The organism is Paenibacillus kobensis NBRC 15729, assembly GCF_004000825.1.
Classification (GTDB): domain Bacteria; phylum Bacillota; class Bacilli; order Paenibacillales; family Paenibacillaceae; genus Paenibacillus_T; species Paenibacillus_T kobensis.
On record NZ_BILZ01000006.1, the window covers coordinates 115,344 to 173,014 of the forward strand.

Below are 57,671 nucleotides of genomic sequence, written 5' to 3' on the forward strand. Positions count from 1 at the left end.
CTGAAAAGCTCCATAATTTCGTGCGCCGGTATCGTAACGGAACAACGCTTTGCCGGTCGTCACATTAAGCGCATAGACCGATCCATCCGTCTGTCCGACATACAACCCGGAATCGATCATATCAAGTTGGCTGATCGGGTTGTTAACGCCTTCGTATTCGACCTGAGCGCTGTCGAACCATTTAATAGCGTGAATCCCCAATCTTCCTGTATTCGAAAATATAAGCTTTCCGTTATACGGACCTGCAATCCAGCTGCCATAGTCTGAGATGAGTGCAGGCTTCGCATAGAGCGGGTCGGCATGCAGATTATACCGATATACGCCCTTGCCATTCGTCCCGATATACAGATCGTCGCCATCAATGGCGATTTTGTCGAACAATGTGTATTGATGTGTCCGGTCATCCATCAGAGCAGGGAACGTCAACGTGCGAACGATCTCCCCTGTTGTAATCGATGCGACATCCAATTTGACCGACCCGCCGCCGTCCGGATTCGGCCATTGATCCTGAAAATACAGCTCGCCGCCATCTGCATGCAGCAGCTTCGAATGGCTGCCTGCAAGCCTCCATTTGGTCTTGCCGGTCGACGGATCGATTGCATAAGTCGTGCCAACGGTTATCGCACCGGATTCATCCGTATCGAACAACAATACATCCCCGACGCGCTGCGGAGGAGTAGGCGTCTCCAGTCCGTCATTGCGCCAATTAAGCTTCCCGTCCGTCAGGCGAATGGACACAAGCGTACCGGCACTTGCAGCATAGAGAGCATTATCTTCTGTTGAAAGCGACAATCCGGTAATTCCTTTCCGCCCTTTCGAAACGGAATCGGTCAATTGAAAGAAGCGCTCTCCCCTGCCCGTCTTCAGGCTGACCCGATAAATGGCGCCTTCGTTGTCATAGAGATAGGCATAGGCTCCCGCAGTAAGAATAGTGTCCGGACGAAGCTTCTTGCCGTATGTCCACAACATTTTGCCCGTATTGGCGCTCCTCGCTGTCAACACCCCTTGCTTCACATACAGAACCGTATTGCCTGTTGTCGTAATTGCAGGATAGGCATATACGTCCGCATTCGGCTGGCCGATATCTGCCGACCAGACGGGTTTAGCGATCGGCACGCGATTCCAAGTACTGAAATCCGTCCAAGAAGAATAACTTGCATTCGTGCCTGACTTGCCCTCGGCGCCCGCAATAGATGCCGTCATGCAAACAAGCGCGAATCCTGCGGCCATCATGGACAGCGCCGTTTTGTGCCATCGTCTATTCATTTGCTTTTCCTCCGAATCGGTCCTTATGCTGTCGTCTCTTCCTGAGTTAGCATTCTCTTCCTACTAGACTGACCGGATTGGCAAAAGGTTGCGGTCGCGCCGCTGATGGCTACTTTCCTTCTGCTGCCCTTTCCAGTTGTTTTCTCGGAAAAACTGCTTTAAGCAGTGGCGGCGTCACCAGCGTCGTCACGATGACCAACAGTACAACCGACGTAAAATAGTTGTCCGGCAGCAGCTTCGCTTCTAATCCGGAAGCGGCAATAATGAGCGCCACCTCGCCGCGCGAGACCATTCCCGCTCCGATTGCAACAGCCGATCGGGTGCCAAAGCCCGTCATTCGGGCGCCAAGCGCGCCGCCGATCAGCTTCGCTGCAATTGCAACGGCGGTCAGCAGCAGCAAAAATCCGATCTGGCTGCCGAGTCCTTCGAACCGGATGTGCAATCCGATGCTGACGAAGAATACCGGTACGAAGAGCGTGTATGCGATCGGCTCCACCTTTTTCTCAACCTCATGCTTAAAAGCAGTCTGCGAGATGGCAATGCCTGCCGCGAACGCGCCGATGATGCCGGCAACGCCCATTTTTTCAGCAAAATAGGCATAGAAGCACAATAGAATCAACGCTGTGCTCATAACCGGTTCTGTCACATGAAGTAACGACAGCTTCTTCATGATGAATGGAACAACAAGCCAGCTGACGATCAAGATCACAAGAAAGAACAGCGCTTTTTTGGCGAAAATGATCGAAAGAGTTCCGCTCTCAGACGTTCCGAGTACACTCATCATGACCGCAAGCAGCAGAACGACGATGACATCATCCACCACTGCAGCACCAAGAATCGTTGTTCCTTCCCGCGTATGAAGAGCATCCATCTCCTTCAATGTCTGAACGGAAATGCTGACAGAAGTCGCACACAGCAGCAGCCCGACGAACAACGACTGCGAACTGGACAGACCAAGGGCGAGCGAAGTTCCGTATCCGCCGATGAACGGGAGAATGATACCGCCAACCGCTACGGCGAAAGAAGCTTTCCAGTTGCGCTTCAATTGGTCCAAATCGGTCTCGAGCCCGGCAATAAACATTAGCAACAGTACGCCGAGCTCCGCAAAATCATCAATGAACGGGCCTGGTTGAATCCAATTCAAAACCGCCGGTCCGATTATAATGCCTGCAATCAGCTTGCCGAGCACCGATGGCTGGCCGAGCCTGACCGACAAATCGCCCGCCAGTTTGGTTGATGCGATAATAATCGCCAATGATAAGATAAACATCATAAATAGATCCTCTCCTCCCCAAAATAGACAACAAAAAAAGAGCCTGTAAGATACAGGCTCTCCTAATGCAGACAGAGTCATCCCGTAAATGACAGGCTCCTCCGTTGCTTGCGTATGAACGTTTGTGTTCATTATAGCGAACCAAACCGCTTTTTTGCAACCTCACAATCCTTTGATTGCTGTCTATAAGGCTAACTTACTGACTGGAATACGCTATTGAATATTACATTACAATTCGTTGTATTATGTGCAATGAGATGGGCATTGTGATCCTCCCAAGAGACGGCTCATTGTAGTTCATACAACGTAAATGGAGTAAATTAAAAATCTCCCCTATATTCAGTCAAAACCCTGATTTACAATTGTACAAAATACAACGAAATCATGTTCCTGGACCCTAACAGCTTGTTCACATTGTATGAACTACAACGAAGCCAGCAGGTTTGGACTAAAATCCCAAAAATGTAATGCCCCGGTCCCAGCATCATGTGCATGAATAGCATCGCATAATGCCGGTCCAATATACATGCACACGGTGCAGGTTCTTGAGGCGACTTCTAGCTCTTACCCGCTACTCGTTCGCTGCTCCGGCAGCCAATTGCTCGCGGCAGAATTCCGCAAACACCGCAAGTTCCTCGTCTTCTAAGTCGATCTCCAGATAGCGGTCGGACGAACGTTCGCGAAGCTCGTATTTGACGATTCTCGATCCGCTCTCCTCTACGCCGAAGATCACTCTAGCATAGACGCCGCCCTCGCTATAGAGCTCGTCGTCGTCCGGCACGTCGAGGTCGAGAATAAACTCGTACCGTTGTCCTGGTATAATGCCGAACGGGTCTTTCACCAGTTCGACGCTGTATTCCGTAATCGTTAACATGGGGCCATCCTCTCTACGGTTGACGGCAGGAATCGCTCGATCTGCTCCGCAACTTCCTGTCGGTTCAACTGCTGTCCGAATATAGTGACGATACCGCGGTCTTCCCGCGTTCGAATCAACCGGCCGATACCCTGCCGCATGCGCAGCAGCATATGCGGCATCTCAACGTCCAAGAACGGGTCGTCCGCATCCTTCCGTTTCGCATCGAATACGGGATCATGCGGCGGGAACGGAAGCGACCAGACGATGACATGCGACAGCGACGGCCCTGGAATGTCGAGTCCTTCCCACAGCGTCACTGCACACAGTACGCTTCCCTCATCGTTCTGGAACTGTGAGATCAGATGGCTGATCTCGGCTGAGCCTTCATATAGAAACCGGTATTGCGCGGCTTCCGGTAGCATCGCGGCCTCTGCGCGGAACCGGTTCAACTGCTCGAACGAAGGGAACAGAATAAGCGAACCGCCCTCGGACTTCGATAACCGCTGGAGCACGCTCGCCGTCTTGTTCACCGTTGATTCAGCCGATTCCGGATACAAGACAGCATGCATCTGAGCTTCATAATCATACGGAGATGCGACAGTAAACGACTGATAGTCGCTAATGCCGAGACTGCGCGCGATATAATCGAACGAACCATCAACCGACAGCGTAGCCGAGGAGAATACGACCGGCATCTTCCGGCCGAACACCTTATCTGCCAGTATCTCTTTCACCTTGCGAGGCATAATGACGAGCGTTACGCCCTCTCGCTCTTCCGTTACCCAAGAGATGAGCATCTCTGGCTGCTTGAACAGCGACAACGCCAGCTGAATCATCTCCAGGTGCTCTTCTACGATCTTGAGCTGATAGTCGTCGATCGTGTGCAAACCGCTTTCGAAGACAAGCTCTTCCTCGATTACAGCAAGCAATCCGCTGAAGCGTGTAATTTCCCGCAGCAGCTTATCGCTCAGCACGACTTCCTTGCGGTTCGAGTCTTGTACTTGAACGCTGCTTAGACGCAGCAATTCGAATAGCGCCTCGCTGGCACTGATGGCATCCTCAATCGCATAAGCGAGCGATTCACGCACCTCGCCGTCGAGCAGACGCGTAACGATGCTCTCGAACAACGAGTGCTTCAGCTTGTACGTCAGCGCGTTCTGTGCAGCTGTCTCTAGCAAATGCCCCTCGTCGAAGACGACGGAGCTGTGCTCCGGCAGCAGCGGCAGCTGTCCTTCCCGCTTCCTTGCGTCATACGTCCATACGTGCTCCATATAGAAGTCATGCGAGCAGATGATGAGATCTGCAGCTTTGCGGTAATGCTCGCGGGACAGCGTCTGGCCGCACCGGTGCCGCTGGCTGCAGACGAGGCAATCCTGGAATACATCCCAGCCAATATGGTTCCACTGCTCGTCCGACAGCTCCGGATAATCTTTGCGGTTGCCGTACGGGTGGAACGATTGCATCGTATCCGGGCGGTGCACAAATTTCGGCAGCTCGTCGTAGATCGTACCGAACGGCTCCGCCTCTTCCCCGTTCACCCGAACGTCGTCGAGCTTGTTCAAGCAAATATATTGATCGGGCGATTTGCCAAGCCGCGCATCGATCGTCAGATTCAAATGCCGGGCAAGCTTGGCGATATCGCCTTCAGGCTTCACCAGCTGTTCAATCAGCGACTCGTCAGCGCATGCGATTATAGCAGGCTTGCGAGTATACCGCGCATAGCATATGGCGTACAATAAATAGACAAGCGTCTTGCCTGTTCCTACGCCAGCTTCGGCGAAAATCGTCTTCTTCTCGTTGTACGCCCGCTCTAGCTGGAATGCCATATAGATTTGTTCGTCGCGTACCTCGAAGCCCGCCTCTGGCAGAAGCTCATAGAACACGTCAGCGATCCAATCGCTTGCCTGCTGAATGAACGGACTTCCGGGATCAAATTGAAACGGATAATTAGCCAATCGAATTAAGCCCTCCACATCGTCAGTTAACTCCATCGTTCCATTATACCGCACATTGGACGTTACTTTCACCTGGTTCCTGATGAAAAGATAACGTTATTGCGCAATGGGCCTGATTACCTATTTTGTGAGCTTAATGAAACTAATACTTGCCCTATCTCGTCCAATTCATGCACAATAATAAGATCATTTTGTTAAGGTGGTTATCGTTATTCAAGCTTCAGATTCGAAAATGAGTGCAGCGGAAGGCGCGTATCCGTCCGATATATCGGTCGTTAGATTGTTGTGGTCGCAGCTTCGTCCGAAGCAGTGGACCAAAAATGTGCTCATATTTGCCGCTCTTCTGTTCACGTTCCAACAGTTCAATGTCCACAATGTATTGACCACGATTGTCGGATTTTTCTTGTTCTGCTTCGTCTCGGGTTGCGTCTACATCCTGAACGATTTCGTAGACCGGGAAGCAGACCGCAATCATCCCGTCAAGCGTCACCGTCCTATGGCTTCCGGCCGGTTGAATCCCGGAATCGCGATTGTTTTCGGCGCATTTCTGCTCCTTGCATCATTAGGCACAGCTATCGCAATGCGCCCGTTGTTCGGCTTGATTCTGCTCATCTACTTCCTGATGAATGTATCGTACTCGCTGCGGCTGAAACATGTCGTGATCGTTGACATTATGATCATCGCGGCAGGCTTCGTGCTGCGTGCCATCGGCGGCGGCGTCATTATCGGCGTCTCGTTTACTCCATGGTTTCTGCTTTGTACGCTGCTGTTATCGTTGTTCCTTGCAATCGGGAAACGGCGCCATGAGCTTATGCTGTTGGAGCAGGACAAAGGCACGCACCGTAAAGTACTGGAGCAATACTCGTTCGCTCTGCTGGACCAGATGAACGGAATTGTGACGACGGCTACTATTATGACTTATTCGTTGTTCACGTTCACTTCTGGCCGAACGGTTCATCTCATGTGGACGATTCCGTTCGTCATCTTCGGCATCTTCCGCTACTTGTATCTCATCCATATTGAGAAGAAAGGCGGCGCGCCCGACCGGGTGCTGTTCGAGGACAAGCCGATTCTGTTCACGGTCATTTTGTACGGCATCAGCGTAGTAACCATTCTAGCTGTATTCGAATAATATGCGGCACCATTTTCTACTGTCATGATTGAAGGGTTGTATCTGGAACTATGAAACAGAAATTCGCCATATTTGATATCGATCATACGATTCTAAGCGAAGATTCCATGTTCAGGTTTGTCCGTTACGGCATTCGCCGCTATCCCCGGACAAGCCTTAACGTGGTGCGGATCGGACTGTTCACGGTCCTCTATATGCTGAAGATCATTTCGGTCGAGAAAGTAAAAGAAGCGTACTTCCATGCGATTCGTTATATGGACGAGTCGGATTTGGAGCATTTTTATGATACGGAGCTCTCTCCTCGCCTCTATGAGGCTGCTACACAAGAATTGCAGCGCGTCAAACAAGAAGGGTACCATGTGCTTCTCATTACCGCTTCACCGCATGCTTATATGAAATATTTCGCCAAGATGCCAGAAGTCGATGCCGTTATCGGGACCGATCTGCGCCAGACGGAAGACCGCTATTCAAGCATCGTAGAGGGCGTTAACAACAAAGGCGAGGAGAAGGCGAAACGGCTGCAGCGTTATTTGGAAGAGCATAACCTGGAGATCGACGCTGAGCAATCCTGCGCCTACTCCGACTCGTTATCCGACTGGCCGTTGTTCCGCCTTGTGAAGCACCGTTATCTCATTAACCGGAGCGGAGAAGGCCTAATTGCGTGCAATTGGAAGCCGGAGCCGAGCAGAAGCCGCTATGCAGGCAAGCTGTTCATGATTCTGTCTGCCATTCTAGCCGCAACGGGCCAGCTGTTCTGGGCTTGGAGCAGCGAGAGCGTTCTCTATATGGTCTTCGGCTTCGGATGCTACGGCCTCGGCATGCTGTTCATGCTGCGCGCGCTTGCACAGGAGAAACTTTCTGTCGCTTATCCTCTCATGTGTGTCAGCTATATCGTCGCCATGCTGTACGGCTGGTGGTTTCTTGGAGAAGAGATTACGGTGACGAAGGCTGCAGCCGTTGTCATGATCGGAATCGGGGTGGCACTGACTTCTTATGACCAATAGCACCGATATGCTGCTGCTTGTCCTCATGACCCTATTCGGCTCGGCCGGCGGAGCGCTGCTCAAGCTCTTCTCTTCTACCCGGAAGCTGAAGTGGGCCGCCTTCGGCTTGGCCGCATACGGGGCTGGTGCGCTGCTCAATATTTATCTGCTAAGCGTGCTCCCCTATACGCTTGTCGTACCTGCTAATGCGCTGACGTTTGTCTGGGCAATGGTGCTGGCCAAATGGATATTCGGCGAACAAATAAAAGGGCTTCGATGGGCAGGCGTCGCTTTCATTATGGGCGGCCTGATCCTTCTTACCATGAACTGATCACTAACTATCGATGGAGGTTGTGCATGTCATTCATCCGCTATGTCTTTCAATCTTCACGGGATAACGCCACTGCCTTCGGCATCTGGCTGTTCCTTGTCTTTCTCTATATGGTGCTGAACATACCGTTCGTCGATTACATGAGCAGCAACGATGCCGTACTTCAAGAGCACACGCCGTTCTACCATGTCCCGTTCACGATCAATCTGTTCAATTTCGATCCGAGCATGTATTACGGTTATACGAACGTGACTGTCATTCACCCGTTGTTCAGCTTGTTGAACGGCTTGTTCACCTCGATCGCCGGACATGCCGGGGGCAATCTGTTCTACTTAAGCGTGCAATCCGCTATGAATGCGGCAAGCGCTGCAATCGTCTACTACTATCTTCGGCGGAGCGGCGACAACGTCTATACACCTATCATTTGGTCCGTATGGTTCGGCATCAGCTCATACAGTCTGTTCACTGCGCTTATTCCCGACTCATATGCTTACGCCCAATTCATCATCTTGCTGTCACTGCTTTATTTGCAGTTCTGCCAAGCTGAAGAACGGTTGAACGTCATACCAAGCGCGGTGTTAGCCGTCGTCAACTTCGGCATTACGGCAACGAATCTGCTTACGTTCGTTGGCGCCTTCGTCATCCAGACGATTCGCAGGCCGTTGTCCGCTTGGATCAAGAGAGTGCTGCTGATCGGCGGAGCAGCACTCCTGCTGCTGGTCGTCCTGACCTTGATCCAAGGCTGGTCGAATAACGGGACAAGCTGGATATCGAATTGGAACAACGGACTGCAGAACGGCGGCTACAACTATGTCGCGCCATTCTCGTTAAGCGCCCATTCAAAGATCATTTATACGATGCTGATCAGTCCGGTTCTCACCCCTGCCCTCGCATTCATCGATCCGGGCATTGCCGCATTCGCATCAAATTTGAACGCGCCTTATCCGTGGTACGTATCGGTCATCGGCTTCGGCATGATTGGTCTAGCCATTGCCGGTCTCGTCAAGCTGTGGCGCAGACGGGAAGCTTGGGCGCTAGCCGTCTATATCGGATTTGCCGTATATTTGCACATCATCTATGGCTTCGGTCTAGCAACGTTCAACTACGATATGTATTTGTACGCGGGACACTTCCTGTTCGCCTTCTTCCTGCTCGGCGGACGATTCATCATCGAACTTCGCAGCAGGAAAGTGAAGAATAGTATCGTACTCATCGTTTGCGTGTTCACAGCCGTTACGCTGGTCCATAACATCATTCAGCACGATCAGGCGCTGGATCTCATCAAGCAGACTTATTCCTCGCTCGTACCGAAGGAGCAACCATAAACAACGAAAAAAGCACTTTCCGCATCGATGCGGAAAGTGCTTTTTTCGTCTATTAATAGTGATATGGCGCTCGTTGTTGCTGCATTGGCATCATCTGAGCAGGCAATTGCTGCATTTGCGGCCAATTGCCCGGTTGAACTGCACCTGGTTGGACTGCGCCCGGTTGAACAGCGCCTGCCTGACCCGGCTGCGAATCGCGCTCCATATAAGTTTTGTGGCAGTACATATGCGAGATGCGCGGAATCACGACCGTTTCGCCTTGCCTCAGTGACTCCGGACTCGTCAGATGCGGGTTCGCTTCCTCTAGAACGGGATAAGGAATATTGTACGTATGGGCGACTTGCGCAAGAGTCTCGCCAGGAGCAGCTTGGTGTTGGGCGAATACGCCAGAATTGCGGTCTTCTCCTGCTTCTTCACCTTCACGGAAAAATGGAAAGAAGAACGGCGAGAAGAAGAAGAAAGGAAACAACGAACGGCGTGGAAAGAATGGATGCGGAAACGGACGGAATGGCGGGCGGCCGAATCCTCCGCCAAACGGTGCAAAGCCACGATTCATCATGGTACCTCCCGTGTCATAGTCATACGTCTATAGCGTATGACAATGGTGCCTAGGTTGCGCCTAGTCCTCTCGAAAAAACTTTTCGTACAGACAAAAACCGCCGTTCGCTCCGACATATTCATATCCGCAATCTTTGTAAAATTGGTTCAATTGCGGGTTCGTCTCGATGCAATCAAGCCTTATGCGGTCCCGTCCATCAAAATGAATGCCGGAATGGACCCATTTCAACATGTGCTTGCCCAACTGTCTGCCGCCATATGCTCGATTAATGGCCAGCCGGTGCAAATACACGGCGCCATCATGACCGCTTTCTCCCCACAACCGTATATCCCACTCGCTCGGGTCCCGCAGCAGGGTCACGATGCCTGCCAAAGCAGCTTTCTCCTTGAACAAATAGACGTCGCCTCGTGCAATCGAACGTGCTGTGTTGTGATGGTCTTCACCGTTAAGCAGCGCGCTCCATTGCGTCGAGCCTTTGCTTCTCAGCCACTCGGCTGTCTGTATAAGCAGCGACATCACGTCTGCCGTGTCGATTTCCTCCGCCTGCGAGACCTTAATGGCACCCGGAATATCATGCTTCTTGAAATTCGCTAAATATCTGACGGTCATCCCGATTCCTCCGTATCTGTGTAGACTTGCGTTGCCTAGCATCCATTGTGCACATTCATGGCGCCTATTCATACGGCAAATAAAAAAGCCGCGATGCCGCGGCTTTTCGGATGAAACAATAATTGACGGGTTATAAGGCCTGTTCCTGTTGGTAGAGCACCGTCGATAAATACCGTTCTCCGTTGCTCGGAATAACGGCAACAATCCGCTTGCCCGGCCCAAGCTTCTCGCCGAGCTGGAGCGCCGCATACACAGCAGCGCCTGACGATATGCCCCCCAGTATGCCTTCTTCTCTCGCAAGACGCCGCGCGATGTCGAACGCTGACTCGTTCTTGACTTGAACGATCTCGTCATAGATTCCTGTGTTTAGAATCGACGGCACGAAGCCGGCACCGATCCCTTGGATTTTGTGCGGACCGGCTGCGCCTCCCGAGAGGACGGGGGATGCCGCCGGCTCGACGGCCGCAATATGAATGCCCGGGTAATGCTGGCGCAGCACTTCTCCCGCTCCCGTAATCGTACCGCCCGTGCCGACGCCGGCGACAAAGCCGTCGAGCGTCCCGCCAATCGATTCGATTGCGCGGACAATTTCCGGACCTGTCGTCTCCCGGTGAATTTTCGCATTCGCCGGATTATCGAACTGGGCCGCCGGGAAATAGTCCGGATGCTGTGCGGACAGTTCCTGCGCCACACGAATGGCGCCTTTCATCCCTTCCGCTCCCGGCGTCAGCACGAGTTCCGCACCGTAGGCGCGAAGCAGGTTTCGCCGTTCCAAGCTCATCGTTTCCGGCATCACGAGAATCGCCTTATAGCCTCTCGCCGCCGCGACGAGCGCAATGCCGATGCCCGTATTGCCGCTGGTCGCTTCGATGATCGTATCGCCCTTCTTCAGCTTGCCGGACCGTTCCGCTTCTTCGATAATGCTGATCGCAATACGGTCCTTAACGCTGCTGCCAGGATTAAAAAACTCCAGCTTCAAGTAAATATCCGCACTCGTATTCGGCACGATACTGTTCAACCGGACGAGCGGCGTTCTGCCGATCAGCTCCGTAATGTTATTAACGACCAAGCTCATAGTTAATCCCTCCTATTATTCGGCGACCTTAGATCGGAGATCATGGATCGTCCTATTCATCCCATACGAATATCTCTGTTTCTATTATTTCGAGTTCTCGTATAACTCCTGATAATGGCCGCCTGCTTCGACAAGCTGCGAATGCGTGCCTTCCTCAACGATCTGGCCTTTGCTCATGACAAGAATCCGGTCGGCTTGCTGAATCGTAGACAGCCGGTGTGCAATAACGATCGTTGTCCGGTTGCGCGACACGGCATGCAATGCGCTCTGGATCAACTGTTCGGTCTGCGAATCCAGATTCGCGCTCGCTTCGTCCAGAATGAGCACCTTCGGCTTGAACACGATAATTCTCGCGAACGAGATGAGCTGCCGCTCGCCGGAAGACAGACCGCTTCCTCTCTCCGACAGCTTCGTATCATAACCGCCAATTAGCTTCTGAATGACGGTGCTCGCACCGACGAATTCACAGGCCGCGATAACTTCCTCACGGCTGATCGATTCATCGAACAGCCGGACGTTATCGATGATGCTGCCCGAATAGAGGTACGGGTCCTGCTGCACCAAGCCGACCATCCGGTGAAGCGAAGCTTGCGGGATATGGCGGACGTCGAAGCCGTCGATCCGAATGGCTCCCTCCTGCACATCATAGAAACGGCACAGCAGGCTGATCAAGGAGCTCTTGCCCGCTCCGGTCGTTCCGACGACGCCAATCATCTCGCCTGGGGCAATCGTCAATTGCAAATTCCGAATAATCGGCACATCCGGTTCATACGCGAACGAGATATGATCGAACTCGATACGGCCTCGAACGTCTTGTTCATTCCAGTCCTCAGCTGCCTTCTTCGGATCTTTGACGTCCGGCTCGCTCTCGAATACGGTCCAAATGCGGGATATAGCTACCGTAGCGGATTGAAGCGTATTCCACTGCTGCGTAATCGTATTAATCGGCTGAAAAAATTGACGAATATACGTAATGAACGCATACAACACGCCGAACGCCAGATGGTCGCCTAGTACGGCATTGCCTCCAACCCAAGTAACGAATGCAATCGACAGGTTGCTGAGAACGTCGAACGTGCGTCCGAACAGAATGTTCGTCCGGATCTCGCGCACATTCGCCTGGAAATACAAACCGTTGCGCTCGTTGAATTGTTTCTCCTGCTCCCGCTGCTGGTGAAATGCCTGCACCAGATTCATGCCTGACAAATTTTCCGCTACGAAAGCAACCATCCGGGACAGCCGCGTTCTCGCAAGTTGATAAGTCGTACGCATGAACGAACGGAATCCGATCGCAATAAGCGAAATGACCGGCAGCAGCACCAAGCAATAGAGCGCCAATTGTGAATCGAGATGAAACATCATCGCGATGATCAGAATGAGCGTAAGACCGTCACGGAACAAGCTGAGCAGCACTTGGTTGAAAAATTGGTTAAGCGCCTCGGTATCGCTCGAGATGTGCGTAATGAGGCTGCCGCTCGACATCCGGTCGAAGTACCGCATAGACAACCTGAGAATGTGGCTGAACAGCTGCTTGCGGATTAAGCCGACAATGCTTTGCCCGATTCGCTGCAGCAAATTGTTCTGCAAATACGTGAACAGGAAGCTGGAAGCCGACAATGCGAAATAAGCGGCGCATATGAGCAGCAGTCCTTGGTAATCGTTCCGCCCGGCGAGCAAATTGTCATCGATGGCGATCTTCATCAAATAAGGCTGAAGCAGATCCGATAGAATCGCGATGATGGTAAACAGAAAGACGAGCGAGAACGAAACGATATGCGGCCTGACGTAACGCGACAAGGCACGAAAAGCGGATACGTACTGCGGCTTCTGCTCTGGCATGTTCGGGTCCGCTTTCTGATCCATCTGCCAATTATGAATAGCCTGTGCCGGTCGCATGCTGTTGTCCCTCCTCCTGTATCGCGTGAAGCTCCGCATATAGTCCCGGCGCGCGCAGCAATTCCTCATGCGTGCCTTTCTGCACGATCGCTCCTTCGTCAAGTACAAGAATGACGTCGGCATGCTTTATGGCGCTAATCCGATGCGCGATAATAATCGTCGTCTTGCCCGCTCTCTCCTTCCGGATCGTACGGATAATCTCTTTCTCGGTGACTGTGTCGACGGCACTAACGCTGTCGTCGAGAATTAAGAGCGGCGCATTCTTGATCAGTCCTCTCGCTAAGCTCGTACGCTGGCGCTGCCCGCCGGACAGCGTCAAGCCGCGTTCTCCGAGCCGCGTATCGAACCGGCTGGGCAGATCCACGATATTATCATAGATTTGCGCCTGTTTCGCAGCCGTCTTCACCGTGCACAGCTTCGCCGAACGGTTGTGGAACGCGATATTTTCCCGAATCGTCGTACTGAACAAGAAGCCGTCCTGCGGCACGTACGCAATCTGGCTGCGCAAGCTTTCGAGCGTCATATCCCGAATATCGGTGTTGCCGAACAGAATGGAGCTCTCGGGCGGATCGTACATACGAAGCAGCAATTTCATTAGCGTTGTCTTGCCGCTGCCGGTACGCCCAATAATGCCAAGCGTCGATCCCGGCTTTAGCGTCAACTGTACGTTCTGAAGCACCGGCTGGGACGTTGGATTGTAGGCAAATGTCAAATTTCGAATGCGAAGCACGGCGGTGGACAGATTTACTTCCCGCGCGTAATCCGATTCAATAATTTCCGACCGCTGCGTAAGCAATCCGTTCAGCCTTTCCAGCGAGGCGCGGGAACGCTGAATCGAGTTTACGACGTTCCCGATCTGCTGGAGCGGATTCATCAGCAGCCGTACATACAGCGTCAGCGCGACAAAATTGCCGAGCGTGATCCGGCCATGAATCGCAAGATACCCGCCGAACGCGAGTGCCGTGATGAGGGCAATGGTGCCAAGATACGGAATCAGCGCCTGAAAGAATGACGACACCTTCACCAGCAGCAATTGATTGCGGCGAATTTCATCAACCGACGCATTGAAGCGCTGCTCCATGACATCCTCGGCGGCGAATTTCTTCGTCACGCGTACGCCTCCGAACTGCTCCTCCGCCAGCTCCGTCATCCGTCCGAGCGATTCTTGCACCGCTAACGACCGTTTACGAATAATCGGTCCAAGATAAACAACGATGAACGGGATGAGCAGCAGCGGGAACACGGAAGCGCCGATGAGATAAAGCGGAATGCCGCTTGTGATCATCATCGCCACAGCCGCAGCCAACAGCATCGTCGCATTCGCCGTCGCATTGAAGCCCATCGAGATCGATTCGCGGACTGCCGTGACGTCGTTCATGAAATAACTGAGCAGCCTGCCTACCCCATTGCTGGAATAGAAGCGTTCGCTCATTTGCGTAAAATGATGAAACAATTGTCCCCGGACGTGAAATTCGAACTTGCGGCCAACGTACATGACGAGATACATAGCGCCGCCGTTGAACAACACATGGCCAATACCGATGGCGAGCAGCAGCAAGCTGAAAGATACGACCTTATCATGCGTCAGACTTCCAAGCTGGAGCTGGTCGGTAAACCGTCCGAGCACTTTCGGGAAATTGACGTTAATCCAGTTCGAAACGAAATGAAGAAACAGCGATAATGAATAAATCGGCCAGGTCGTCAAAAAGAAGCTTTTAATCAATTTCGTAGATTTCAAGAAAACGATCACTTCCCGCTGTAATAAGTAAAAGTACCGGCATAGCGCCGATTATGGACGAAAATAGTCAAAGCAAATTCCAGTAAATAATCATTTACTGGAATTTGCCTGCTAAGCGCAATTCTCGGTTTAGAAGGAGCCTCGCACGGTTGCCGGCTCGTTGTTCAGCACGTTCGAAATTCGGGCGATGACTTCTTCATCGAGCACGATGCCTGAAGCCTTCGCATTCTCCTCCACTTGCTCCGGACGGCTTGCCCCGATCAGGGCGCTTGCAACGTTCGGCTGGCGGAGAATCCAAGCGAGCGACAGCTGGCTCACCGTAATGCCTTGCTCGCGGGCAATGTCCTGAAGCTCAGCGACCTTCGTAAGCTTCTCTTCCGTCAGCTTGTTTTTGAAATTGTCATGCTTCACAGCACGGGAATCGGCTGGAATGGAACCTGCCGAATATTTGCCGGTCAGAATGCCCTGCGCCAGAGGCGAGAATACGACTTGACCGAACCCTTTCTGCTCGCCGAGCGGAATGATTTCTTTCTCAATATAACGCTCGAACAGATTGTAGACCGGCTGATTAACGACGATCTTGTCCAACAGATATTTGTCCGCGATAGCGAACGCCTCTGTAATTTGCGCCGCTGTCCATTCACTGACGCCGATATAGAGCACTTTGCCCTGGCGGACCAGGTCATCGAACGCACGAAGCGTCTCTTCCAGCGGTGTGGCGGCGTCGAAACGGTGGCTGTATAAGATATCAATGTAGTCGTGTCCGAGACGCTTCAAGCTTGCATTCGCGGACTCAATGACATGCTTGCGGGACAGGCCGCGGTCATTCGGACCGTCTCCGATTTTGCCATATACTTTGGTTGCTAGAACATAAGACGAGCGCTCGTAATCGCGGAGCGTCTCCCCGACGACGCGCTCCGCTTCACCCTTCGCATAGACGTTAGCCGTATCGAAGAAATTAATGCCGAGCTCGTAAGCCTTGCGGATCGACAGCACCGCGTTCTCGCGTTCGACATATCCGCCGTACGTGAGCCAGCTGCCAAGGCTAATGTCGCTTACCTTCAAACCGCTTGCACCCAATTGACGATATTGTATAGACATTTAAATTCCTCCTAATCGAATGATCGTGAATGATCCGTTTATTTAGGCCTGATCGCTATGTGCCAATGCTGCCTGCGCTTCCTTCGCCGCTATCCATATTTCGCGATTACGGTTAACCGGGTGTTCGAGCCCGAGGTTTTCCCGCAGCGTCTTACCTTCGTATGCAGTGCGGAACAGACCGCGGTTTTGCAGCTCCGGCACCACTTTGTCGACGAACGTCTCAAAACCGCTGTTAAAAATATGAGGCAGAATGTTGAAGCCGTCCGCGCCGTTCTCAAGCAGCCATCTCTCGATAAAATCGGCCGTCTGCACGACCGAGCCGGTAAACGATACGTGACCGTGTCCAGCTGCACTGCGGGCGATGAATTGGCGGAGCGTCATTTTATCCCTGACGGCTGCGTCGACTACGACTTCCTGTCGGCTCGTAATGCCTTTCGAAATGGAGCCGTAAGGCTTCGCTTTGTCAACCGGCACCAAGTCGTCCAACGAATATTCGGTCAGATCGACGGTGAAATAGTTCGAAAGTCTGCGCAATGCTTGCTTCGGATTAAGCAGACCGTTGAATTCATCTTCGATATCCCGAGCTTCCGCCTCCGTATCGGCGACAATCGGGCACAGTCCCGGCATAATAAGCAGCTGCTCTGGCGTGCGGCCGTACTTCGCCAGACGGGATTTCACATCGGTATAGAACGCCTGTGCGGCGCCCAGCGTCTGCTGCGCGGTGAATATAACCTCGGCCGTCTTAGCGGCAAGCTCTTTGCCGCCTTCCGACGAGCCGGCTTGTACGAGCACCGGATACCCTTGCGGCGGTCTCGGGATGTTCAGAGGCCCTTTGACATTAAAATGCTTGCCTTTGAAATTGATTTCGTGCACCTTGTCACGATGGATCGATACATCGTTCTCCCGGTCGTATACTAGGGCATCCTCTTCCCAGCTGTCCCACAGTTGTTTCGTCAATTCGACGAATTCGTCGCCAATCTCGTAACGCGTCGATACGTCCGGATGCTCGGATCTGGACAGATTGTCGGCATCCTCTTGGGAATGACCGGTCACGATATTCCAGGCCGCTCTTCCTTTGCTGATGTGGTCGAGCGAGGCAAATTTTCTAGCTACGTGGTACGGATCGTTATAGGTCGTACCAACCGTCGCGATGAAACCGACGTTCTTCGTCAGCGCAGCCAGTGCCGACAATAGGGTGAACGGCTCCAGCCTGCGGCCAAGACCCGAATAGTTGTCCGCCATGAACAGCGAGTCGAACAGTCCTCTCTCCGCTATTCTCGCAAGACCCGCATAGTAGTCGAGATCCAGGTCTTCACTCGGACTCGAATGGGGATGTTTCCACGCCGCCGAATGGTGGCCCGCTCCCCGCATAAATACGTTAAAATGCGCTTGTTTCCTATTGTTTGATGCGCTCATGTCCTGCACCTCTCTCATGTCTTCCGATCCCGCAGCTGTCCTTTTAACTCAAATCGAAGCCTCTGCCTTCCAGAAAGCTGCGCATATGTCCGCGAAGCCGTCCGCCATCGAACCGGCGAACCATCTCTTTGGACCATTTTTGTTCCTTCTCCCCGGCTTTGCCGCCTCCGCTGCGAGTCGCATAATACGTACGGGTCGTCGAATCGTATTCCTCGATCGCTCCAGCGACTCGGTTGTCCTGGTACGTCTCCTCATGCAGAAAAGCACGAAGCGGCAATCGCGGCCGAAGATCAGGCTCCTGGTCCGGAATACCGACGCTTAATCCGAATACCGGATACACGAACGGCGGCAGCTCCAGCAGCTCGCTAACCGCTTGCGGATTGTTGCGTATGCCGCCGATATAGACGGTTCCATAGCCGAGCGATTCCGCCGCGATGACCGCGTTCTGCGCCGCTAGCGTCGCGTCAATCGTTGCGAGCAGGAACAGCTCCGTGTTCTGTTGCAGCTCCGCATCTTCGTGCAGCCGAACCGCCGTACGGATCTTATTCAGATCGGCAAGCCATACGAGAAACAACGGACTTTCCTCGATATGCTTCTGATTGCCGGCTAGGCCTGCAAGCACCCGCTTGCGTTCGGCATCCCGAACCGCAACAACGCTGTAGGCCTGAATGTTCGAAGAGGTCGGCGCGGCTTGTGCAGCTAGCGCGATCTCCTGCAGATGCTCTTGAGGGATAGCGTCGTCCTTGTACTTCCGTATCGAGCGATGTGCCCTTAGCAAGCGAATCGTGTCGTTCATATGTTCCCTCTTCCCTCCTGTCCGTTCCGGATACCCGTAAAAATAAAAAAACCGGAGACACATGAATTTGTGTCTCCGGTGGTCCGGCAGGCTCTTATTCTTACTATTCCAATCTATTTAGTTATACAATGACAAGATGAATTTACCATTATCCATCTCATCTGTCAATATCGTGCGGTAATTTGTTGGCAGCCGATTGAATCGGTTTCGCCTATTATTTCACGCCGATTGTCGTACGAAGCGACTCGACATCCTTATTGATCGCATCGGTCGCTTTGCGGATCGCCGAGTTAACATCCAGACCGTTAATCGCCAGATCCGCAGCCGCTTCGTTCAGCCTTTTCGAAATTTCCGTTTCATACGGGTGGAAGTAGTGCTCTTGCAGCGGCTCGCCGACAAATACGTTTTGAACGGTCTTGCCCTGCAGCACCGGTATATCCAGCCCGTATTCCTTCTCTAGCTCCGGATTCGTAATGGCCGGTACACGACCGTTACGCGAGAGTATGCGTTGACCTTCATCGGACAAGATTTCAGCGATGACCTGGAACGCCTCTTCCTTATGCTTGCTTTGCGAGTTAACGGACAGCGAGTGAATTTGCGCTTCCCTCGTCTTGCCTAATTGATCCTCGAAGTTCGGAGCAGGCGCGATGTCCCAGTTGAACTCAACACCTTGCTGGCGCAGTTCCTCAAGCGGCCCGACCATGTTGGCCAGCCAAGTGACGCGCATCCCGACCGTCTGATCCTTCATGAACTGGTCGCGTCCATAATCCCATACGCCGTCCGGCGACACATAACCCGGAATTTCAGATATTTGCTTCTCCAGTTCGAAGATGCGGTGCCATTCCGGCGTGTCGAGAGCGGCGTTGCCGGTCTCGCGGTCCAGAATCGGCAGCCCAAGCCCTTTGGCCAACCCCGTCAAGTGATCGACCGACAAACCAACGTAATTCACACCGTTCTCCGTCCGCGTCAGCTTCTTCGCGATTTCAAGCACCTGATCCCATGTCAGCTGCTCGCTCGTCGGATACTCGACGCCGAACTTATCGAAGATGTCTTTGTTGTAATAGAGCACGTGCTGGTTCGCATTGAATGGAATGGCCAATATTTCGCCGTTATCTCCGAGCTCTTTGATATAGTTCCACAGAATTGGTTTAATGCGGTTCGTATCGAAATGATATTGATCAATCAGACCGCGAAGGTCCTCGTATGCCCCTGTACGCTTAATCTTCTGATGCGTCGTCGAGGACGAATAAATAATGTCAGGCTGATGCGTCGTCAGCACCTCTTCAGGCGTCGTCGTCGCGGCAGGCGTAATCCGCTCGATCGTCACGTTCGGATATTTCGCATGAATCGGATCCGCGATGAGCGTCTTGAACTCGGTATCCGGGAACGTGCCGCTCGTGTTGTAGAACGTCAGCGTTACCGGCTTGCTGCCCAGCTTGTGCTCATCGTTCGCCGGTTGCTCCGCCGTGCTTGCGCCAGCTGTGCTGCTCTCCGTATTCTCCGTCTTGCCTGCATCTGCGGCTTTCGAGCTGCTACCGCCTCCCTCATTGCCGCCGCATGCGGTAAGCATGGAAAGCAGCAAAATTGATGTAATGCCATAAGATAACTTCTTCATTTCAGTGTTCTCTCCCTTAGATGTTCATGTCAGTGTTATTAGGTGGACTATTGCAATGCTTTCGCCCAGCGGCGCGCATTCGCCGGACGCTTCAGTCCTAGCCGGTCCCGAAGCGTCGTTCCCTCATACGCGGTACGGAACAACCCGCGGTTTTGCAGTTCCGGTATAACCTTGTCCACGAAGATTTCGAGACCGCTTGGATAAACCTGAGGCATGACGTTGAAGCCGTCGGCTGCCCCATTGACGAACCATTCCTCGATTTTATCCGCCAGCTGGATCGGTGTTCCCGTGAACGTGAAGTGTCCGCGTGCGCCGCCCAGCCGGTTAATAAGCTGCTTGAGCGACAGCTGCTCGTCACGGATCAGATCGAGAATAAGCTGATGGCGGCTTTTGTTGCCGTTCACATCATCGGTCGCCCGCAGTCCCTCGAGCGTCAGCGGCTCGTCTATCGAGCGGGCAGACAGATCGACGCCTAGACGCTCTGACAACCGGCGGACGGCAGCGTCCTTGTCGATGAACTCGAACAACTGCTCCTCGATTTCTTTCGCCTCGGCTTCCGTCTCGGCTAGAATCGGGCTGATGCCCGGCAAAATATTGAGTTCATCATGTGTTCTGCCATACTTCGCAAGGCGGGATTTGACGTCATGATAGAACAGCTGCGCACTCTCGATATTCTGGTGAGCAGTGAAGATCACTTCCGCTACCTTCGCTGCGAATTCCTTGCCGCTTTCGGATGATCCCGCTTGCACCAGCACTGGATACCCTTGCGGCGGCCGTGCGATGTTCAGCGGGCCTTGCACCTTGTAATACTGGCCTTCGAAATCGATTTTATGGATTTTGTCCTGATCGTACAGCTTGCCGGAACTTTTATCATTCAGGACAGCATCGTCCTCCCAGCTGTCCCACAGCTGCTTCGTGACTTCGACGAATTCGTCGGCGTCTTCATACCGCTGCGAATGGTCAGGATGCTCATCCAGCCCGAAGTTATGAGCCGCAGAGCCCGCGCCCGTCACAATGTTCCAGCCTGCTCGTCCTTTGCTGATATGATCGAGCGACGCGAACTTTCGTGCGACGTGGAATGGCTCGTTGTACGTTGTACCGACGGTAGCGATCAAGCCGATATGCTTTGTCCGGCTTGCCAGCGCCGCGAGCTCCGTGAACGGCTCGAGCTTATTCGACCGTCCGACGTAACCGTCCGCAAGAAAGACCGAATCCAGCAGACCGCGCTCGGCGGTCTGCACGATGCTAATCAAATGATTAAAGTCGAGATTTTTTTCCGGCTGCGCTCCAGGCAACCGCCAAGAGGCCTCGTGATGCCCCGTGCCGAATAAGAAAGCATTCAAATGCAGCTGACGTTTCGATTCACTCATCGTATTCATCCTCCTCTTTCTTACCGTTATTGGCCGATCGTCGTCTTCAGCGTCTCGACATCTTTATTGATCGCATCCGTCGCTTGACGAATCGCCGAGTTGACGTCCAAGCCATGGATCGCCATTCCTTCGGCCGCTTCCGTCAGCCGAACCGTAATGTCAGGCTCGTAAGGGTGCTGATAATGTTCCTGGATCGGAGTGCCGATGAAAATGTTTTGTACCGTTTTGCCTTGCAGAACCGGTACGTCCGCGCCATATTCCTTCTCGAGCTCCGGATTAATAATCGCAGGTACACGTCCGTTTCTAGCAATCGTACGTTGACCTTCGTCCGACAGCAAATACTCCAGCACTTGGAACGCTTCGTCCTTATGCTTGCTCTGGCTGTTGATCGATACCGAGTGGATTTGCGCTTCTCTCGTCGTCCCCAGCTTATCGGCGAAGTTCGGCACTGGCGCAATATCCCAATTGAACTCGACGCCTTGCTGACGCAGCTCTTCAAGCGGTCCGACCATGTTCGCAAGCCACGCGGCACGCATAGCAATGTTCTGGTCTTTCATGAAGTGGTCGCGAGTCCAGTTCCACGTTCCGTCCGGCGCGACATATCCCGGGATTTCGTATATTTGCTTGAGCAAATCGAACACGCGGTGCCACTCCGGCGTATCGAGCGCCGCCTGGCCGGTCTCGCGGTCCACGTACGGCAAGCCTAACGACTTGCCTAGCCCCGTCAAATTATCTACGACGAGACCGACATAGTTCACCCCATTGTCCGTGCGCGTCAACTGTTTGCCCACCTCGACCGCTTCGTCCCACGTCATTTGTTTCTCGGTCGGATACGGAACGCCGAACTTATCGAAGATGTCTTTGTTGTAATACAAAATGTGCTGATTCACGTTGAACGGAAGCGCATAGACTTGATCACCGCGGCCTTTGGTCGCGTCCTTGATGTAGTTGTACGCGATCGGCTTGAGGCGGCTCTCGTCAAAATTGAACTTCTTGATCAGCCCGCGCAAATCTTCGAAGGCGCCCGTCCGGATGAGACGCTGCGATACGCTCGAGAACAGGATGTCCGGCGTCTGCGTCGTCAGCACCTCCTCCGGCGTTGCAGTTGCCGCCGGCGTAATGCGTTCGATCGTTACGTTCGGATATTTCTTATGAATGGGATCGGCGATCATCGCATTGAACTCGACGTCGGTAAACGTTGCACCGCTGGAATAGAACGTGAGCGTCAGCTTCTCATCGCCTAGCCTTGTGATATCACCGTCCGTTTCTACCTTCGTTTCTCCCGGTTCGGTTTTGTTCGTTCCTGCTTGATCCGTGCTCTGTGCTGTTCCCTTCTCGCTGTCGTTTCCGCTTCCGCCTCCGCAAGCCGCTAAGAGGGCTGCGGTCACGAACAGCGTAATAATCGTTCCAGTCGGTCTCTTCTTCATAACGGCTTCTCCACCTATCTGTCTGTTATTGACGTTGCAAATGTCTAACGTTCGCAGGACGCTTCAGTCCTAAGCTCTCGCGCAGCGTTGCGCCTTCGTACTCCGTACGGAATAGTCCGCGGTTCTGCAGTTCCGGAATGACCTTGTCGATGAACGCTTCAAGGCCCGTCGGAACGAGCTGCGGCAGTATGTTAAATCCGTCAGCCGCATAGTTGCGAATCCACTTTTCGATAAAATCGGCCGTCTGCAAGACCGAGCCTGTGAAGGTTATATGTCCGTGCCCGCCGTTGTTGCGGTACAGCAATTGACGAATCGTGAAACTTTCGTCGCGCCTTGCCGGATCGAGTACCGCCTCCTGCCGGCTGCGTATGCCGTTAAATTCTTCGGACGGCTTCGCCTTATCCAGCGGCACGGGATCGTCCAAGTCGTAATCGGACAGGTCGACCGTGAACCGTTCGGACAGATTGCGCAGCGCCCGCTTCGTATCGACATAAGCGTGCAGCTCCGCTTCGATGTCCCGGGCTTCGGCTTCTGTATCAGCGACGATAGGAGCGAGACCCGGCAGGATGACCAGCTCATCGGCCGTCCGTCCATATTTGGCTAGTCGTGATTTCACGTCCGTATAGAACTCCCGGCCTGCTTCGAACGTTTGCTGCGCTGTGAAGATCACTTCCGCCGTCTTCGCGGCAAGCTCCTTGCCAGCCTCGGAGGAACCCGCTTGGACAAGCACCGGATAACCTTGCGGTGGACGAGGGATATTAAGCGGCCCCTTCACCGAGTAGGTATGGCCATTGAAGTTAATCTCATGCACCTTGCCTTGTTCAGTCAGACGTCCGTTCTTCTTATCGTAGATAAGAGCATCGTCTTCCCAGCTGTCCCACAGCTGCTTCACGACTTCGACGAATTCTTCGCCCGTTTCGTACCGCTGGGCATGCTCGGGATGCTCGTCCAGACCGAAATTATGTGCTGCCGAGCCCGCACCGGTTACGATATTCCAGCCCGCACGCCCGCCGCTGATATGATCCAGCGATGCGAACTGCCGTGCAACGTGGAACGGCTCGTTGTAGACGGTTCCGACAGTCGCAATCAGGCCGATATGCTTCGTGACGGAAGCCAGCGCGGACAGCAGCGTGAACGGCTCCAGCTTGCTGCCGCCGCCGGCGTAACCGTCAGCGAGGAAAACCGAATCGAGCTTTCCCCGTTCCGCAAGCTGAGCCAACTGGGCCAAATACTCGATATCGAGCTCCAGCTCCGGCTTGGAGTCGGCGTGGCGCCATGCGCCTGCATGATGGCCTGTCGCTCTCAGAAACACATTTAAGTGGGCTTTCCGATTATTCTCGCTCATTGTCACTGCACCTCAATCTCGAATGATTTTATAATCCTAAACGCAAATAACCGGAAGTCGCTTAGTAGCAACCTCCGGTTATCCGGTCGATTAACGATATACTCTTTAAAACCTATCAACTTAGTAAGGATTAGTTACGAATTTACACCGCTAACCGTGATCTGTCAATTCTTTTATTTTTTACATGTTATATTTCTTGTTCATTACCGAAGGCGAGTTATTCGACCAAGCCGGAACGCTCTACCCCTTCGATGAACCAGCGCTGCATAACCAGGTAGACGACGAGCAGCGGCATAATGATAAGGAATGACGCCGCCATTTTGATCGACTCCGCATACACCGTGATCTCGCCAGCTCCGGCCGCTTGCGCCATCTCCCCGGCCATACGCGCCAGCGTAATGGACAACGGAACATTATCAGCGGTGAACATGAACAGAGACGGGAAGTAGAAATCGTTCCAGTTCCAGACGAATGCGAACAGCAACACGACAACCGTCGCTGACCGGGAGATCGGGAACATGACTTTGAAGAACATCCGGAAAGATCCGGCTCCATCGATACGCGCCGCTTCGTCAAGCTCCTTCGGCAGCGTCGAATAGAACGAACGGTAGATAATGACGAACATGGCGCCCTTCAACCCATGACCGAATAAAGCGGGTACGACCATCGGCAGAAAAGTATTCATCCAGCCGAACTGCTTGAACAACATAATGGTCGGCAGAATCGTGACCTGCGGCGGCATGATGAAGGTGAACAGCAGCAGCGCTCCCCACAGCTTCTTCAGCGGAAAGTCGAGCCTTGCGAACGCATAACCCGCTATGGCGCACGAGAACACCTGCAGCGCCGACACGGAAGATGCGAGCGAGACGCTAATCAGGAAGCTCTTCCCGTAGTGCAGCATCTCGCTTGCTTCCTTCAGATGCCCCGTGTAGATCGTCCGAGGCACCCAAATAACCGACGGGTCAAGAATATTTTTCGCGTCTTTCACCATCGTCGTCATCATATACAGAATCGGCTTCAAGTAGATGAAAGCGACATTAATAAGAATAAAATAAACAACGAGTTTGAATAGAATACCTTTGTCGATCTCCGTACCGAGCACCCGGTACCGAAGCAGCTCCAACCGGTTTCGCAGCTTGGTACCAAGCCGCCAATCGACATTCAAGCCAGGACGGCCTCTCTCAATCTTCACTTCGTATCACCCCGATCTCGTCGTCATCTGCCGGACAGCGCTTTGTCCACTCTTCTATAGAGCAGGAGCGTGAGCATGACAAACGTCAATATGATTAAGAAATAGATCCATGCCAGCGCGCTGGAGCTGCCGTAGTTCGTTGTATTGACCTTGCTGATGATCGGATTCGAAGGAAATGTGAACAGATCGACGACCGTATACATCAAATTCAAGAAAATATAAGGTACAAGACCCGGCAGTGTAATCGTCCAGAATGTATTCCACGGATTCGAGCCATCAATGCGGGATGCTTCGTATACCGATGCCGGGAGCGTCTGCCTGCCTGCGAGGAAGATCAGAATTTGGACGCCGGAATACCAGAGCACGAGAACGAAGGAACTTAGTACATTCTCGATCGGCGATGCCCATGCGGCAGGCATATATTCGCGCAAATAATAATCGATCCGCAGCGACTGCATCATGCTGAGCGACCCTTCGCCCTGTGTAATAAATTCTTGTACGATCTGACCGGAAGAGAAGATTACCGGCAGGAAGAAGATCACCCGGAACAACGTCCGGCCTGGAAACTTCAAATTCAGAAGGATCGCCACGAACAGGGAGAAGACGAGAATGATCGGGATCATCATCAGCGATTGCTTCAAGAACGGAATAAGCTCTTCATACAGCAAGCTGCCGTTCGCGACAAGAATTTCCCGGTAATGCTTGAACCCGATATACGCGTACTCGGTCTTGTTTACTTCGATCTTAACCTGATGAAAACTCATGAACAGTGAGTAGCCGAGCGGGAACGCAACGAAAGTTAGAAAGCCGAATACCCACGGCGCGATGAACAGCGAGCCTTCCAGTCTGCGCAGCGTCCTTGCTTCCAGCCTTCTCATCGTGCATCCCCTCCCTTCTTCACCGTATAGCCTAGCGCCGGAACGACTAGGCCGCCACTCTCATACGGCTGATCGTTATAATTCACCAACACGCGGTAACCGCCGTCATATTCGGTTTCCTTCACGCCAGGCGCAATCGTCCGGTGTGACGTAATGACACGGTCCTTCACTTCGGCAAGGACGGCGTTCATTTGTTTGTATTCGTCCGTAATGCGGCTGATCCAATTCTTATAATCCAAGCTGTAATACCATAACGAATACGATCGGCGCATATCATCGGAATGATCTCCGCTAAGGATATAGGAAGGTGAAGCGCCGTATTCGATGCTACGAAGAAATTGACTCTGCCACTCGTCGCGGACATTGGACCACTCCAGCGAATACGTCCGTAAGCCGTGCAGCACGATAGCGGCGAACGGAATCGGTTCAGTTATGAAGACGTCATACGAATAGTCGCTCGCGAGCTGATGGACGTGATCCACTTCATCCAGCGCATAGAAGTTGACGTTGCCCGCCGCAGCGGAACCCAGCGTTTCTTTCGTCTGCTCCAATATGCTGCGCTGGATGCCGACCGAATCGCTTCGGCTGTCCTTGTACCGGTTGTTGAAATCGGTATTAAGCTGTGCGCCAATGCCGTTCTCGAAGTAGATGCCGTCCGCTCCAAGCTTCTTATAGCTGTTCAGGTCGGAGCGCACCACTTTCTCGTAGAAGCCCGGACTGACGTACGCTGCATCATCCTGCTCATCCTGCTGCTTTTTCTGCTCCTTCAGCACCGTGCCTGCCATGTTGCGCAGCCCGTCCCTTCTCCACCAGAACCCGTCATCCCCGTTCGTGTTGAGCGTATAATTCGCGGTCAAATAAACCGGAATCTGCAGCGAATGGGCGTAATCGATAAACCGTTTCATGCCGCTGCTTCCGCCGATTCGCTTATCGACCGGAAAGTATCCGCCTTGCGAGCTGTAGCCGTCCTGCTGCCAGCCCGAATAATGCACCTGCATGTTGTGAATGCCAAGATCGTAAACGTCCTTCAGCAGTGATTCCGCCTCGCCCGTCGTCGTCGCTTTCAAATAAGAGTCCGTGAACAGCCCTTTCTCAATATCCGCCCCGACGATGTCTAAGAACAGCGGGATATCCGCCTTTGCTGACGTTACCGGCTTTACCCCTTTTTCCGTGGTCAAATAGTTGCGGTACACCGCTGCCATCCCCGAGTAGTCGCTATCGGTTCCCGTCAGAGGATAGTACCTTGTCGCCCTTCTCTCCGATACAAAACGGTCGCTGCTGTACGTATAGAAACCTTCGCCTGTATTCTTGCTCACAGATTGATAAAATTTCTTCCGGTACTGCCACTCTGTCGTCACCCAATTCGATCTTCCGACCGCTCCGCCCGGCGCTGCATATACGTTGGCATAGGCTTCGCCTTCCGTAATGATCGAGAAGAAGGACTGATTGCCCGACTTCAGTCCGTATACGGGCATCGTGATGCGCTGTCTGCCTGTCTCTTCGTTGTAGAACGACAGATCTTGGCCATACACGCTTTCGTCATACGTCAGCTGCGGCATAATCCGCTTGTCTCCGAACCGGATCAGCGATCCGGAGCCGTCGGGAATCATAATATATCCGTCCTGCCCGACATAGGGCTCTGCGCCGAACAACGGATACAGCTTCACGTTCAACAAGCTTAGATCGCCTTCTACGATTCCGGCGTCGATTACTCGGGTCTCGACGTAATCCTTATGCAACGAAACTTCGACCGGAATTTTGATTTGTGCCTTAGGAAACGCGAACGTGACAGAGAATCCGTCCTCCTTCAGCTGGAACTGCTCCAAATACCCTCCCGTATCGACAAGTCCTGCTGTGAACGAAGAAGACTTATAGTTTTTTGCGTTCACATATTCGATCAGAATGGGCGACAGCAGATGGCTCTTCCATGTGCCGGTTGCCGTCTCCTTCGGCCATTCCTGCGGATTCGGATAGGAGCGCCATATGCTGCCAGTCGCCTTATCGACTATTTCAAAATGAGAAGTCGAACGGTCGACAAGCAGCCGAAGTTTATCGTTCTCTGCAGCCGTTTCGAAACCGGCTTCCGCCGGAACAGCCGATTTGTACGGCTGCCCCTTATTCTCGAACTGGGCGGCCGTCAGAGCAGCGTCCGTCCCTTTCTCTCCCCATGGATTCCATATTTGCAGCGCGATCCAGCCGATTAGGAGCAGCAGCACGGCCGTCGTCACTGCTTTCGCAATGGTTGCAATCGGAAGCTTGCGGCTCTTCATCGGATGATCACCTCTTGATAAATCGATTTGACAAAATGGACGAGCTCGTAGCTAAGACTGATGAACAAGAATATTAGAATGACAATGATAAGAAGCGTAAAGATCGATACTACGATATTGAACAGCGATTCGATAAACGTATAATTGTGAATCCCCTGCACCATCCACACCGTTAGCAGCACGACCCAGAGGATCGCCGCGAACCGCAAGAAATGGAAGATCGCCGATTCGTCGAGCGTTAACGCATTGGACAGGTACGTAACGGGTATCCCAATCAGAATAATCGGAAATAGAGCATAACTGCTTCCATAAAATACGTCTTTGAAACGTCCCTCGCCTCGAAGCAGCGAGCTGACCAAATAGTTGGAGACAACCCAACCGATCCATAAGCCGAAAAACTGAACCATCTGCGGCAGCAGATCGACGCCTGCATGCACCTTCGGGTTGAATACGAAGCTTGTGCCGGCCTGCATGTAGCCAAATGCGGCGGCTGCGGCGGCCAGAATGATAAGGCTGCTCAGCAGGCTCGCCTTTTGCTCATGCCTTATGCCGTAGAATCCGTCTACCGGGTTGCGAATGAGGGTGAAAACATGTCCGAGCTTCTTAGCGACCGGAATATCAACGCGCAGCCAAGCTCCCTTGCCCAATGCCGGCAGCAGCTTCCTAGACAATCTGCCCCACGTGAGGAATAATACACCTGCTACAAGTGCTGCATTCATTGCAAGTCCGAAATTATGCTGGAACCAGATGAGCCGGTTCTGCCAGAACGAGTCGGAATAACCGCCGACGACGCCCGCCTGATCGAACAACTGCGCCGCGAGCTCAAAATCCTGCTCCTTATACGCTGCTTTCGCCAAACCGATTAATGCCGGCGTATACTGCGTATTCAGCCGGTGAACCTCTTCCCAGATCGGCTTGCTCTCCTCGTACTTGCCTTCTTGCGTCAGGGCATTCGCTTGATGGACAAGCGAGCCGAATTCAGACGGACGAAGCACTTGGATCAAGTTGTTCGTGTTATCGAGCACGTACAAATTCCCTTTGGAGTCATTCGCAATCGCTGTCGGCGTCTTCACAACGCCTGTCTTGGAGGTAGCCGTAATGACGTCGCCGCCCCAGAAGAACAGCAGGTTGCCGTTCTGGTCATATTGGCTAATGATGTTCCAGACCGTATCGATGACCGTCATGTTGCCTGAAGGATCGACGGTAATGTCGCTCAATTGCGGATTCATATTCATGGCCTGACGATGAGATAACACTTCGCCGTACGCCTTCACGGGTTCAACCGACGCAAAATCTCCCTTGCCGCGCAATTGATCCAATCCCGCAATGTTCAGCTTTTTGATTTGGCCGCTGGCCACTTCCTTCGTCACGGTATAGATGAAGCCTTCGTTGTCGATTGCCGCATTCGCGATCGCGCCAGGCAGCTTCTTTAATTCGCGCTGATACATTTCCCGCGTATAGACGAGACGCTTGAACGCGTCGAATGCGGAGAACGATACTTTGTTCGGACCGAAGAACGAGACGAATTGTCCTTCCGGATCAAGCTCTACTAATCCTTGAAAAGCGCCGAGAGACGTAACGTACAGAAAGCCGCGCTTGTCGACAACCAAGTTAACCGGGTCATATTTGAACGAAGCCGGTATGTAATCCGTTTCCGGACGGCCGAATTGTTTCAGCAGCTTGCCGGCTGCATCAAGCCGAACGACACGGTTATTCCCCGTATCCGCGATATAGATATCGCCGTTCTTATTGACGTATACGCCGTTTGGTTTCTTAAGCGGACTTTCCTCCACCTTGATTTGTCGGACATAGTCTCCTTTGTCGTCCAGCTCTACGATCCGGTTATTCCCCGTATCCGCAATATAGACATGATCCTTCTGGTCGATATACAGATCTTTCGGTTGATTGAGCTGCAGCGCATCAGCGCCGTTGGCTTCTGCCTTGTCAATTTCCGGAATGGCCGTGTTATAGCCGATGATTCCGGCCGGAATATATGCAGCCTGCGTATGGACGAGCTGTCCAAAGCCGTCCTTATAGTACGTTTCGTAAGGCAACTGCGATGCCGCTGCCCGAGGAAGCGGAAGCACGGCAGAAATCGCAGCTGCGATGAAGATTCCTATCGATACAATCCGCAGCGTTCTGCTCTTCAAGCGACCTCCCTCCTTATTCGGTTATTTGATGCCGGAATGGGCCATCGTGGAGATGACCTTGCTCTGCAGAATGACAAAAAAGATTAAGTTCGGCACGAGAAGCACTAGTGCGGCCACTGCAGCCGCCCCCTGTCTCGCCACGTTATTCGCCAAATTGCTCGTCAGCGTCGAGAGGAAGAACGGGAACGTCTTCATCTCGTCGTCCTGCATGAACAAGGCAGACGTATCGAGGTTGCCCCATGCGTTCTGGAACGCCAGAATGGCAACTGTAGCGATGGCCGGCATGCTCATCGGGATGACAATACGCGCAAGGACGATGATCTCGTTCGCCCCGTCAATGCGTGATGCCTCCAGCAGTGAATCCGGAATTTGATCGATGAACTGCTTCAGCAGGAACACGCCGACCGGCAGCGCAAGGGCCGGAAGCAGATGTCCCCAATACGTGTTCAGAATGCCGAGGCTGCTAACAACGAGATAACGCGGAATTTGGATGACCTCCGGCGTAAACATGAGCATCAGAATAATGGCAGCGAATATAAACTTTTTGCCTGGAAACTCATGCTTCGACAGCGGATAAGCGCATAACACGCTAACGATGGTCACGCCGACGACGCTCAGCAGCGCGATGAAGACGCTGTTGAAAATGTAGCGCGAGATCGGCACGATTGAGTTGGACGTGACGAGCATGAGCTCCACGAAGTTCTGCACGCTCGGTTCCCGCACGAAGAAGGTCGGCGGGTATACGAACAGTTCGTGATACGGTTTAAACGCATTATTGAAAATATAAATAATCGGCAATATCATCAGCACCGAGATGGCGAGCATGAACGTATTAAAGCCGATTCTGGCGGCAAGTCCCGACGTTCTCAGAAGCTACTCCTCCTTCGAGCCGAACAATTTCCAGCTAAGCTTGTTCGCGAAATACATAAAGATAAGAAGGAATACGGAAATCGTCGACGCGTACCCCATTTCGAACCGGATAAACCCATAATCGTTAATATGGTTAACGATAAGATGACCCGCATATTGCGGCGTCGGATTTTGCCCCGACAGCTCGACGCCGATTGCTCCTGTCTTGAATGTCGTTACGATCGCCATTACGGCGCCGAACAGCATCTGCGGTTTCATGGACGGGATCGTAATGAACCACAGCTCCTGCAGATGATTGCGAATTCCGTCGATCCTGCCTGCTTCGTACAGCGTCCTGTCGACGTTCAGGATTCCGGCCAGCATGGCAAGAAACCCGACCCCCATGCTCGACCAGAGCGTCACAACAATCATGGAATTCATGAGTAATTCCGGTTTCGTCACCCACAGCTTCGGCACATCGATGAAGCCGATTCGGAGCAGGAAGCTGTTCAAATAACCGATCCGGTCGCCCGACAACAGCGGCAGCCATATAATCGTCATCGCCGTACCGATCGTTAGCGACGGGGTATACATCGCCAGCGCCACCCATTTGCGGTAGCTTCCCCGCAGCCGGGATATGAGCCACGCCAGCAAGAAGGCGGCTGCATATCCCCCGGGACCGACGACTATCGCGAATTTGAACGTGTTCGGCAAGGCGTATTTGAGAAACAGCATGTCCTGAGCAATCAAATATTGAAAGTTGCTCCACCCAATGAACCTGGGCCGCTCGATACCATTGTAGTAGGTGAAGCTCAAGCCGACGGAAGCAATGATCGGCAAGACGATGAACAGAATAAAGCAAATGAGAAACGGAGTGATGAACAAATATGAAGTTCGGTACGACCATGCTTTACTTAGCATTCCGGCTGCCTCCTTCCCAAGGTTGATTGACGACCGGAACGTCGAGCTGCTTGATCGAATTGCCCTGTTTGTCTGCAAATCCGAACTCCTGCTGCTTGCGGAGCAGCTCCCGGTCGATATCCCGGACCGCTTCCTCGAGCGATGACATATAGTTGGCCGTCTGAACGACTGAACGCTGCCAAGCATTGTTCAATTCGCGCTCCAAAAAGTAGCCTCCCGGCACGTTCGGGATATCTTTGTACCATTTCCACTGCTCGAGAATGACGGCTGCGTCTTCCCGCTTCCATGGAAGATTGGTGAACGCTTGAATATTGGAGGTGTTCCAGCGGAATGCAACGCCGTTCATCGCTTCCAAGTCCGAACCGTACTGCGTCTGCACATCGGCGGACAACCACCATTGAAGGAATTTCCACGCTTCTTCCTGCTTCTCCGACTTTTTGAATATGACGCCGGTTCTCTGGCCGCCGCCCGCCCATCGGGCAATGGTGCCGTCCGCCTGCTTGACGCCAGGCAGAAGCGCGATGCCCCATCTGCCGTTCAGCTCCGGCGCTGCCGCCGACAGCTGGACGTACATGTTGTAGTCCGAAATACCGATCGGCATCGAGCCGTCGCGGAAGTGCTGATAGAAGCTTGGAACCTCCCTCTCCAGCGCATACGTGTTGAACAGATTCGTCCACTGTTTGAACGCTTGGTAGCCGGCAGGGGAATCAAGCCCTGTCTGCTTGCCGCCCGGCTCGTAGAACTCAACGCCGTGCTGATAGAAGTAAGTGGCATATTCCTTCGGATTGACGTAGAAGTTCATATCGTTCTGCTGCAAGGTCGGCAGCAGATCGTATACGTCATCCCAAGTCTGAGGTACCTTCATATTCAGTCTTTGCAGCAAATCCTTCCGGTAATAAAGCACTTGGAACGATTGCGTTTCCGGCACTCCGTAATAGCCGCCGTTGTAATAAAGCGGTAGCCACGAACCGGGGCTATAATTCGGATACAGCTTGTTAAAACCGCTGAGCTTCGACAAGTCGACGAGTGTGCCGCGGATCGCATAATCAACTGGCAAGTCCTGCGTCAATCCAAGCGCGATGTCCGGCTGTACGCCTGCCGCATTCGACATGAGCAGCAACTCGGGATTCGGCAGCAGATTGACTTTCACTTCGATTCCGGTCTCCGGTGTGAATGATTCATCGGCCAGCTGCTGCAGCTGGTCGACATAGTCGCGGCCGCGCTGTACCCAAATGTTCAGCTTCCGTTTATCCATATCTTTCAGACTGTCTCTCGTATCGAACGAGTAGCCGAAGTTCTGGACGGTCCCCCACATACGGTCGAACACGCTTGCCACCATGCTCGGGACAGGCGTCTTCTCCGGCGTCACATAAATCTCATCCAGCTGAAGCGCTTGTTTGGACAACGTGTCCATAAAGGTCGCAAGCTTCTCCCGCATGGATGAGATCTGATCAATGTTGTATGGAATTTCTTCGGGCTTGCCGAGCAGCGACTTCAAATCTTTCGCCGATGAATGCAGCCCTTGACTGATTGAATCCTTGTTGCCGTTCGCTTTCTCTACACGGTCCGCCAGTTCGCCCATCGCTTCGGCGGCGACCGATATTTTATCCGTAATGCCAGGAAAGTCTTGTTCCATATTCCAGGTGCGGTTGCGGTCCAGCGTCCGTTTGCTGTTCGCCTTATTGCCCGTCACCATCCGCAAATCCCAATCAACGGAATCGAGGTGCGCGAGCAGCTTCTCCAGATCGACGATAATCGGCTTAACCGGCGATTGCGTCACCGCAAGCGACAAGGTATGTTTGCCCTTCGCAAGCTTCACCAAGTACGGTTTGCCCGCATCGTCATGCAGTTCGATCCCTTGCCACGAAGCCGAGTACGGAAAACCGTACGCCTGGAACGGCTCGAACGGAACTTTGCCGTCGATCTTGATCGTTCGAAATGACGTCTTCTGTGCGATCGTATTTTGCAGCGCACGGAACCCGAGCTTGTATAAGCCGTCCTCCGGCACGTCGACCGTCCACGTAATTTCTTGGTTTTGCTCCAGCCAGCGCTGACCGCCTACCGTGTTGTACGTGATGCGTCCCGTATACCGCGGTACCGTACGATCATCTTTATCTGAGAACAGCTTGATCGCCGTATCGTTCTTCGATGTAAATTGCTCCGCTTCGATCGTAATAGGTGCGCCGCTGATCGCAGGCGCTGTACCGTACGACTGGAGAACTTGCTCATACGATGGAACGTGCTGCGGTGCCGTCAGCGTCAGACTGTCGATCGCGACAGGATCGAAGCCTTCAAGTCGTATCTTATGCTTGCCAGGCGTTAGATGCCATTGCAGCGGGCCGTCATAAGCGCCGCCCGAATCGATCAGCGGCTGCTGGCTCCATGGGGACACGTCGATCGAACGCGGACGGATTTGGTCCCCGTCAGAATTCTGGACGATTGGACGAACGTCCTCCCATGACCGGTACAACGATGCCGTCGAAGCTTCGCGGTACGGCCTTTTGCCGTCGATCAGCACATCCCATTGAATCGGCCGCTTGCTGCCGGTATCCTTAAGCGGATTGTACGCTACTTGAATTTCATATAGAGCGTCCTCTGCCGCATCGATCTCATATTCAATCCATCCCTCGTCCTGCGTCTGCCATAACAGAACGTTGTTCTTTCCTTCATAGGAGCCCGGCTTAATCTCGGCAGTATTCGATACCCGTACAGCTGCCGCACCTTGCACTTTGATCGCCTCTTTAGCTCCTGCAACACCGTGCTTAATCCATTCCGCAAGTACATCTCCATAATAACGGTCTGTCTCGAATGCGAACGCATTATCCAGCTTCTCGAACGGTTGCCCGCCGTCAGCCGGCGCACTGCTTGCTTCCAGAGCGGGATCATTGCCGCAGGACGACAGCAGCGCGACAGCCGATATACCTAATGCAGCCCAAACGGCATGCAGCTTTCTGCTTTCCATGAATCGACGCCACCTCCCTCGCTGCGCGCAACCGGTCAATCAGTCAACCGGACACCCGTTTCCTTATGGAAAAAGTGAGCCTTCGACAAGTCCAGCTCTACCTTCAGCTTCTCGTCTTCATTGAACTGATTTTCCGGCTCGACCCGGACGATAAGCGGCTTCTCTTGTCCGATGTCCAGATAAAGAAACCGGTCGGCGCCCATCAGCTCGTTATCTTTATAAATGCCGGTAATAACCGTCTCGGAATAAAGACCTTCCAGCTTGATATGCTCCGGTCTAATTCCGAGTATGACATACTTGTTTACTTGGTTATTACGCCGCAAAATAGCCTCTGTTGTTTCGTGAATCTTGAGCAGCAGCCGCGTCGTTCTGAATTCCAGGTGACCGAGCGCATTCTCTACAATTTTGCCTTCGATGAAATTGATCTGAGGTGAACCGATAAACCCGGCTACAAATGTATTAGCCGGCTTGGAGTAGACATTCTCCGGCGTATCGCATTGCTGAATGACGCCGCCTTTCATAACGACGATGCGGTCCGCCATCGTCATCGCTTCTACTTGATCGTGTGTGACGAATATAAACGTCGTACCAAGCCGCTTATGAAGCTTCGTGATTTCCATCCGCATCGTCGAACGCAGCTTCGCATCCAGATTAGACAACGGTTCGTCCATCAGGAACAGCTTCGGATTGCGGACGATCGCACGGCCCAACGCAACGCGCTGCCGTTGTCCGCCGGACAGATCCTTCGGCTTGCGGCTTAAATATTGCTCGATCTCGAGCACACGGCTCGCTTGCTTGACCGCAAGATCGATCTCATGCTTCGGCAGCTTGCGCATGCGAAGTCCGAATGCAATGTTCTCATAGACGGACAGGTTCGGATAAAGCGCATAGTTCTGGAACACCATGGAGATGTCCCTATCTTTCGGAGGCAGCTTGTTCACAAGCTGATCACCGATATAGATTTCTCCCTCCGTAATATCCTCCAAACCTGCAATCATCCGAAGCGTCGTCGATTTGCCGCAGCCTGAAGGACCGACGAACACAATAAACTCTTTGTCCTTAATTTCAAGATCGAAATCCTCAACTACGGCGTGTTTCTCTTTGCCGTATTTTTTGTACAAATGTTTAATGCTCACACTTGCCATATGCGCACCCCCGGAAAGTTTAATAAAAAAGAAGATATCGATAGGGGTTAGCTACGATATCTTCCTTGGCAGGGTAGAAATCTATAGAATGATTATGGCAAAAGAACTTTATCGCTCACCCGGACCCGCTCCGTTGCATCGTCCGCTTGCTTCAAATCTTCTTCGCTCAACCTCACGTTCCACGCCTTCGCCGCCTCGGTAATATGCTCGAGCTTCGAAGCGCCGAGAATGGCCGATGTAATGCCTGGACGGCTCAGCACCCAAGACAGGGCATATTGGGCAGATGTCAGTCCATTCTGCTGGGCAAGCGGCTTAATGGCATCCGCAACCGCCAGCGCATTCTTCTTCAGCAGCTGCTCCAGCCGTTGTTCGCCGGCAGCCAGTCTCGAGCCCGCTGGCGGCGCCTCGCCCTCCTTATACTTTCCGGACAGCACGCCTCTGCCCAGTGGGCTGTATACGATGACGCCTACTTGCTCCGATTGAACGAACGGTACGATTTCACGCTCGATCTCGCGGGAGATAAGGCTGTACTCCGGCTGCAAGCTCTCGAACCGTTCCAGACCGTGCTGTGCACTGATGCCATGCGCTTTCGCCAATTGCCAAGCTGCGAAATTCGAAGCGCCGATATAACGAACTTTGCCTTGGCGGACCAGATCATCCAGCGCGCGAAGCGTTTCTTCGAGCGGCGTGTTCGGATCGAACCGGTGTACTTGATACAGATCGATATAGTCCGTTTTCAATCGGCGCAAGCTGTCCTCCACCGCACGGAAAATGTGGTAGCGGCTTTGTCCGCCGTCATTCGGTCCCAAACCGACTTTGCCATGCACTTTGGTCGCTAGCACGATGTTTTGGCGGCGGGCTTTCAGCAAGTTGCCCAAAATTTCTTCCGAAGCGCCTTCGCCATACACGTTCGCCGTGTCGACCAGGTTAATTCCGCTGTCCAGCGCCGCATCGAGAATCGTTGCCGATGCTTCCTCGTCGATCCAACGGCCGAACGCCATCGTTCCCAAGCTAACTGCCGATACTTTCAATCCCGTACGTCCAAATTTGCGGTATTCCATTGTTGTTATTCCTCCTAGTAATAAATGAATAGTCCCTATACAAAAAAATAACCGGAAACATGCTGCATCTCTGCAGTCCTGTCTCCGGTTATCCGGTCGATAAGGTACTATTATATATCCGACTAAATCGATAAGCTATTCCGATATTAGCATGGTGTGCAACCAGCGTCAATACAATTTGGAATAATAATGCATTCTTTTATTACCCTTTGTTATTAACCTTCATCCATAAATTTCGTCCGTAAGGAATGCGATAATTGATAGATTTGTTGTATCTCTTCATCTGTCCGTTCCGCAGCGCGAAGTTGGTCTCCGCTCAACGTTTCTAACTGTCTCATTGCAGCGCTGCCCTCGTCAATAACGTTGGAAATGATCCGCATATCTTCTGATACGCCGTCGGATTGCTGCCGAATGCCGTCCATCTGCTCATGCAGCGTCGGAATAAACAAGGCTAACTGCCCAATGACCTGCTGCACTTGACCAAAGCTTCGGCTGAACGAAACGATGTGCTCGCCTGAGCGGGCGATGCCTTCTTCCCCTACCGCTACTTGGCGGAATGTCAGCTCGCTTTCCCGCCTAATCGCGTCCATCGTCTCCTGAATTTGTTCCGCCGCGCTTCTGCTGTTCTCTGCAAGCTTGCGGATCTCATCGGCGACGACCGCGAAGCCTCTGCCATGCTCGCCGGCTCGTACCGCCTCGATCGATGCATTCAGCGCCAAAATGTTCGTCTGAGCGGCGACCTGCTGAATGGTGCTGCTTAATTCATGCGCCTTCTCTGAGGATATTTTCAGCATGCTCATCGTTTCGGATGCAATCCTTACGACTTGCTGTAATTGCTCGATCTGCTCCAGCAGCGAGGTCAGTTGCGTTTGTCCTGAAGCAAGCAACTGCTCTGTCGATACAGCATCGTCCTTCATCTTCTGCGAGGAGAGCGATGCTTCGGCTATAGATTGATGAATATGAAGCACGTTATTCTCCATGCGGTTAATCGCGTCAGTTTGACCGGTAAGTCCGTAAGATACGCTGCCAAGAGCGGCATTCATCTCTTTGTTAATTTGCATGTTGACGACGGATTGCTCCGACACCATTCCGGAAGCAGCGCCGATACGGTCCGATAATGCGGCGGCGTACTCCAGCAGCTCTGACAGGCTTTGCTCCTTCGCTTGCTTCTCGGATTCCAGACGGTTCGTCAGCTTGGATTTGGACATGATCTGCAGCGTTGTGGCAACCGAGGTTAGAACGAGGAATACCGCGTGAATGACAAGCATCGTGAACGGATATTCACTTGTGCCGAAGATGAGCTGCGGCGTCCAGAAATAACCGCAAATATGCTGAACCGCGAACAGCACCGTCATCATGAGAACAAGCCGTATGTTTTCGTAATAAGCGACTGCCGCCAGCACCATAAAGATCGAGAAATGGAATTCCACGCTGCCGTTGCCGCCGCTAATGATGGCCATACTCGACAACGTTAACGTAACCGTAATCAAGACAGGCAGCACCTTGTGCTCATTATTCCGAACATACAGCAAACCGCTAGCGGACCATAGGACGATTGGAGCGATCACCAGCACCCACTGAGCGGCATCAATCCAGCCCGTCCAATCGACCTCAGCAGCCATCCCATGCATATGCATGCTGTTATGTTCAAACGGATTAACCGTCCGGGTCAAAATAAATACCACAATGCTAAGCAGCGCTGCGCATCCTGACAGCAGCAGCATAAGCCGGTTTTTGTGATACATGATCATCGGTATTCCATCCTTCCTATTCCACATTCATTTTATAGAATAGGGTACCGATGAGAATCATTTTCAGAAAGGTATAATTTACATATTTTATGTATTGTTCATCAATTTTCTGCTAATTTTCATGATTTGGACACACTTTTATGATTATTTCTTGCAATAATTCCGGTCTTCGGCTGAAATCGCAAGCAGTTTGAAGCCGTCAAGCGATTCGATGAACATACATACGCCCATGTACAACTTCGGCTTCCCTGTAAGAAATCTTCGGTTGCTGGCGCCATGCTCTTCAATGAGCAGCTCGCAGATCACTCTTGCACTCTGAATGCCTCCGGTCAAATAGGCCTTAACCTTGCCATGATACGTATAGTCCAACTCGAATGTCGGCGGTTCTGGCCCTTCCCCTTCCGCCTTTGACTCTGTCTCTTCCTGCCAGTCGAATAGATCAAAGGGCTCCGCCACTATTTCTGCTTTGGCAGCAGGCTTGCGCTCTTGAGCGGCTGGCTGCGGCCGGTTGGCCGCAATGGCTGCAGCGCGCATTTGGCGCAAACGTTGAACCTGCTTGTCCAGCAGCGGCAGATCGAGCGTCCGGTGCATGAGCACATCATCCGGCAACGGCTTAAGCAGAAGCAGCTCCGGATCGACGGACCAGCTTCCGTTCATCTTCACTAACAGCTCGTCCAGCTCGTAGTCGACGGCATCGAATCCTTTCTTGATGGCCGACACGACTGCAGCATCAATGGAAAGATGCTCTTTCAGATGTTCAATGCCAAAATATTTCCGTTCCCCGGTGGCTTTATGTTCCACTTGATGCTGATACCGAAGCGGACGGCCGCATTCGCACCTCAAATCGGGCGACACTTTACCGGCATCGATATAGCCCGTATAAATCCAATCGTCCAACATTTGCTCGATCTGCGTGACGTCTGTATCCTCCGGAATATGATATCCTTTCTGCCTCGCCATCGCGTTCGCGAAAGCCGTTCTTCTCCCTCTTACCATCACTTCCGTCAAGTACTGGCGCTGGCTCTCGTTTAACCGGCTCACCAGCTCGTCGCGCACTTCAACTTCGAGAATCATGCGTTTCCCTCCCCGTACTAGCCACTCCGCAAGCGAATGTTCTTACGATCGCTGTTGTTTTCGGATTCCTTCTGAACAATTATCAATAGGGGGAATCCGAAAACAAAGGCGACCTACAAGCTTTCCCTTGTACTCTCTTTCAACTTTACCATAAAAAAAGGCCGAGCAGAGTCTTTTGACATCTGCTCGACCTTCTGGCGAAGAGATTAATGATCTATGATTTATTATCCGTGGCTTTTCGCCTGTTGCACTTGCGGTGCAGCCTCTTCGTGCGGCTTGACCTTGCGGATGAAGAACGCGAGAACGAGTGCCGCGATGGACATCCAAGTCGCCACGATAAAGGAATGGTTAATGCCATAAATCGTCGCTTCTTGAATGATCGGTGCCATCGCCGTCTTATCTTCCGGATTGACCCCGTTAGCGATGATCATCCGCTTCGTCTCGTCAGCGGCTCTGTTCGTCATAATCGTAACGAGGAATGCTGTACCGAGAGCACCCGCAACGTTACGGAGCGTCTGAGACATGGCCGAGCCGTGTGCATTGAGCGTGCGCGGCAGCTGGTTCATGCCTGCGGTCTGAATCGGCATCATGAGCATCGACATACCGAACATGCGCAGCGAGTACATGAGAAGCAAGAAGGAGTACGACGTATCGTCGGTCAGCTTGCTGAATTCGAATGTCGTGAAGACGGTAATAAGCAGACCGACGACCGACAGCCAGCGTGCGCCGACTTTATCGAAGATAATCCCGGTAATCGGCGACATGATCCCCATCAGAATAGCGCCTGGCAGCAGCAGCAGACCGGATTCAACCGGCGTGAAGCCGCGAATATTTTGCAAATAAATTGGAAGCAGCACCATGCCGGAGAACATCGCCATCGTAATGATAACGTTGATGACTGTCGTCAGCGAGTACATATCGTACTTGAAGACGCGCATTTCCAGAATCGGCTTGGCGACGGCAAGCTGGCGCCATACGAACAAGATCAGCGAGACAACCCCGACAATCAAGCTACCATATACGCGCGAGTTGTCCCAACCGTCCGTACCCGCATCGCTGAATCCATACAACAAACCGCCAAAGCCGAGCGTCGACAGGACAACGGCGAGATAGTCTAAGTTCGTCTTCGCATTACGCGTCACGTTCTTCATGGCGTACGCGCCGTAGATCAAGCTGAACAGCGCAAGCGGCAGCAAAATGTAGAACAGTACGCGCCACGAATGATGCTCCACGATCCAACCCGACAGCGTCGGTCCGACGGCAGGAGCGAAAATCATCGCAAGGCCCATCATACCCATTGCTTTGCCGCGTTCTTCTACCGGGAAGATCGTCAGGAACACGATCGACATGAGCGGCATCAGAATGCCGGCGCCTGCCGCCTGAACGATACGGCCGATCAACAGCAGCTCGAAATTATGTGCGATCGCACCTAGAATCGTACCGATTGTAAATAAACTGACAGCAATAATAAACAATCTTCTTGTCGTAAACCGTTCGATCAAATAGGCGCTAATCGGAATCAATATCCCGTTCACGAGCATGTAGCCCGTAATGAGCCATTGAACCGTATTGTGGCTAATGTTCAGATCGCGCTCGATCGTCGGAAGGGCAACGTTCAATAACGTTTGCGCCAACAAGGCGACGAACGCCGCGAGAATCAATGAAGCAACGATCGGTGCTCTTTTGAGCGGTGCTGCTGTATTACTCATGTCTGTATCCCTCTCTTGCTTTCTGTAAAATATTCACGATGTTACGATGAATCCTTATTAACTCGGCATGGTCGGATTCGGGCATTTCAAGCAGCGGCTCCGACTGCTGGAGCCGGATGGCGTAGGATTGCTCCCATATCGCCGTGCCTTCTTGTGTCAGCGTCAGGATGACAGACCGGCGATCGGTGTCCGACCGTTCACGAGTAACCCAGCCAGCCTTGACCATACGGTCGATCACTCCGCTTGTTGTACTGTTCGTAGACAGAATTAGCTCCGATAGTTCGGACAATCCGATTCTAGGGTTATTATGCAGCACTTTCAGCACCATATACTGCACAGCTGTCACGCCAAGCTGATCCAAATTCTGATGGATCTGATTATAGAAGGCCCGGTTAACTTCGCGCAACGAGGCGAACAATTCGGTCAGACGGTTCTGATTGTCCAGGACGCTCCCTCCTCTCTGCTAATCGTTCATGTACAAATTGTTATTGCACAAATATTTCGCATACGAAGTATTCTACGCTCCAGCTCTTGCCTCGTCAATCCAAAATTCGTGCTATACTGATAGAAGTTTTAGGTTCATAGTCCATAGAATTAAGGGGAAAATGCTGCTTGGATCGATCGAAACGGATGATTATTATTAGCAAATGGCTGGTTCTTAGCCTCGCTGCCGGCGCAATGGCAGGCTCTGCCTCAGCGCTGTTTTTATTCGGATTGAATGCCGTTACGGATGCGCGCATCGGTCAACCTTGGCTGCTATGGCTGCTTCCGGCAGGAGGTGCACTCATCAGCTGGCTGTATGCCAAATACGGCGGCGATTCAGCCAAAGGCAACAATCTAATTATCGATCAAGCCTACGGAGGCGGTACACATGTCGCCGTTCCGCTGCGTATGGCTCCGCTCGTGCTAATCGGCACCTGGATGACCCATCTGTTAGGCGGATCGGCAGGCCGTGAAGGGACAGCGGTCCAGATGGGCGGAAGCTTGTCGGAGTTCATCGGACGGCGGCTGCAACTAAGCCAGGCCGGGAGAAGCACGCTCCTCATGTGCGGTGTTAGCGCTGGCTTCGGCTCCGTCTTCGGAACGCCTGCTGCCGGAGCGCTGTTCGGTGTCGAGCTGCTTGCTGCTGGGGGCATCGCCCGTTACAACGCATTGCTGCCTTGCATTGTATCGGCTTACGCCGGCAGTTGGGTGACCGAAGCATGGGGCATCGAACATTCCCATTATTCGATGGGGCCAATACCGGAATTCTCATGGCTGCTGCTTGGCCAAGTTGCACTAGCCGCTGTCTTGTTCGGGCTCGCAGCGATGCTGTTCAGCGAACTGACTCATACGCTTAAACGAGGGTTCGCCGTTATCGTTCCCCACACCGTATTACGGGCATTCGTCGGCGGGACCGTTATTATCGCGCTTGTCTACGCGGTTGGAACGAGAGACTATATCGGACTCGGGCTGCCTTTAATGAAGGAATCGTTCATGGAAGCGGTATCGCCTGCCGCATTCGCACTCAAAACGTTATTCACCTCCGTGACGCTCGGCGCAGGCTTCCAAGGCGGTGAAGTAACGCCTCTATTCGTAATCGGATCGACGCTTGGCAGCGCTTTGGCCGGGCTGCTCCATCTCTCTGTTCCATTCTTAGCCGGCATCGGGCTTGTCAGCGTCTTCAGCGGCGCGGCCAATACGCCGATCGCCTGTACGATAATGGGCATCGAGTTGTTCGGTATCGAAGGCGCGGGATACGTATTGCTCAGTTGTATGATCGCTTATGCCGCATCATGGCATTCTGGTATTTACACGTCGCAGCGTTATAGCCCGTTGAAACGATGGATGCTGCGTCTTCCGGCCGGGCATACGCGTGCGATGCTCCTTGAGATGCGTACACGCAACAAAAAGGGTTGAGCCGTTCCATGGAACGGCCCAACCCTTTTTCTCCTTTTATAGAGGGATCCGGTACTTCGAGCATTGCTCGACGATATGCTCTCCTTGCTGGAATACCCATTGGAAGTGAAATTGGTTGCCTTCATAACCGGTTCGCTTCCGAATGTCCGGGACGATGACATCTTCCAGCCGTTCCAGGATGGTCTGCTGGATGGCAAACAGACGCTGCTCATTATCGACGCTTAGCTTCTCGGCTTCCTCTTCTGACTTCGATGTCTGCTCGAAATACGCAATGGCGAGGTCATCGTCCGTCACCGATTCCGTAAACTCCACGCCAGAGCCCCGGAACACTTCCTTCACGGTATTCAGCCAGTCGCGGTACAAATCAATCGTAACTTCATAGGGACTCAAATGATCGTTCATCGTTCCTTCTCTCCTCAATACGTAAATCCGTCGTCACCAGCATAATACGAGGAGGTGGAAATGGCAACATCCGTACGATGTTGAACGGCGGAACGATACCGCCGTTACATTTCGTCCTGATCCGATTCGACGAACCGCTGAAGAGCAAGCAACTTGTTATCCCAGTATCGTTCATAATAAGAGAGCCACCGCTTGAGCTCGAGCAGCGGCTCGGGCTCAAGACGGTAGCGCGTCTCTCGTCCGACCTTCCGTTCCTTGAGCAAGCCCGCATCGGTCAGAATACGCAAATGCTTGGAGACGGCCGTTCTCGACATCGGAAAATGGCCCGAGATCGCCGTTACGGGCATCTCATGATCGCCGAGCATATGCAGCAGTTGTCTTCTCGTCGGATCAGCGATTGCTTGGAATACGTCTGGCCTTGGCTCAGGCGATGGTTGTCCCATCGGATTAGCCTTCGAATTGCTTCGCCAGCTTCGCGACGATGCCGTCCCAGCCTTGGCCCATATGCTCGCGTACGACCGCATGCGGTTGGCCGAACTCCGTTACCGTATCTTCGCTCCAGCCTCCATGAATCAGCGTAAATTCCGTCTTGCCGTCCTGCTCAGCCAGCTCGAACGTCAGCGTCCAATCTTTGCCCCAGTTGAACGACAGGCGGTTCGGCGGGTCAACCAACGTCACCTTACATGGCGACATGCCGAAAGGTCCCGCGTTAAGCACGAATTCGAAACCGACTACAGGCTGAAAGTTGTTCGGCGGCATAAACCAAGCAGCGATGCCTTCTGCCGTTGAGACAGCTTTCCATACTTTCTCGATAGGAGCGTTGATCAGAACTGTTTTGCGAACATCAGGAAGGGATTTCGTTGGATTTGACATTAATTAGATCTCCTGTCTATCTTATAGTGTCATTCGTTGACGCGAAACCTTTTGGTTTCGCTTTTTAGTATATGAAACCATTTGGTTTCATGTCAAGACTCCAATTCGTTCCTTAATGTATTATGCGATACAAGGGGCGGAAACAAACAAGCCGCTCGCCAGGTAATATGGCAAACGGCTATTAATGTGTATATGTCTATCCAGCTATTACGGTGAATTGCTTCGGAAATGTGGTCAACGTTTCGGGTCCATGACCCGTAATCAGAACATCGTCTTCGATGCGCACGCCGCCGACACCTGGGATATAGATACCTGGCTCGACCGTTACGGTCATACCAGGCTGCAAAATGTCATGATTGCCGCCATGCAGCGATGGATATTCATGAATATCGAGCCCAATGCCGTGTCCGAGCCGGTGTGTGAACCTGTCGCCAAAGCCTCTGCTTTCAATATGCTGCCGTGCCGCGAGATCGGCCTGCGCCATCGGCACGCCTGCCTTGAGCGCAGCAATGCCGAGCTCGTTCGCGCGGAGCACTGTCTCATATACGGTCTTCAGCTCATCGGATATATCCCCTACTGCAAATGTACGTGTAATATCCGAGACGTACCCTTCCGCATAAACGCCCATATCGAACAACAGCAGCTCGCCAGCTTGAACTTGACGCGTTCCCGGCGTTCCGTGCGGCAGCGCCGACTTCTCGCCTGCCAAGACGGTCGTGTCGAACGACGGTCCTTCGGCGCCGATCCGGCGCATCCGGTAATCAATATCCGCCGCAAGCTCAAGCTCCGTGACGCCTGCTTTAACAAGCGGCAGCGTCTCCCGCAGCACCTGTTCGACCAACTTCACCGCATGGCGGATGCGGTCGATTTCGTCTGCGCTCTTCACCGCGCGCATCGCAAGCAATACTTGATCAATGCCGGTTAGCGATGCATCCGGCAGGAAGGCTGTTATTTTCTCGTACTGGGTAACGGTCAGCTTATCCTTCTCGACGCCGACTTCTCCATTAGCATTCTTGCCGAGCATGGCCCCAAGGATCTTATATGCGTTGTCCGTATCCCGATGGGATTCGATCGCATCAACAGCAGCATCCGCTTCCGCTCCCGCCCGGTCAAGCTCCGGTACGAGCAGCTTCGACTTCCCGTCAGCGTCAACGATTAATGCAAGCAACCGCTCATGAGGCTCGCTGCGGAAACCGCTCAAGTAGTACACATGCTTCGGATCGGTAATAATCGACGTCTGCACCGATTGCTGCGCCATTTGGCCAATAAGCCGGCTCATCCGTTCGTTCATATCGGTCACCTGTCTTTCTTTCTGTCTTCTTTTATTATATCCCGATCCTTCATCGATTTCTAAAATCCGAATGGCGTCAAATGCTACTCTTGTCCGAAGCTTACCGAATCGGAACGGGATGAGCTCCGCGTTCAAATCCAATGCCAACAAGCAGCAACAGCAGGTTAAGGCTTAGTAAAAACAGTATTCACGCCAGAAAACCCGCGAGACCGCCTTTCGTTATGAACGGCATGGCTTCGCGGGTTTCTTGTTGTCGGGTACCTTACTCCATAATATAAGCCAGCAGCAGCGCAGCCGTATTGACGACTGCATCGGCATGGGTACGTTCCATTCCATGCGAGGCATGTACGCCCGGGCCGATCAGCGCGGCGCGGATATTGCTTCCGGCTCGAAGCGCCGCAGAGGCATCGGAGCCGTAGAACGGATAGATGTCGACCGCATACGGAAGCCCTTCCCGCTTGGCGAGCTCAATCAGCTTCGTGGTCATTCCGTAGTCGTAAGGGCCGGACGAATCCTTGGCACAGATCGAAACATCCTTCTCGGTCGTCGACAGATCGTCGCCGATCGCCCCCATATCGACAGCGATCAATTCCGTTATATCCGGAGGCACATACGCATTGCCGTGTCCGACTTCCTCATACGTGGACAATATAATCGTAACGTTGCGGGACGGTGTTCTTCCTTCCCTTCTCAACCATTCCAGTACGCCGAACAGCGCTGCGACGCTCGCCTTGTCATCGAGATGCCGGGATTTGATCCAGCCGTTGTCCAGCAATCGAACGCGCGGATCCCACGAAATAAAATCGCCAGGAGCGATGCCGAGCTTCTCCGTTTCCTCTTTCGAGCCGGTCAGCTCATCGAGCCGAATCATCATATTCGCTTCTTCCCGCTTCCAATCACGCGCATCCGAGTACACATGAACCGAAGGCTTCGTTGACAATACGGTCCCTTCTACAGTACGGCCGCTTCGGGTATGGACCAAGCAGTATTCGCCTTCGACCGTCTGCATCGCGTAGCCCCCGATCGGAGTGAACCGAAGCGAACCGTCCGATTTGATCGAACGGACCATAGCGCCGAGCGTGTCGACATGTGCAGTCAATCCGATCGGATCAGCATCAGAAGCACCGGGAATGACGATCATCCCATTCCCTTTGGGCGTCCGCTCAACCGTATATCCGAGCTTGGCCGCCTCTTCTGCCACAAGATCGATAACCGCCATACAAAACCCGCTCGGGCTCGGCGTTCGCAGCAGCTTCTCCAACAGGCTCACGATGTAGGCCCGATCCAGCGATGGCGCCAATCGATCATTCATTGCAATACCTCCTAAGCGTTGGCCTATACCGGACGAACCGGGTAACGCAATATCGTTCTTAACTTCGACGGCTCCGTCTTGCGGAAATCGGACAAATAAATTTCATGATGCAGACCATTGATCGCAAGCCCTTGATCCTCTATGAACCGATACATGACGGACAAGGTTTCCGGCTCGGTGCTGAACGGCCCGACGTGCAGCATTTGCACGCTAGTTCCTTCTTTCAGCGTCGTGTACTGAACGTCCGCGATTCGCGCCAGCTCTTGCTTCTTCATAGCTGCCTGCGACCGTGCATCGTTCACCAATGGTTCTCCGGCAAACTCTGGCATCCGAATGAGCAGCTTCCACAGCCACTGCTCCCTTGGAACGGACAGCGGGTCGACGGACATATCTTCCACCCACCACAAGCCTTCCAGCTTCGGAACGGTAAAATCTTCACCGGCCGCTTTGCATCGGCCTTTAACGGCGTAAGCAACCGTGTACATCGCTTCGATGGACGACGCGAACAACTCGCCTTCAGGCGACCCTTGTCCGGTTACCGATACATAACCGATCTCATCCAGCTCTACGATCTGAGCAGTCTTTCCAGCGCCGTAATACGTCTTATCCGTCTTAGCCAGATCAAGCTTGTCATTCGTTTCCGCCATCGTTCGACTCCTTTATTCCCCACTAGTAGCAGGTTGCCCCACTTCGCAATGAACTTTACATTCAGATCGGCTCGCAACTCTACTCCACAAGCTGCTCCTCTGTGGCTCGAATCTTCAAATTCAAATCCGGCCATCCGCCTAATGCCCATGACAAGTTGCGGACGATATGAAGCTCAGCCTCGCAGCCATCCGTACGAATCGTTATCGTCAGCTTGAAAGGCGTCCAAACTTCATGTTGTACAAGACAGAGCTCATCGGCTGTAAGCCAGCTAGCCCGGGCAGCTGTGCAATCCAACCCTTCGCCCGCATAAGCCCAGTGTCCGATTCCATACCGGATCTCCCGTTCTCCATCCGAGTCGTGCAAGACAGCCGTCAAGCCATCAGATGACCTGCGTAATGACAATGACGTAAGCCCCGCTTCATTCGGCTCGAAATGATATGAACGCTCCAATGGAACAGCATCCTCTAACTGTTCTTTGTCTCCAACCATAATATCAAGCGTCGACAGTCTATCACGCAGACGTTCAACTGAAGCGTCATCCGCTGGCAACGGCTGATCGCTCATCGCAGGAAGCAAATGGTTCCAGATCGCATTCAGCAGTAGATGTTCATTCCAATCCGCCGAATTGACGGCAATAACGGCATGATGTGAAGGTATAATTACGCATTTCTGAGCGAACAAGCCAGCGAACCGGTATGCCCCGTGACGGCAGCGCCACAGCTGATAGCCGTAACCGGCAGCCCAGTCCGAATCTGGCTCGGTTCCATTGCTGATTTGAAGTGCCGCCGAAGCCTCGATCCACTGCTCATCCAACAAACGCTTGCCGTTCCATATGCCTTTCTGTTCATACAACAATCCCAGCTTCGCCACGTCCTCAAGCGTTATGCAGAGGCCGAACCCGCCGGCATGCTGTCCGCCCGGAAGCGTCTTCCAGTCCGCAACGGTGATGCCGAGCGGCTGAAGCAGACGTACAGACAGAAACTGTTGCAACGGCACACCCGATACTCGTTCAATAAGCAAACCAAGCACATGCGAAGCTCCGCTATTATAGGCAAAATGTGTACCTGGTTCATGCGGTACCGGCGCCTCGAAAAATGCGCGCAACCAATCGCCGCCTTCCAATATGGCTGGCTCCGTCGGATCTCCGTCATGTCCGGTTGCCATGGCGAGCAGATCGTGAACGGTCATCTTAAGCAGCCTTTCAGACGGCTGCTGCGGCAGCTTGTCCGGGAAGAAAGCGGCGATGCGATCTTGAACGCTCAGCAAGCCTTCTTGCACGGCCAAACCGACAGCTGTCGACGTGAAGCTTTTTGTAATCGAGAATATAAGATGCGGCAGCTCCGGAGAATACGGCTTCCACCAGCCTTCCGCAGCAACGCATCCGTTGCGTATGATCATAAACCCGTGTGCTTCGAACTGATCTCTTGCGAGTTGGTCAACAAAAGCTTCCACAGCACTGCTTGGTATGCCGGCTTGCTCTGGGGTCGTGCGCGGCAGACGATTCAAAGTTGTCATTACGGAAAGCCTCCTGGCGATTAGAGTTAGGATCAGAATGAAAAAGTGCTAAACTTACCTTACCATATTTTTAAGGGGCTGTGATCCAATCGAACCGCTTACTTTAAGCGTTTACATCACGGATTATAAGATTTAATAGAGTGTTGACAAATAATTATTTTTGTGGTAAAATAAATTATTTATGTGTTGACGATAATTTCTCTTCTCGGTAAGATAAGATTCTCAAATGCACATTTCGTTGCTTTTGAATGAAGAGTCTCTTGAATATCGAGGAGGAATGGATTCGTGAACATTGCGAGCGGATTGGATTTCGTGCCGGTAACGGCAATGGCAATGGGCAAGCCGGACACCGTGTACCCGGTGCTGTTGTCAGATGAGAAAGAGGCGGTGTTGATCGATGCCGGATATCCCGGACGGCTTGAGGACTTGATTGCAGGGCTGGCTAACGCTGGGATCTCGGAGCAGCTGCTGACGACGGTTATTCTAAGCCACCAAGATATCGATCATATCGGAGGGATGCCTGGACTGCTGCAGCATCTTAGCCATCCGGTCAGCGTACTTGCTCACGAGCTGGAGAAGCCTTACATCCAGGGCGAACAACGTCTGATCAAAATCACCGACGAAGTGCTTGCGGGCATTGATCACATGTTCCCGCCTGAAGTGCCGGAGCAATGGCGCAAGGCGTTCAAGGCGATGCTGGAATCGCCCCCTCGCGCCAATGTGCACCGCACGATCAAAGGCGGCGACGAGCTTCCTTATGGAGGCGGAATTGTTGTCATTGATACGCCGGGACACACTCCCGGACATATTAGCTTCTATCATATGCCATCCCGTACTCTGATCGCTTGTGATGCGTTAGTCGTAACAGACGGCAAGCTTAGCCTGCCGGCACCAGAGCTTGCAGCCGACTATGGACAAGCGGTTCGCACACTCCGTTCCTTGTCCGCGTTTGATATCAATCGAGTCGTTTGCTATCACGGCGGAATGTACGATGCTGGCGATGCGAACGAACGAATTGCCGAACTCGCCGCGGCGGCTGACTACGAATAGATAAAGGAAGGGCTGTTCCGCAGCCAACTCATGACCGGAACAGCCCTTTTGAATAAGTGCAAGTATTTCGTGCATGATTTATAGCTCATGCAATGTAACCTCGGTTCGAACGAGAAACCGGGCGTTAATGCCCGCCTGTCCGATTCCTGCAGAAATATAGAACGGCCCGTTTCTAGTATGATGCAAGCCTTTGTATACGCCAGCTTCAACGAGCCCGCCTTTGTTGACGAAGCGGAATAGCGGCGGGATGTTGACTTGCATGCCGTGGAAGTGGCCTGCCATAAAATAATGGAACGGTCTTTGAATGATCAGGACAGCCGTCGGATCATGGGTCAGAACGACAGTCGGCATATTCGGCTCGACTTGAGCGAAAGCCGCTTCGAAGTTGCTTCTTCTCGAGCTGTGATCGTCGATCCCAACGAACCGCATTCGCCCGTCCACGAGAACCGATTCGTTCACGAGCACCTTGAACCCGGATGCTGTTAACAGGTTCATTAATTGCGGAAGCTTGCTCTCCAGCCGATAATCGTGATTGCCCAGCACGGCATAAACCGGAATACCCGCTGAAGCAATCGCCTCAGCATACCGTTTCACTTTAGGCAGATGGACAGCCTTCTCCGTAAAGTCGCCCGTCACGCAAATATAATCGGGCCGCAACGTTTCGATTACATGGACCAGCTTTTCCGGTGTTATCCTCGTTCTCTCCGCATGAATATCGCTGATCTGCAGAATTCGAATGCCCAGCTTCGCTTCCGGATAATGCACATGCTCGATTCGCAGCCACCGCGTCGGCACGATCAACAGCACATAAGCTGCAATTAGCACAATCAGAATTGTTATTCCCCATAGGATCATGCCGCGTGCCTCCCCTTTTCTACCCATTAACGCAATCGACCGAGTCTTAAGCATAATGGATAGGACAGGTCCGCTCAAGCAGTGCCGCATGCTTGGCCATCAACTTGCCTGCTATTCTCTCTCTTCTTCCCGCAGAGGCAACACATCGATCGGAATGCCGGCTTCGCAGGTATCAACCATGCGTGCCTCGAACGTACCGTCGTACCGGAATACCGTTCCGATAATCGGGTTTCGGACGCAGACGGATATGCGATAGCGGTCCAATTCGTCATCGAACCATTCCGTCACTTCCGCCGTACCGGTCAGCAGACGCGGAATTCGGAAACCGAACGGCCCTTCATAGAACCGCTGCTCGCCCGATAAGATTCGAATACCGCCGTTCGGCGCTGCACTGATCTGCAAATCGACAGCCAGATGCTGCTTATTGCCGAGATAATCGACGATCCGGCTGCGACGCTTGCTGTAGATCATCGTCGCGTCGAAATGGCGAATCGCCTGTTTGAATTTGAACTTGCGAATCCAACTCACCGTCTCGCGGCCATACCGGTCGACGAACGCGTAATTCTCGATCGTGAACGGCACATGATTCCCGCTGTTCGGAAACATAATATGCCGGGCCATACCTAGCCGTAATGCCAGCGCAACGAATCGGTTGTGCCAGATCCGGTTCATCGTACCGGTGCCGACCGACGCGACCCGGTCGCCGCTGGAGAAGCCGAACCGTTCCCGAATGCGCGGGTGAAGCTGAAGGAATGACTCCCCTAGTGCTTGTTCATATATCGATGCCATCGTTCGTTTAGCTGCTCCCCTCTTACCGGTCTTTACGCGGATTGCGATTTTTTTCTCGAATACAGCGGCTTGCACTCGGTACATCATCCATCGTCAGCCGCGCCGCGAGCATTAGACCTAGCATCGGCACGCCGACGATCGCTGGATTGAAAGGCGACGCAAGCAGTGCAGGTTCTGCGGCAATACCGGCTGCCGTCAACGCGGTCAGCATTCCGATCTGCAGCATCCAGCTATATTTATTCCGATGAAACCATACCGCAGCGAAACCAACCACGATCTCGATTAAGCCAAGCAGCCTCAGTGCACCTTCTTCAACTCCTGTGAACAATCCGGAAGCTTTCAACAGTGCGAGGTCGCCGCCCTCCGGCACGAAGAGCTTCGGCACAAAACCCATCCACATCCAAATAATCATGAGCAAAGCAACGCTAATATAATGGACTGCTGCATTCCTTATAAGCGCAGCGGGACGAATGCCCCTCTCCAGCCATAATCTAAGCAAGTCGAAACTCCATGCGGTCGCATAGCCGAACATCGGCCGAAATACGATTTGATCGAACAATCGTCCGAGTATGCCGAACCGCGTTTCGTAATCATATTCCGTCGCGAACCGGATGCCGTCTTGCACCGGCGTATACCGCCAGTAGCCGCTCCCGCTGCGGATGAGAGACATGCGCTGCTGCGAACCGAAGACGAGCGCTGACGTTCTTGCCCCGCTGCGTGACGGCCGGCTAGCAACTGATTCGCCTGTTCCTTCGATATGAAATCCAAAGCCAATTCTAGTCTTATACCGGAACAATTGCGTCGGATCGACACTATTTCTCGGTAAATAATGGATCTCGCTGAACCGCAAATCCCACTGCTGGTGCAGCTCCGGCGATTGCGTGTGATGCCAGAGCGACTCCATGTCGGTGCCGATGACCGTCTCGACATAGATCGGTTTCGGTTTATCGTTAATCTGGTTTAGGATGGAGCGGGCTCCGCTCCACATCATCCTTCTCGCGTGCATCGCGATCACTCCCCATTTGCTCGCCACCCGGCAAGAACCGGTCAGGACCGGCTGCGGATGGCAGCATGCATATGTCGGATTGGCCGAACAGCCGATAACGGAAGCGGGCGATCAGATCGTAGCCGAAGTCCCGAACGGGACACGGTATGACAATGCCGGCATAGAGCAGCGGCCATAGACCGTCCAGTCTGCGCAAGACGCGAAGTGCCGCGCTCGATTTCACATAGATGCGGTCTTGTTCCATCAGTACCATCGAAGAACGATGCTGCACCGACAGGCCGGCATCCTTCAGCAGCTTTTGTCCAATATCCGATTGCAACGCGGCGATCCGGAACCGGACCGCCCGGTCCCTGCGAACCGCGAACCGCGTCATCCCATGGCATAGGGCACAATCTCCGTCTACGAGCAAAATGCTGTACGGCAGCGGCTTATCCTGTTGTTCGGCAAGTCTCTTCATCGCCATCTCCCTCTTCCTGTCTGTATTGTAATCCGATGCACGGTTTCGTTGCAGTTGGGACTTTCATAGTACGGAAAAGCAACAAGGTACTACGATTCGTAGTACCTTGTCCGGTCATGCCATCTAGCGGAGTCCGTTGCGCTTCACTTTCTCAATTGCTTCTTTGCCGCTTCGGACCCCGAGCTTCTTCAGCATTTTGTTGATTTGGTTTTTGAGCGTGCTTTCGGCCTTGAACAGCTTCTTCTCGATCTGCGCATGCGTATGGCCCTGCTCCATCAGCTCGAATACCTCGCGTTCGGCAGCGGTCAACCCTTGCAGCTGCTCCTCTCGCTTCAACCGGTTCAGCTCCTTGAGCAGTGCATCCATCGCTTCCGGGTGATGATAGACGGAACGGATCGTCGATGCAAGCTCGCGGAATCTCGTCTTCTCGAGAAAATAGCTCGCTCCCGCCGTGAACGCGTCGGTCATCGTCCGCTCGTCGTTCTGAGACGTCAGCATAATGGCACGCGATAGCGGACGAATCGATCGCAGTTGCTGCGCCGTGTGGATACCGTTCGCACCCTCTTCACTTAAATGAACATCCATCAGCACAATATCATATTCAATAGAAGCGGCAAGCCGGACCGCTTCCTCCGCATCGGTAGCGGCGCCGACAACGAGCAGATCCGGCTGCTGATGCAGCAGCGTCGTTATGGAACGAATCCAGTCGGCATCGTCCTCGACGATGAGAATCCGAATGGTCGTTGCATCAGTCTTCGTCTCCTGATTCATGATCAGCCACCTCTCCAAGCTCATTCATTCTTATGACAGCCGATCTCGGGAACCGCAACTGTACCGTCGTCCCGTCCCCGACTCGGCTCTTTAGTTTGATAGAACCGCCGTTTCTCTGCATCACCATATAGACATAAGAGAGGCCGAGGCCGTAGTTGCTGGCTCGCTGCTTCGTGCTGTAGAAAGGCTCGAATACACGCTCCATCTGAGCCGGCGTCATACCCCCCCCCGAGTCTTTCACATTCAACACAACACTGCGCCGCTGACGGTCGATGGATATCGTTAACCGTCCGCCGCCTGGCATCGCTTCTATTGCATTCGTCACCAGGTTGCCGATTGCTTCCCGCACGTGGACGGCATCGCATCGAACGATGGGCCGGATTACGAAGTCCGCTTCTAGCGCGACTGCCCTTTCCTTGCACAGCGGCCTATGAGCTGCCAACACCGAATCGATCAACCGGTCCAGACGGCACGGTTGCAGCGACAGCGTCATAATGCTCATCTGCTCTCTCATCCGTTCCGCCATCTCCATCATCTGAGCAGAAGCGTTTTCTATGACGCGCAGCTGCTCATCCGCCTCTGCCGAAAGATCAGACTGGTTCATTATATGTTTTAAAATATCGGCGCTGATGGCAATTTTGCCGATTTCATTTTTGACCGTATGCTGAAGCAACGATGCGCCTGAGCCCATGGCTGACATCGCCGTACCCATCGAGTCCCGCTCGAACTTCAACTTCACGCCAAGCACCCCGTACACGAAGACGCCAGGCAGAGCAACCGCAATGGAGTATGTTAAGAAGCCTGCAATGTACTGAAAAAAATCAAAATCAGGATAGATACTTCTCGCAATGACGATGAATAAAATCGCTGCGATTAAAGTCGGAACCATAATCAACGACGTTAAAAGAAGCGAGCGCTTCCGGTCACGGTCCGTCTCCCGCCGGTAAGCGGACAGCAGCAGCCAGATGGCACCTGCATAATACGGGCCCGTCCATAAGAGCATTAGAATGTAATTGAACGAAAGGTGCGGAGTGAACGGCGTGACGGCGGCCATGATTACAACCGGCAGAAGCAGAACGCTTTTGACGCCAAGTCTCGTTCGGGCTTGCAGCTTATCGAGCCTTCTCGTATAGACGAGCGTAAATACGATCAGTCCATACGGAGTCAACGTCTGATTGATGAACATTATCGCATCCGACCAACCGTTATAACCGTGCTGCCGAAGCAGATCCGAGCTGCCCCCGGATGCGGCGAACAACAGAAACAACGCAGCCCAACGGTTCGCCTCCTTGCGGGGATCGTGCACGAATACGACCAGCGAGGCTGTCAGAAGCGCAAACATATAATACAGCATGGAAGACCATCCTATCTGGCGGCTGTTGTCACATACAAGAATTATTCATGATGTTTACCATCATCCTAGCACATTTGGGTACAAGCCGTAACCATGGATGCGTATTCCAGCAGCGTTATGTACAAATAGAACAGCCCGCAGACCGTCTTAAGACGATCCACAGGCCGTTGGGATACCGTGGCAACAACGATTATAGGATGCCGATGGCTTCGGTTATTCTCCGTCCGATTCGACCGGTCGGGATTAATTATAGCCCGAATCCGCCGCAGCGGCAGTCAAAGTTGTGACCTGTTCACTGACGCTGCTGTGACTTTTTGCAGACGAACGATTGCCCATATCTTGGACGAATCGCTGCGCCTGTGCTATAATGACAGGCAATTCAATTACGGTTCAACAACCGGGAGGAACTATGCTTACTTTCGAACAAAAGCTATCGGTCATTCAATCGTTTCCGCAGCTTGAGCGCAAGGACGTATCGCTTGGCCGCATTAATTTTCAATACGAGGAAAGCTTGCGCGAACGGAAAAATGTCGTCTACCATCTTCATCCGAACGGCAACGGATACGTCTATGCCGGTCTGCTCGACGACGCCCGCAAAGATGCCAAAGGGATGGTCAACCTTCGCGATTTGGACGAAGCCGGGCTGCGCTCTCTGCTCGAGCAATCGATCGCTTCGCTGAACGTGCCGGATGAAGCAGCTGAAGCGGCTGCTAAGGCGGCCGCTGCGCAGGTTCAAGAAACGGACGAAGTGAAGCAAGAACAGCAGCTGTGGCAGGACAAGCAGGGCAATACGTTAGTTCTTCGGTACGAAGACGATGCGGATCTATGGTACATATGGGCACTTGACGCTCTTGATTGCGCCTTCGAAACGTTGGCCGAATCGGTCGAGTATTTGAAGGAAGAAGGATTTAAGCGAGTTAAATAATAGGCTATGTTTACTCTCAGTGTTGATTTTCGGCCAAAAATATAACCGCCCCGTAAAGGGCGGTTTATTAAGTTATCGTACCCGTCAACGTAATAAATGCTGTTTTCGAATACTTATAATCGTTATGTGAATGAATGCAATATTTGATACCCGATCATTCCTAATACAATAACAGGAATCAAAGCCAATAAAGAAGCAACTCGATCTTTGTTCGAACGTTCTAATACCAAGAGGAGAATAAAACCAACCGTGATTTTAACTGCTCCAACAGGTAACATATGACCATAGTCATCCATGTGTAAATATAAATCCAATCCTTCGGTGATAAACACTCCGCTGATCAGTGCGCTTCCATATTTATGTTTGCTGCCTTGATCCTGCCCCCACAAATAACCGGCAATTCCAAAAATCAAACCGCCCAAAATGGCCGCTCCCGTCCAAACTAGAATATAATAGATCGAATGAGCTACATCTTGGATAATCATGGCGTAGCC

General features: G+C 52.8%; 50 protein-coding genes (2 of these 50 cut by a window edge). 7 read left to right on the forward strand and 43 right to left on the reverse strand.

Annotated elements, in window-relative coordinates; all coding sequences use genetic code 11:
- The 4 genes from PKO01S_RS06205 to PKO01S_RS06220 all read right to left on the reverse strand — a co-directional run.
- A protein-coding gene (locus PKO01S_RS06205) for a stalk domain-containing protein (protein WP_127530442.1) crosses the window boundary here: on the reverse strand, positions 1-1,266 show its 5' portion. Its footprint begins 468 nt before the window's first position; the window shows 1,266 of its 1,734 coding nt (coding positions 1-1,266); its start codon is at positions 1,264-1,266; its stop codon lies off the left edge, out of view.
- A 109-nt stretch (positions 1,267-1,375) separates the two neighbouring features.
- Complete coding sequence (locus PKO01S_RS06210; RefSeq protein WP_127530443.1) at positions 1,376-2,539, reverse strand: cation:proton antiporter; 1,164 nt, start codon at positions 2,537-2,539, stop codon at positions 1,376-1,378.
- 571 nt (positions 2,540-3,110) lie between these two features.
- Positions 3,111-3,413, reverse strand: coding sequence for a DUF6509 family protein (locus PKO01S_RS06215; RefSeq protein WP_127530444.1), 303 nt, complete (start codon positions 3,411-3,413; stop codon positions 3,111-3,113).
- Positions 3,407-5,350, reverse strand: a complete 1,944-nt coding sequence (locus PKO01S_RS06220; RefSeq protein ID WP_127530445.1) for an ATP-dependent DNA helicase — start codon at positions 5,348-5,350, stop codon at positions 3,407-3,409. The genes PKO01S_RS06215 and PKO01S_RS06220 overlap by 7 nt, the downstream gene beginning before the upstream one ends.
- Before the next feature lie 232 nt (positions 5,351-5,582).
- Here PKO01S_RS06220 and PKO01S_RS06225 point away from each other — a divergent pair, with 232 nt between their 5' ends.
- From PKO01S_RS06225 to PKO01S_RS06245, 4 genes are read left to right on the forward strand one after another with little or no spacing between them, the layout of a single operon-like run.
- Positions 5,583-6,482 carry a decaprenyl-phosphate phosphoribosyltransferase gene (locus tag PKO01S_RS06225; RefSeq protein WP_127530522.1) on the forward strand — a complete coding sequence of 300 codons (900 nt, stop codon included), beginning with the start codon at positions 5,583-5,585 and terminating at the stop codon, positions 6,480-6,482.
- Positions 6,483-6,532: 50 nt separating this feature from the next.
- Positions 6,533-7,486: an HAD-IB family hydrolase gene (locus tag PKO01S_RS29675; protein WP_307719822.1), complete on the forward strand. Its 954-nt coding sequence runs from the start codon at positions 6,533-6,535 to the stop codon at positions 7,484-7,486.
- Positions 7,476-7,796: an EamA family transporter gene (locus tag PKO01S_RS06240; protein ID WP_127530446.1), complete on the forward strand. Its 321-nt coding sequence runs from the start codon at positions 7,476-7,478 to the stop codon at positions 7,794-7,796. Before PKO01S_RS29675 ends, PKO01S_RS06240 begins: the two co-directional genes overlap by 11 nt.
- Before the next feature lie 26 nt (positions 7,797-7,822).
- A complete protein-coding gene (locus PKO01S_RS06245; protein WP_127530447.1) occupies positions 7,823-9,121 on the forward strand; it encodes a hypothetical protein in 1,299 nt (432 codons plus the stop codon).
- Positions 9,122-9,173: 52 nt separating this feature from the next.
- Here PKO01S_RS06245 and PKO01S_RS06250 read toward each other — a convergent pair whose 3' ends face one another.
- From PKO01S_RS06250 to PKO01S_RS06370, 25 genes are all read right to left on the reverse strand, one after another.
- Complete coding sequence (locus tag PKO01S_RS06250) at positions 9,174-9,677, reverse strand: LysM peptidoglycan-binding domain-containing protein (protein WP_127530448.1); 504 nt, start codon at positions 9,675-9,677, stop codon at positions 9,174-9,176.
- A 63-nt stretch (positions 9,678-9,740) separates the two neighbouring features.
- Positions 9,741-10,289 carry a GNAT family N-acetyltransferase gene (locus PKO01S_RS06255; RefSeq protein ID WP_127530449.1) on the reverse strand — a complete coding sequence of 183 codons (549 nt, stop codon included), beginning with the start codon at positions 10,287-10,289 and terminating at the stop codon, positions 9,741-9,743.
- 130 nt (positions 10,290-10,419) lie between these two features.
- The gene (gene cysK, locus PKO01S_RS06260; protein ID WP_127530450.1) at positions 10,420-11,364 is read right to left on the reverse strand and encodes a cysteine synthase A; all 945 of its coding nucleotides are present in this window, start codon (positions 11,362-11,364) and stop codon (positions 10,420-10,422) included.
- 84 nt (positions 11,365-11,448) lie between these two features.
- Positions 11,449-13,260 carry an ABC transporter ATP-binding protein gene (locus tag PKO01S_RS06265; RefSeq protein ID WP_127530451.1) on the reverse strand — a complete coding sequence of 604 codons (1,812 nt, stop codon included), beginning with the start codon at positions 13,258-13,260 and terminating at the stop codon, positions 11,449-11,451.
- Positions 13,235-14,998: an ABC transporter ATP-binding protein gene (locus PKO01S_RS06270; RefSeq protein WP_127530452.1), complete on the reverse strand. Its 1,764-nt coding sequence runs from the start codon at positions 14,996-14,998 to the stop codon at positions 13,235-13,237. Before PKO01S_RS06270 ends, PKO01S_RS06265 begins: the two co-directional genes overlap by 26 nt.
- A 129-nt stretch (positions 14,999-15,127) precedes the next feature.
- Positions 15,128-16,099, reverse strand: a complete 972-nt coding sequence (locus tag PKO01S_RS06275; protein WP_127530453.1) for an aldo/keto reductase family protein — start codon at positions 16,097-16,099, stop codon at positions 15,128-15,130.
- Between the two features lie 42 nt (positions 16,100-16,141).
- Positions 16,142-17,515, reverse strand: a complete 1,374-nt coding sequence (locus PKO01S_RS06280) for an LLM class flavin-dependent oxidoreductase (RefSeq protein WP_127530454.1) — start codon at positions 17,513-17,515, stop codon at positions 16,142-16,144.
- Between the two features lie 43 nt (positions 17,516-17,558).
- Entirely contained in the window at positions 17,559-18,311 is a 753-nt protein-coding gene (nfsA, locus tag PKO01S_RS06285; protein WP_127530455.1) for an oxygen-insensitive NADPH nitroreductase, read from the reverse strand.
- Positions 18,312-18,525: 214 nt separating this feature from the next.
- Positions 18,526-19,926: an ABC transporter substrate-binding protein gene (locus tag PKO01S_RS06290; RefSeq protein ID WP_127530456.1), complete on the reverse strand. Its 1,401-nt coding sequence runs from the start codon at positions 19,924-19,926 to the stop codon at positions 18,526-18,528.
- 47 nt (positions 19,927-19,973) lie between these two features.
- A complete protein-coding gene (locus tag PKO01S_RS06295) occupies positions 19,974-21,296 on the reverse strand; it encodes an LLM class flavin-dependent oxidoreductase (protein ID WP_127530457.1) in 1,323 nt (440 codons plus the stop codon).
- Between the two features lie 26 nt (positions 21,297-21,322).
- A complete protein-coding gene (locus PKO01S_RS06300; RefSeq protein WP_127530458.1) occupies positions 21,323-22,723 on the reverse strand; it encodes an ABC transporter substrate-binding protein in 1,401 nt (466 codons plus the stop codon).
- A 25-nt stretch (positions 22,724-22,748) separates the two neighbouring features.
- Positions 22,749-24,068: an LLM class flavin-dependent oxidoreductase gene (locus PKO01S_RS06305; RefSeq protein ID WP_127530459.1), complete on the reverse strand. Its 1,320-nt coding sequence runs from the start codon at positions 24,066-24,068 to the stop codon at positions 22,749-22,751.
- A gap of 217 nt (positions 24,069-24,285) precedes the next feature.
- A complete protein-coding gene (locus PKO01S_RS06310) occupies positions 24,286-25,260 on the reverse strand; it encodes a carbohydrate ABC transporter permease (RefSeq protein WP_127530460.1) in 975 nt (324 codons plus the stop codon).
- A 23-nt stretch (positions 25,261-25,283) separates the two neighbouring features.
- Positions 25,284-26,138: a carbohydrate ABC transporter permease gene (locus PKO01S_RS06315; protein ID WP_127530461.1), complete on the reverse strand. Its 855-nt coding sequence runs from the start codon at positions 26,136-26,138 to the stop codon at positions 25,284-25,286.
- A complete protein-coding gene (locus PKO01S_RS06320) occupies positions 26,135-28,408 on the reverse strand; it encodes a DUF5696 domain-containing protein (protein WP_127530462.1) in 2,274 nt (757 codons plus the stop codon). Before PKO01S_RS06320 ends, PKO01S_RS06315 begins: the two co-directional genes overlap by 4 nt.
- Complete coding sequence (locus tag PKO01S_RS06325) at positions 28,405-30,558, reverse strand: YIP1 family protein (RefSeq protein ID WP_127530463.1); 2,154 nt, start codon at positions 30,556-30,558, stop codon at positions 28,405-28,407. The genes PKO01S_RS06320 and PKO01S_RS06325 overlap by 4 nt, the downstream gene beginning before the upstream one ends.
- A 21-nt stretch (positions 30,559-30,579) precedes the next feature.
- Positions 30,580-31,356 carry a carbohydrate ABC transporter permease gene (locus tag PKO01S_RS06330; RefSeq protein ID WP_307719823.1) on the reverse strand — a complete coding sequence of 259 codons (777 nt, stop codon included), beginning with the start codon at positions 31,354-31,356 and terminating at the stop codon, positions 30,580-30,582.
- Positions 31,357-31,431: 75 nt separating this feature from the next.
- On the reverse strand, positions 31,432-32,328 hold the full coding sequence (locus tag PKO01S_RS06335) for a carbohydrate ABC transporter permease (protein WP_127530465.1): 897 nt from the start codon (positions 32,326-32,328) through the stop codon (positions 31,432-31,434).
- Entirely contained in the window at positions 32,318-35,290 is a 2,973-nt protein-coding gene (locus PKO01S_RS06340; protein WP_127530466.1) for an extracellular solute-binding protein, read from the reverse strand. The genes PKO01S_RS06335 and PKO01S_RS06340 overlap by 11 nt, the downstream gene beginning before the upstream one ends.
- A 35-nt stretch (positions 35,291-35,325) precedes the next feature.
- Entirely contained in the window at positions 35,326-36,435 is a 1,110-nt protein-coding gene (locus PKO01S_RS06345) for an ABC transporter ATP-binding protein (protein WP_127530467.1), read from the reverse strand.
- Between the two features lie 92 nt (positions 36,436-36,527).
- On the reverse strand, positions 36,528-37,496 hold the full coding sequence (locus PKO01S_RS06350; protein ID WP_127530468.1) for an aldo/keto reductase: 969 nt from the start codon (positions 37,494-37,496) through the stop codon (positions 36,528-36,530).
- A 215-nt stretch (positions 37,497-37,711) separates the two neighbouring features.
- A complete protein-coding gene (locus PKO01S_RS06355) occupies positions 37,712-39,247 on the reverse strand; it encodes a methyl-accepting chemotaxis protein (protein ID WP_164779508.1) in 1,536 nt (511 codons plus the stop codon).
- A gap of 144 nt (positions 39,248-39,391) precedes the next feature.
- Positions 39,392-40,321: a DUF3895 domain-containing protein gene (locus PKO01S_RS06360; RefSeq protein WP_127530470.1), complete on the reverse strand. Its 930-nt coding sequence runs from the start codon at positions 40,319-40,321 to the stop codon at positions 39,392-39,394.
- Positions 40,322-40,545: 224 nt separating this feature from the next.
- On the reverse strand, positions 40,546-42,030 hold the full coding sequence (locus PKO01S_RS06365) for a DHA2 family efflux MFS transporter permease subunit (RefSeq protein ID WP_127530471.1): 1,485 nt from the start codon (positions 42,028-42,030) through the stop codon (positions 40,546-40,548).
- The gene (locus tag PKO01S_RS06370) at positions 42,023-42,448 is read right to left on the reverse strand and encodes a MarR family winged helix-turn-helix transcriptional regulator (protein ID WP_127530472.1); all 426 of its coding nucleotides are present in this window, start codon (positions 42,446-42,448) and stop codon (positions 42,023-42,025) included. Before PKO01S_RS06370 ends, PKO01S_RS06365 begins: the two co-directional genes overlap by 8 nt.
- Before the next feature lie 194 nt (positions 42,449-42,642).
- On the opposite strand from PKO01S_RS06370, the gene PKO01S_RS06375 reads away from it, so the two are divergent.
- Positions 42,643-43,929 (forward strand): chloride channel protein, encoded by a 1,287-nt coding sequence (locus PKO01S_RS06375; protein ID WP_246070458.1) that lies wholly within the window; start codon positions 42,643-42,645, stop codon positions 43,927-43,929.
- Between the two features lie 36 nt (positions 43,930-43,965).
- On the opposite strand, the gene PKO01S_RS06380 is transcribed toward PKO01S_RS06375, so the two are convergent.
- The 7 genes from PKO01S_RS06380 to PKO01S_RS06410 all read right to left on the reverse strand — a co-directional run bounded on the left by PKO01S_RS06380 (position 43,966) and on the right by PKO01S_RS06410 (position 49,970).
- On the reverse strand, positions 43,966-44,331 hold the full coding sequence (locus tag PKO01S_RS06380; protein WP_127530473.1) for a hypothetical protein: 366 nt from the start codon (positions 44,329-44,331) through the stop codon (positions 43,966-43,968).
- 104 nt (positions 44,332-44,435) lie between these two features.
- Positions 44,436-44,774, reverse strand: coding sequence for an ArsR/SmtB family transcription factor (locus PKO01S_RS06385; RefSeq protein ID WP_127530474.1), 339 nt, complete (start codon positions 44,772-44,774; stop codon positions 44,436-44,438).
- A gap of 4 nt (positions 44,775-44,778) precedes the next feature.
- The gene (locus tag PKO01S_RS06390; protein ID WP_127530475.1) at positions 44,779-45,204 is read right to left on the reverse strand and encodes an SRPBCC family protein; all 426 of its coding nucleotides are present in this window, start codon (positions 45,202-45,204) and stop codon (positions 44,779-44,781) included.
- 196 nt (positions 45,205-45,400) lie between these two features.
- The gene (locus PKO01S_RS06395) at positions 45,401-46,495 is read right to left on the reverse strand and encodes a M24 family metallopeptidase (protein WP_127530476.1); all 1,095 of its coding nucleotides are present in this window, start codon (positions 46,493-46,495) and stop codon (positions 45,401-45,403) included.
- A 262-nt stretch (positions 46,496-46,757) separates the two neighbouring features.
- Entirely contained in the window at positions 46,758-47,807 is a 1,050-nt protein-coding gene (locus PKO01S_RS06400; protein WP_127530477.1) for a M42 family metallopeptidase, read from the reverse strand.
- Between the two features lie 23 nt (positions 47,808-47,830).
- On the reverse strand, positions 47,831-48,454 hold the full coding sequence (locus PKO01S_RS06405; protein WP_127530478.1) for a GyrI-like domain-containing protein: 624 nt from the start codon (positions 48,452-48,454) through the stop codon (positions 47,831-47,833).
- A gap of 79 nt (positions 48,455-48,533) precedes the next feature.
- A complete protein-coding gene (locus PKO01S_RS06410) occupies positions 48,534-49,970 on the reverse strand; it encodes a serine hydrolase domain-containing protein (protein ID WP_127530479.1) in 1,437 nt (478 codons plus the stop codon).
- A 285-nt stretch (positions 49,971-50,255) separates the two neighbouring features.
- Between PKO01S_RS06410 and PKO01S_RS06415 the strand changes: the two genes are divergently transcribed.
- Entirely contained in the window at positions 50,256-51,020 is a 765-nt protein-coding gene (locus PKO01S_RS06415) for an MBL fold metallo-hydrolase (protein WP_127530480.1), read from the forward strand.
- 78 nt (positions 51,021-51,098) lie between these two features.
- Here the strand turns inward: PKO01S_RS06415 and PKO01S_RS06420 are convergent, their stop codons facing one another.
- The 6 genes from PKO01S_RS06420 to PKO01S_RS06445 form a co-directional block, all read right to left on the reverse strand.
- Complete coding sequence (locus tag PKO01S_RS06420) at positions 51,099-51,875, reverse strand: metallophosphoesterase (RefSeq protein WP_127530481.1); 777 nt, start codon at positions 51,873-51,875, stop codon at positions 51,099-51,101.
- A gap of 111 nt (positions 51,876-51,986) precedes the next feature.
- On the reverse strand, positions 51,987-52,664 hold the full coding sequence (locus PKO01S_RS06425; protein ID WP_127530482.1) for a DUF4166 domain-containing protein: 678 nt from the start codon (positions 52,662-52,664) through the stop codon (positions 51,987-51,989).
- 22 nt (positions 52,665-52,686) lie between these two features.
- Entirely contained in the window at positions 52,687-53,670 is a 984-nt protein-coding gene (locus tag PKO01S_RS06430; protein WP_246070459.1) for a DoxX-like family protein, read from the reverse strand.
- Positions 53,615-54,133, reverse strand: coding sequence for a thiol-disulfide oxidoreductase DCC family protein (locus PKO01S_RS06435; RefSeq protein ID WP_246070460.1), 519 nt, complete (start codon positions 54,131-54,133; stop codon positions 53,615-53,617). Before PKO01S_RS06435 ends, PKO01S_RS06430 begins: the two co-directional genes overlap by 56 nt.
- Positions 54,134-54,250: 117 nt before the next feature.
- Positions 54,251-54,898, reverse strand: a complete 648-nt coding sequence (locus PKO01S_RS06440) for a response regulator (protein ID WP_127530483.1) — start codon at positions 54,896-54,898, stop codon at positions 54,251-54,253.
- Entirely contained in the window at positions 54,876-56,252 is a 1,377-nt protein-coding gene (locus PKO01S_RS06445) for a sensor histidine kinase (protein ID WP_127530484.1), read from the reverse strand. The genes PKO01S_RS06440 and PKO01S_RS06445 overlap by 23 nt, the downstream gene beginning before the upstream one ends.
- A gap of 409 nt (positions 56,253-56,661) precedes the next feature.
- Here PKO01S_RS06445 and PKO01S_RS06450 point away from each other — a divergent pair, with 409 nt between their 5' ends.
- The gene (locus PKO01S_RS06450) at positions 56,662-57,177 is read left to right on the forward strand and encodes a hypothetical protein (protein WP_127530485.1); all 516 of its coding nucleotides are present in this window, start codon (positions 56,662-56,664) and stop codon (positions 57,175-57,177) included.
- 122 nt (positions 57,178-57,299) lie between these two features.
- Here PKO01S_RS06450 and PKO01S_RS06455 read toward each other — a convergent pair whose 3' ends face one another.
- Positions 57,300-57,671, reverse strand: the 3' portion of a protein-coding gene (locus tag PKO01S_RS06455; protein ID WP_407669633.1) for a DUF6518 family protein. It continues 255 nt past the right edge of the window; 372 of the gene's 627 nt are visible here — the last part of the coding sequence; the start codon falls outside the window, past its right edge; its stop codon occupies positions 57,300-57,302.

Coding starts and splice junctions, on each gene's coding strand:
- PKO01S_RS06210 (WP_127530443.1), bottom strand. CDS start 2,539: ATGATGTTTATCTTATCATTGGCGATTATTATCGCATCAACCAAACTG.
- PKO01S_RS06215 (WP_127530444.1), bottom strand. CDS start 3,413: ATGTTAACGATTACGGAATACAGCGTCGAACTGGTGAAAGACCCGTTC.
- PKO01S_RS06225 (WP_127530522.1), top strand. CDS start 5,583: ATGAGTGCAGCGGAAGGCGCGTATCCGTCCGATATATCGGTCGTTAGA.
- PKO01S_RS29675 (WP_307719822.1), top strand. CDS start 6,533: ATGAAACAGAAATTCGCCATATTTGATATCGATCATACGATTCTAAGC.
- PKO01S_RS06240 (WP_127530446.1), top strand. CDS start 7,476: ATGACCAATAGCACCGATATGCTGCTGCTTGTCCTCATGACCCTATTC.
- PKO01S_RS06245 (WP_127530447.1), top strand. CDS start 7,823: ATGTCATTCATCCGCTATGTCTTTCAATCTTCACGGGATAACGCCACT.
- PKO01S_RS06250 (WP_127530448.1), bottom strand. CDS start 9,677: ATGAATCGTGGCTTTGCACCGTTTGGCGGAGGATTCGGCCGCCCGCCA.
- PKO01S_RS06255 (WP_127530449.1), bottom strand. CDS start 10,289: ATGACCGTCAGATATTTAGCGAATTTCAAGAAGCATGATATTCCGGGT.
- cysK (WP_127530450.1), bottom strand. CDS start 11,364: ATGAGCTTGGTCGTTAATAACATTACGGAGCTGATCGGCAGAACGCCG.
- PKO01S_RS06265 (WP_127530451.1), bottom strand. CDS start 13,260: ATGCGACCGGCACAGGCTATTCATAATTGGCAGATGGATCAGAAAGCG.
- PKO01S_RS06275 (WP_127530453.1), bottom strand. CDS start 16,099: ATGTCTATACAATATCGTCAATTGGGTGCAAGCGGTTTGAAGGTAAGC.
- PKO01S_RS06280 (WP_127530454.1), bottom strand. CDS start 17,515: ATGAGCGCATCAAACAATAGGAAACAAGCGCATTTTAACGTATTTATG.
- nfsA (WP_127530455.1), bottom strand. CDS start 18,311: ATGAACGACACGATTCGCTTGCTAAGGGCACATCGCTCGATACGGAAG.
- PKO01S_RS06290 (WP_127530456.1), bottom strand. CDS start 19,926: ATGAAGAAGTTATCTTATGGCATTACATCAATTTTGCTGCTTTCCATG.
- PKO01S_RS06295 (WP_127530457.1), bottom strand. CDS start 21,296: ATGAGTGAATCGAAACGTCAGCTGCATTTGAATGCTTTCTTATTCGGC.
- PKO01S_RS06300 (WP_127530458.1), bottom strand. CDS start 22,723: ATGAAGAAGAGACCGACTGGAACGATTATTACGCTGTTCGTGACCGCA.
- PKO01S_RS06305 (WP_127530459.1), bottom strand. CDS start 24,068: ATGAGCGAGAATAATCGGAAAGCCCACTTAAATGTGTTTCTGAGAGCG.
- PKO01S_RS06315 (WP_127530461.1), bottom strand. CDS start 26,138: ATGAGAAGGCTGGAAGCAAGGACGCTGCGCAGACTGGAAGGCTCGCTG.
- PKO01S_RS06320 (WP_127530462.1), bottom strand. CDS start 28,408: ATGAAGAGCCGCAAGCTTCCGATTGCAACCATTGCGAAAGCAGTGACG.
- PKO01S_RS06335 (WP_127530465.1), bottom strand. CDS start 32,328: ATGCTAAGTAAAGCATGGTCGTACCGAACTTCATATTTGTTCATCACT.
- PKO01S_RS06340 (WP_127530466.1), bottom strand. CDS start 35,290: ATGGAAAGCAGAAAGCTGCATGCCGTTTGGGCTGCATTAGGTATATCG.
- PKO01S_RS06345 (WP_127530467.1), bottom strand. CDS start 36,435: ATGGCAAGTGTGAGCATTAAACATTTGTACAAAAAATACGGCAAAGAG.
- PKO01S_RS06350 (WP_127530468.1), bottom strand. CDS start 37,496: ATGGAATACCGCAAATTTGGACGTACGGGATTGAAAGTATCGGCAGTT.
- PKO01S_RS06355 (WP_164779508.1), bottom strand. CDS start 39,247: ATGATCATGTATCACAAAAACCGGCTTATGCTGCTGCTGTCAGGATGC.
- PKO01S_RS06360 (WP_127530470.1), bottom strand. CDS start 40,321: ATGATTCTCGAAGTTGAAGTGCGCGACGAGCTGGTGAGCCGGTTAAAC.
- PKO01S_RS06365 (WP_127530471.1), bottom strand. CDS start 42,030: ATGAGTAATACAGCAGCACCGCTCAAAAGAGCACCGATCGTTGCTTCA.
- PKO01S_RS06380 (WP_127530473.1), bottom strand. CDS start 44,331: ATGAACGATCATTTGAGTCCCTATGAAGTTACGATTGATTTGTACCGC.
- PKO01S_RS06385 (WP_127530474.1), bottom strand. CDS start 44,774: ATGGGACAACCATCGCCTGAGCCAAGGCCAGACGTATTCCAAGCAATC.
- PKO01S_RS06390 (WP_127530475.1), bottom strand. CDS start 45,204: ATGTCAAATCCAACGAAATCCCTTCCTGATGTTCGCAAAACAGTTCTG.
- PKO01S_RS06395 (WP_127530476.1), bottom strand. CDS start 46,495: ATGAACGAACGGATGAGCCGGCTTATTGGCCAAATGGCGCAGCAATCG.
- PKO01S_RS06400 (WP_127530477.1), bottom strand. CDS start 47,807: ATGAATGATCGATTGGCGCCATCGCTGGATCGGGCCTACATCGTGAGC.
- PKO01S_RS06405 (WP_127530478.1), bottom strand. CDS start 48,454: ATGGCGGAAACGAATGACAAGCTTGATCTGGCTAAGACGGATAAGACG.
- PKO01S_RS06410 (WP_127530479.1), bottom strand. CDS start 49,970: ATGACAACTTTGAATCGTCTGCCGCGCACGACCCCAGAGCAAGCCGGC.
- PKO01S_RS06420 (WP_127530481.1), bottom strand. CDS start 51,875: ATGATCCTATGGGGAATAACAATTCTGATTGTGCTAATTGCAGCTTAT.
- PKO01S_RS06425 (WP_127530482.1), bottom strand. CDS start 52,664: ATGGCATCGATATATGAACAAGCACTAGGGGAGTCATTCCTTCAGCTT.
- PKO01S_RS06430 (WP_246070459.1), bottom strand. CDS start 53,670: ATGCACGCGAGAAGGATGATGTGGAGCGGAGCCCGCTCCATCCTAAAC.
- PKO01S_RS06435 (WP_246070460.1), bottom strand. CDS start 54,133: ATGGCGATGAAGAGACTTGCCGAACAACAGGATAAGCCGCTGCCGTAC.
- PKO01S_RS06440 (WP_127530483.1), bottom strand. CDS start 54,898: ATGAATCAGGAGACGAAGACTGATGCAACGACCATTCGGATTCTCATC.
- PKO01S_RS06445 (WP_127530484.1), bottom strand. CDS start 56,252: ATGCTGTATTATATGTTTGCGCTTCTGACAGCCTCGCTGGTCGTATTC.
- PKO01S_RS06450 (WP_127530485.1), top strand. CDS start 56,662: ATGCTTACTTTCGAACAAAAGCTATCGGTCATTCAATCGTTTCCGCAG.